This is a genomic window from Ruegeria sp. D4, assembly GCF_056534475.1.
The window spans coordinates 54,479-109,327 of sequence record NZ_JBQFPJ010000002.1 but is presented as its reverse complement, the minus strand read 5'-3'; the positions used below and the strand labels follow the sequence as shown (position 1 = coordinate 109,327).

General features: G+C 59.4%; 62 protein-coding genes (2 of these 62 only partly in view). 38 read left to right on the top strand and 24 right to left on the bottom strand.

Features of this window, described 5'->3' with window-relative positions; genetic code table 11:
* The 7 genes from ACR0MI_RS04545 to smpB all read left to right on the top strand — a co-directional run.
* A protein-coding gene (locus tag ACR0MI_RS04545; RefSeq protein WP_170612918.1) for a queuosine precursor transporter crosses the window boundary here: on the top strand, positions 1–607 show its 3' portion. It extends 38 nt beyond the left edge of the window; the window shows 607 of its 645 coding nt (coding positions 39–645); its start codon lies off the left edge, out of view; it ends in the stop codon at positions 605–607.
* A 263-nt stretch (positions 608–870) separates the two neighbouring features.
* Complete coding sequence (gene arfB, locus ACR0MI_RS04540; protein ID WP_170816836.1) at positions 871–1,290, top strand: alternative ribosome rescue aminoacyl-tRNA hydrolase ArfB; 420 nt, start codon at positions 871–873, stop codon at positions 1,288–1,290.
* A 60-nt stretch (positions 1,291–1,350) separates the two neighbouring features.
* Positions 1,351–2,097, top strand: coding sequence for an SDR family oxidoreductase (locus ACR0MI_RS04535; protein WP_170612922.1), 747 nt, complete (start codon positions 1,351–1,353; stop codon positions 2,095–2,097).
* Positions 2,098–2,169: 72 nt separating this feature from the next.
* A complete protein-coding gene (locus ACR0MI_RS04530) occupies positions 2,170–3,186 on the top strand; it encodes a P1 family peptidase (RefSeq protein WP_170612924.1) in 1,017 nt (338 codons plus the stop codon).
* Positions 3,187–3,299: 113 nt separating this feature from the next.
* The gene (locus tag ACR0MI_RS04525) at positions 3,300–3,713 is read left to right on the top strand and encodes a c-type cytochrome (protein WP_170612926.1); all 414 of its coding nucleotides are present in this window, start codon (positions 3,300–3,302) and stop codon (positions 3,711–3,713) included.
* 209 nt (positions 3,714–3,922) lie between these two features.
* Positions 3,923–4,465, top strand: coding sequence for an isopentenyl-diphosphate Delta-isomerase (gene idi / locus ACR0MI_RS04520; protein WP_170612928.1), 543 nt, complete (start codon positions 3,923–3,925; stop codon positions 4,463–4,465).
* Positions 4,466–4,512: 47 nt separating this feature from the next.
* A complete protein-coding gene (smpB, locus tag ACR0MI_RS04515) occupies positions 4,513–4,989 on the top strand; it encodes an SsrA-binding protein SmpB (RefSeq protein WP_170612930.1) in 477 nt (158 codons plus the stop codon).
* A 13-nt stretch (positions 4,990–5,002) separates the two neighbouring features.
* Here the strand turns inward: smpB and glpK are convergent, their stop codons facing one another.
* From glpK to panB, 3 genes are all read right to left on the bottom strand, one after another.
* Positions 5,003–6,481, bottom strand: coding sequence for a glycerol kinase GlpK (glpK, locus tag ACR0MI_RS04510; RefSeq protein ID WP_170612932.1), 1,479 nt, complete (start codon positions 6,479–6,481; stop codon positions 5,003–5,005).
* A 67-nt stretch (positions 6,482–6,548) separates the two neighbouring features.
* Positions 6,549–7,391, bottom strand: a complete 843-nt coding sequence (gene panC, locus ACR0MI_RS04505; protein WP_170612934.1) for a pantoate--beta-alanine ligase — start codon at positions 7,389–7,391, stop codon at positions 6,549–6,551.
* Positions 7,388–8,227: a 3-methyl-2-oxobutanoate hydroxymethyltransferase gene (gene panB, locus ACR0MI_RS04500; protein ID WP_170612936.1), complete on the bottom strand. Its 840-nt coding sequence runs from the start codon at positions 8,225–8,227 to the stop codon at positions 7,388–7,390. The genes panC and panB overlap by 4 nt, the downstream gene beginning before the upstream one ends.
* Before the next feature lie 183 nt (positions 8,228–8,410).
* On the opposite strand from panB, the gene ACR0MI_RS04495 reads away from it, so the two are divergent.
* The 6 genes from ACR0MI_RS04495 to ACR0MI_RS04470 are packed head-to-tail and all read left to right on the top strand — an operon-like array spanning position 8,411 to position 15,898.
* Positions 8,411–9,886, top strand: a complete 1,476-nt coding sequence (locus ACR0MI_RS04495; RefSeq protein WP_170613158.1) for an ABC transporter substrate-binding protein — start codon at positions 8,411–8,413, stop codon at positions 9,884–9,886.
* 60 nt (positions 9,887–9,946) lie between these two features.
* Entirely contained in the window at positions 9,947–11,017 is a 1,071-nt protein-coding gene (locus ACR0MI_RS04490) for a ligand-gated ion channel (RefSeq protein WP_480491067.1), read from the top strand.
* A gap of 40 nt (positions 11,018–11,057) precedes the next feature.
* Positions 11,058–12,005: an ABC transporter permease gene (locus ACR0MI_RS04485; RefSeq protein WP_170612937.1), complete on the top strand. Its 948-nt coding sequence runs from the start codon at positions 11,058–11,060 to the stop codon at positions 12,003–12,005.
* Positions 12,002–12,817, top strand: coding sequence for an ABC transporter permease (locus tag ACR0MI_RS04480; RefSeq protein ID WP_170612938.1), 816 nt, complete (start codon positions 12,002–12,004; stop codon positions 12,815–12,817). Before ACR0MI_RS04485 ends, ACR0MI_RS04480 begins: the two co-directional genes overlap by 4 nt.
* Positions 12,814–14,412, top strand: coding sequence for an ABC transporter ATP-binding protein (locus tag ACR0MI_RS04475; protein ID WP_170816834.1), 1,599 nt, complete (start codon positions 12,814–12,816; stop codon positions 14,410–14,412). The genes ACR0MI_RS04480 and ACR0MI_RS04475 overlap by 4 nt, the downstream gene beginning before the upstream one ends.
* A 34-nt stretch (positions 14,413–14,446) precedes the next feature.
* Complete coding sequence (locus tag ACR0MI_RS04470) at positions 14,447–15,898, top strand: aldehyde dehydrogenase family protein (RefSeq protein WP_170612942.1); 1,452 nt, start codon at positions 14,447–14,449, stop codon at positions 15,896–15,898.
* A gap of 4 nt (positions 15,899–15,902) precedes the next feature.
* On the opposite strand, the gene pncB is transcribed toward ACR0MI_RS04470, so the two are convergent.
* The gene (pncB, locus tag ACR0MI_RS04465) at positions 15,903–17,195 is read right to left on the bottom strand and encodes a nicotinate phosphoribosyltransferase (protein WP_170612944.1); all 1,293 of its coding nucleotides are present in this window, start codon (positions 17,193–17,195) and stop codon (positions 15,903–15,905) included.
* 164 nt (positions 17,196–17,359) lie between these two features.
* Between pncB and ACR0MI_RS04460 the strand changes: the two genes are divergently transcribed.
* Positions 17,360–17,917 carry a hypothetical protein gene (locus ACR0MI_RS04460; protein WP_170816833.1) on the top strand — a complete coding sequence of 186 codons (558 nt, stop codon included), beginning with the start codon at positions 17,360–17,362 and terminating at the stop codon, positions 17,915–17,917.
* On the opposite strand, the gene pncA is transcribed toward ACR0MI_RS04460, so the two are convergent.
* On the bottom strand, positions 17,914–18,507 hold the full coding sequence (gene pncA, locus ACR0MI_RS04455; protein WP_480853750.1) for a bifunctional nicotinamidase/pyrazinamidase: 594 nt from the start codon (positions 18,505–18,507) through the stop codon (positions 17,914–17,916). The genes ACR0MI_RS04460 and pncA overlap by 4 nt on opposite strands.
* Positions 18,508–18,603: 96 nt before the next feature.
* Between pncA and trhO the strand changes: the two genes are divergently transcribed.
* Positions 18,604–19,509 (top strand): oxygen-dependent tRNA uridine(34) hydroxylase TrhO, encoded by a 906-nt coding sequence (gene trhO, locus ACR0MI_RS04450; RefSeq protein WP_170612950.1) that lies wholly within the window; start codon positions 18,604–18,606, stop codon positions 19,507–19,509.
* 41 nt (positions 19,510–19,550) lie between these two features.
* Positions 19,551–20,093 carry an ion channel gene (locus tag ACR0MI_RS04445; protein WP_480440990.1) on the top strand — a complete coding sequence of 181 codons (543 nt, stop codon included), beginning with the start codon at positions 19,551–19,553 and terminating at the stop codon, positions 20,091–20,093.
* 25 nt (positions 20,094–20,118) lie between these two features.
* Here ACR0MI_RS04445 and ACR0MI_RS04440 read toward each other — a convergent pair whose 3' ends face one another.
* The 6 genes from ACR0MI_RS04440 to ACR0MI_RS04415 form a co-directional block, all read right to left on the bottom strand.
* Positions 20,119–20,646: a hypothetical protein gene (locus ACR0MI_RS04440; protein ID WP_480440992.1), complete on the bottom strand. Its 528-nt coding sequence runs from the start codon at positions 20,644–20,646 to the stop codon at positions 20,119–20,121.
* 298 nt (positions 20,647–20,944) lie between these two features.
* Positions 20,945–23,083 (bottom strand): hypothetical protein, encoded by a 2,139-nt coding sequence (locus ACR0MI_RS04435; RefSeq protein ID WP_480853747.1) that lies wholly within the window; start codon positions 23,081–23,083, stop codon positions 20,945–20,947.
* Positions 23,080–23,949 (bottom strand): flagellar motor stator protein MotA, encoded by an 870-nt coding sequence (gene motA / locus ACR0MI_RS04430; protein ID WP_170612956.1) that lies wholly within the window; start codon positions 23,947–23,949, stop codon positions 23,080–23,082. The genes ACR0MI_RS04435 and motA overlap by 4 nt, the downstream gene beginning before the upstream one ends.
* 46 nt (positions 23,950–23,995) lie before the next feature.
* Complete coding sequence (locus ACR0MI_RS04425; protein WP_480853889.1) at positions 23,996–24,508, bottom strand: MotE family protein; 513 nt, start codon at positions 24,506–24,508, stop codon at positions 23,996–23,998.
* Between the two features lie 68 nt (positions 24,509–24,576).
* Positions 24,577–25,095 (bottom strand): hypothetical protein, encoded by a 519-nt coding sequence (locus tag ACR0MI_RS04420; protein WP_480853744.1) that lies wholly within the window; start codon positions 25,093–25,095, stop codon positions 24,577–24,579.
* Between the two features lie 9 nt (positions 25,096–25,104).
* A complete protein-coding gene (locus ACR0MI_RS04415) occupies positions 25,105–25,596 on the bottom strand; it encodes a flagellar basal body-associated FliL family protein (protein WP_170612962.1) in 492 nt (163 codons plus the stop codon).
* A gap of 119 nt (positions 25,597–25,715) precedes the next feature.
* Between ACR0MI_RS04415 and fliF the strand changes: the two genes are divergently transcribed.
* From fliF to fliP, 4 genes are all read left to right on the top strand, one after another.
* Positions 25,716–27,311, top strand: coding sequence for a flagellar basal-body MS-ring/collar protein FliF (gene fliF / locus ACR0MI_RS04410; protein WP_170612964.1), 1,596 nt, complete (start codon positions 25,716–25,718; stop codon positions 27,309–27,311).
* Positions 27,311–27,769 (top strand): ABC transporter ATP-binding protein, encoded by a 459-nt coding sequence (locus tag ACR0MI_RS04405; RefSeq protein ID WP_480441000.1) that lies wholly within the window; start codon positions 27,311–27,313, stop codon positions 27,767–27,769. The genes fliF and ACR0MI_RS04405 overlap by 1 nt, the downstream gene beginning before the upstream one ends.
* Positions 27,770–27,899: 130 nt before the next feature.
* Positions 27,900–28,187, top strand: a complete 288-nt coding sequence (locus ACR0MI_RS04400) for a FliM/FliN family flagellar motor C-terminal domain-containing protein (RefSeq protein ID WP_170612966.1) — start codon at positions 27,900–27,902, stop codon at positions 28,185–28,187.
* The gene (fliP, locus tag ACR0MI_RS04395; RefSeq protein ID WP_170612968.1) at positions 28,187–28,906 is read left to right on the top strand and encodes a flagellar type III secretion system pore protein FliP; all 720 of its coding nucleotides are present in this window, start codon (positions 28,187–28,189) and stop codon (positions 28,904–28,906) included. Before ACR0MI_RS04400 ends, fliP begins: the two co-directional genes overlap by 1 nt.
* A 9-nt stretch (positions 28,907–28,915) precedes the next feature.
* On the opposite strand, the gene ACR0MI_RS04390 is transcribed toward fliP, so the two are convergent.
* Positions 28,916–30,367 carry an ATP-binding protein gene (locus tag ACR0MI_RS04390; RefSeq protein ID WP_170816830.1) on the bottom strand — a complete coding sequence of 484 codons (1,452 nt, stop codon included), beginning with the start codon at positions 30,365–30,367 and terminating at the stop codon, positions 28,916–28,918.
* Positions 30,364–31,101, bottom strand: a complete 738-nt coding sequence (locus tag ACR0MI_RS04385; protein WP_170612972.1) for a response regulator transcription factor — start codon at positions 31,099–31,101, stop codon at positions 30,364–30,366. Before ACR0MI_RS04385 ends, ACR0MI_RS04390 begins: the two co-directional genes overlap by 4 nt.
* A gap of 218 nt (positions 31,102–31,319) precedes the next feature.
* Between ACR0MI_RS04385 and ACR0MI_RS04380 the strand changes: the two genes are divergently transcribed.
* Genes ACR0MI_RS04380 through ACR0MI_RS04365 form a run of 4 tightly spaced genes read left to right on the top strand, consistent with a single transcriptional unit; the run spans position 31,320 to position 35,487 of the window.
* Positions 31,320–32,564, top strand: coding sequence for an ABC transporter substrate-binding protein (locus ACR0MI_RS04380; RefSeq protein WP_170619080.1), 1,245 nt, complete (start codon positions 31,320–31,322; stop codon positions 32,562–32,564).
* Positions 32,565–32,621: 57 nt separating this feature from the next.
* Entirely contained in the window at positions 32,622–33,494 is an 873-nt protein-coding gene (locus ACR0MI_RS04375) for a carbohydrate ABC transporter permease (RefSeq protein WP_170612976.1), read from the top strand.
* Complete coding sequence (locus ACR0MI_RS04370) at positions 33,487–34,386, top strand: carbohydrate ABC transporter permease (protein WP_170612978.1); 900 nt, start codon at positions 33,487–33,489, stop codon at positions 34,384–34,386. Before ACR0MI_RS04375 ends, ACR0MI_RS04370 begins: the two co-directional genes overlap by 8 nt.
* 3 nt (positions 34,387–34,389) lie before the next feature.
* The gene (locus tag ACR0MI_RS04365) at positions 34,390–35,487 is read left to right on the top strand and encodes a sn-glycerol-3-phosphate ABC transporter ATP-binding protein UgpC (protein ID WP_170612980.1); all 1,098 of its coding nucleotides are present in this window, start codon (positions 34,390–34,392) and stop codon (positions 35,485–35,487) included.
* 58 nt (positions 35,488–35,545) lie between these two features.
* Here the strand turns inward: ACR0MI_RS04365 and ACR0MI_RS04360 are convergent, their stop codons facing one another.
* Both ACR0MI_RS04360 and ACR0MI_RS04355 read right to left on the bottom strand, forming a co-directional pair.
* Positions 35,546–36,154 (bottom strand): MlaC/ttg2D family ABC transporter substrate-binding protein, encoded by a 609-nt coding sequence (locus ACR0MI_RS04360; RefSeq protein ID WP_170612982.1) that lies wholly within the window; start codon positions 36,152–36,154, stop codon positions 35,546–35,548.
* Positions 36,144–36,959, bottom strand: coding sequence for an MlaA family lipoprotein (locus ACR0MI_RS04355; protein ID WP_480441004.1), 816 nt, complete (start codon positions 36,957–36,959; stop codon positions 36,144–36,146). The genes ACR0MI_RS04360 and ACR0MI_RS04355 overlap by 11 nt, the downstream gene beginning before the upstream one ends.
* A gap of 294 nt (positions 36,960–37,253) precedes the next feature.
* Here ACR0MI_RS04355 and ACR0MI_RS04350 point away from each other — a divergent pair, with 294 nt between their 5' ends.
* Genes ACR0MI_RS04350 through ACR0MI_RS04335 form a run of 4 tightly spaced genes read left to right on the top strand, consistent with a single transcriptional unit; the run spans position 37,254 to position 39,997 of the window.
* Positions 37,254–37,709, top strand: a complete 456-nt coding sequence (locus ACR0MI_RS04350) for a RidA family protein (protein ID WP_170612984.1) — start codon at positions 37,254–37,256, stop codon at positions 37,707–37,709.
* Positions 37,706–38,473: a glycerophosphodiester phosphodiesterase family protein gene (locus ACR0MI_RS04345; RefSeq protein WP_170612986.1), complete on the top strand. Its 768-nt coding sequence runs from the start codon at positions 37,706–37,708 to the stop codon at positions 38,471–38,473. Before ACR0MI_RS04350 ends, ACR0MI_RS04345 begins: the two co-directional genes overlap by 4 nt.
* 46 nt (positions 38,474–38,519) lie before the next feature.
* On the top strand, positions 38,520–39,707 hold the full coding sequence (locus ACR0MI_RS04340) for a GNAT family N-acetyltransferase (RefSeq protein WP_170612988.1): 1,188 nt from the start codon (positions 38,520–38,522) through the stop codon (positions 39,705–39,707).
* The gene (locus tag ACR0MI_RS04335; protein WP_170612990.1) at positions 39,704–39,997 is read left to right on the top strand and encodes a 4a-hydroxytetrahydrobiopterin dehydratase; all 294 of its coding nucleotides are present in this window, start codon (positions 39,704–39,706) and stop codon (positions 39,995–39,997) included. The genes ACR0MI_RS04340 and ACR0MI_RS04335 overlap by 4 nt, the downstream gene beginning before the upstream one ends.
* On the opposite strand, the gene ACR0MI_RS04330 is transcribed toward ACR0MI_RS04335, so the two are convergent.
* From ACR0MI_RS04330 to ACR0MI_RS04315, 4 genes are all read right to left on the bottom strand, one after another.
* The gene (locus ACR0MI_RS04330; protein ID WP_170612992.1) at positions 39,994–40,305 is read right to left on the bottom strand and encodes a hypothetical protein; all 312 of its coding nucleotides are present in this window, start codon (positions 40,303–40,305) and stop codon (positions 39,994–39,996) included. The two genes, ACR0MI_RS04335 and ACR0MI_RS04330, sit on opposite strands and share 4 nt — an antisense overlap.
* Positions 40,306–40,358: 53 nt before the next feature.
* Positions 40,359–40,706 (bottom strand): hypothetical protein, encoded by a 348-nt coding sequence (locus ACR0MI_RS04325; protein ID WP_170612994.1) that lies wholly within the window; start codon positions 40,704–40,706, stop codon positions 40,359–40,361.
* An 11-nt stretch (positions 40,707–40,717) separates the two neighbouring features.
* Positions 40,718–40,963 (bottom strand): glycine zipper 2TM domain-containing protein, encoded by a 246-nt coding sequence (locus ACR0MI_RS04320; protein ID WP_170612996.1) that lies wholly within the window; start codon positions 40,961–40,963, stop codon positions 40,718–40,720.
* Between the two features lie 104 nt (positions 40,964–41,067).
* Complete coding sequence (locus tag ACR0MI_RS04315) at positions 41,068–41,553, bottom strand: peroxiredoxin family protein (RefSeq protein ID WP_170612998.1); 486 nt, start codon at positions 41,551–41,553, stop codon at positions 41,068–41,070.
* A 99-nt stretch (positions 41,554–41,652) separates the two neighbouring features.
* Here ACR0MI_RS04315 and ACR0MI_RS04310 point away from each other — a divergent pair, with 99 nt between their 5' ends.
* The 4 genes from ACR0MI_RS04310 to ACR0MI_RS04295 all read left to right on the top strand — a co-directional run bounded on the left by ACR0MI_RS04310 (position 41,653) and on the right by ACR0MI_RS04295 (position 44,337).
* Positions 41,653–42,864 carry an NAD(P)/FAD-dependent oxidoreductase gene (locus ACR0MI_RS04310; protein WP_480853734.1) on the top strand — a complete coding sequence of 404 codons (1,212 nt, stop codon included), beginning with the start codon at positions 41,653–41,655 and terminating at the stop codon, positions 42,862–42,864.
* Positions 42,861–43,421, top strand: a complete 561-nt coding sequence (gene rsmD, locus ACR0MI_RS04305; protein WP_170613002.1) for a 16S rRNA (guanine(966)-N(2))-methyltransferase RsmD — start codon at positions 42,861–42,863, stop codon at positions 43,419–43,421. The genes ACR0MI_RS04310 and rsmD overlap by 4 nt, the downstream gene beginning before the upstream one ends.
* A gap of 76 nt (positions 43,422–43,497) precedes the next feature.
* Positions 43,498–44,133, top strand: coding sequence for an HAD family hydrolase (locus ACR0MI_RS04300; RefSeq protein WP_170613004.1), 636 nt, complete (start codon positions 43,498–43,500; stop codon positions 44,131–44,133).
* Positions 44,134–44,157: 24 nt separating this feature from the next.
* Positions 44,158–44,337: a hypothetical protein gene (locus ACR0MI_RS04295; protein ID WP_170613006.1), complete on the top strand. Its 180-nt coding sequence runs from the start codon at positions 44,158–44,160 to the stop codon at positions 44,335–44,337.
* Here ACR0MI_RS04295 and map read toward each other — a convergent pair.
* A complete protein-coding gene (map, locus tag ACR0MI_RS04290) occupies positions 44,325–45,137 on the bottom strand; it encodes a type I methionyl aminopeptidase (RefSeq protein WP_170613008.1) in 813 nt (270 codons plus the stop codon). The two genes, ACR0MI_RS04295 and map, sit on opposite strands and share 13 nt — an antisense overlap.
* A gap of 179 nt (positions 45,138–45,316) precedes the next feature.
* Here map and ACR0MI_RS04285 point away from each other — a divergent pair, with 179 nt between their 5' ends.
* Positions 45,317–46,993: a tetratricopeptide repeat-containing sulfotransferase family protein gene (locus ACR0MI_RS04285; RefSeq protein WP_170619081.1), complete on the top strand. Its 1,677-nt coding sequence runs from the start codon at positions 45,317–45,319 to the stop codon at positions 46,991–46,993.
* A 123-nt stretch (positions 46,994–47,116) separates the two neighbouring features.
* Here the strand turns inward: ACR0MI_RS04285 and sfsA are convergent, their stop codons facing one another.
* Positions 47,117–47,818, bottom strand: a complete 702-nt coding sequence (sfsA, locus tag ACR0MI_RS04280; RefSeq protein WP_170613012.1) for a DNA/RNA nuclease SfsA — start codon at positions 47,816–47,818, stop codon at positions 47,117–47,119.
* A gap of 49 nt (positions 47,819–47,867) precedes the next feature.
* Here sfsA and ACR0MI_RS04275 point away from each other — a divergent pair, with 49 nt between their 5' ends.
* From ACR0MI_RS04275 to ACR0MI_RS04260, 4 genes are read left to right on the top strand one after another with little or no spacing between them, the layout of a single operon-like run.
* On the top strand, positions 47,868–48,590 hold the full coding sequence (locus tag ACR0MI_RS04275) for a molybdopterin-binding protein (protein WP_170613014.1): 723 nt from the start codon (positions 47,868–47,870) through the stop codon (positions 48,588–48,590).
* Positions 48,587–49,297, top strand: coding sequence for a GNAT family N-acetyltransferase (locus ACR0MI_RS04270; protein ID WP_170613016.1), 711 nt, complete (start codon positions 48,587–48,589; stop codon positions 49,295–49,297). Before ACR0MI_RS04275 ends, ACR0MI_RS04270 begins: the two co-directional genes overlap by 4 nt.
* Positions 49,298–49,311: 14 nt before the next feature.
* Positions 49,312–49,884, top strand: a complete 573-nt coding sequence (locus ACR0MI_RS04265) for a peroxidase-related enzyme (protein WP_480536559.1) — start codon at positions 49,312–49,314, stop codon at positions 49,882–49,884.
* Positions 49,881–50,783, top strand: a complete 903-nt coding sequence (locus ACR0MI_RS04260; protein ID WP_170613018.1) for an OmpA family protein — start codon at positions 49,881–49,883, stop codon at positions 50,781–50,783. Before ACR0MI_RS04265 ends, ACR0MI_RS04260 begins: the two co-directional genes overlap by 4 nt.
* Positions 50,784–50,867: 84 nt before the next feature.
* Here ACR0MI_RS04260 and ACR0MI_RS04255 read toward each other — a convergent pair whose 3' ends face one another.
* On the bottom strand, positions 50,868–51,773 hold the full coding sequence (locus tag ACR0MI_RS04255) for a LysR family transcriptional regulator (protein ID WP_170613020.1): 906 nt from the start codon (positions 51,771–51,773) through the stop codon (positions 50,868–50,870).
* 229 nt (positions 51,774–52,002) lie between these two features.
* On the opposite strand from ACR0MI_RS04255, the gene ACR0MI_RS04250 reads away from it, so the two are divergent.
* A complete protein-coding gene (locus ACR0MI_RS04250; RefSeq protein ID WP_170613022.1) occupies positions 52,003–52,443 on the top strand; it encodes a DUF4399 domain-containing protein in 441 nt (146 codons plus the stop codon).
* A 92-nt stretch (positions 52,444–52,535) separates the two neighbouring features.
* Here the strand turns inward: ACR0MI_RS04250 and ACR0MI_RS04245 are convergent, their stop codons facing one another.
* Together ACR0MI_RS04245 and ACR0MI_RS04240 are read right to left on the bottom strand one after the other, a co-directional pair.
* Entirely contained in the window at positions 52,536–53,162 is a 627-nt protein-coding gene (locus tag ACR0MI_RS04245) for a dioxygenase family protein (protein ID WP_170613024.1), read from the bottom strand.
* 122 nt (positions 53,163–53,284) lie between these two features.
* Positions 53,285–54,849: the 3' portion of an NADPH-dependent 2,4-dienoyl-CoA reductase gene (locus ACR0MI_RS04240; protein ID WP_170816827.1), read on the bottom strand. It continues 463 nt past the right edge of the window; the window shows 1,565 of its 2,028 coding nt (coding positions 464–2,028); its start codon lies off the right edge, out of view — the gene reads right to left on this strand; its stop codon occupies positions 53,285–53,287.

Sequence of the window (54,849 nt, the reverse complement as noted above, 5' to 3'; positions counted from 1 at the left end):
CACTATCGTTGTGGCCTCGAACATCCTGGTCCAGTTCCTGATCCTTGACGGCCTGCTGACCTGGGGTGCCTTCACATATCCGCTGGCCTTTCTGGTCACTGACATCATGAACCGCGTCTATGGCGTGGGTCCGGCCCGCAAGGTCGTGTTTGCCGGGTTTGTCACCGGTATCATCTGCTCGCTCATCGGCAGCCAGATCATGCTGCAGGGCGATGGCTTCACCTATGCCGCGGTGCCGCTGCGGATTGCTGTCGCGTCCGGAACCGCCTTCCTGATCGCGCAGCTGACGGACGTTACTGTGTTCAACGCGATGCGCGGCGGCCGCTGGTGGCGCGCGCCGCTGGTCTCGACCCTGGTCGGCTCGGCGCTGGACACCGCGTTGTTCTTCACCATCGCCTTCTCGGCGTCGGTCACGTTCTTCGGCGCCGATGCCGATGCGGCCATCAGCTGGGCATGGGAACCTGTTCCTTTCATGCTGTCCGGTCCAATGGCACCTTTGTGGGTAACGCTGGCCTTTGCCGACTGGCTGGTGAAACTGTCGCTGGCGATGATCGCGCTGATCCCGTTCAAAGTGATCGTTGCGCGACTGACCGCTCAGCCTGTGTAAAAAAGTGCTTTGAGATTGGCACAACTTGTGTCACGCTTCTTTTCAACCGCAACAGATAGAAAAGGAGGTGATCCAGTGTCGAGAAAGAGATTGGAGAGAGGTGTCGGAACAACCGGGGGGATCGCCTGTTAAGGCAGCCCTTGGCGGAGCGCTCGCTCCGGCTGGTCGTTTGATCTAACCGACCCGACCTCCTGAACTTTCGAAGGGCCGTCCCGCCGGGGCGGCCCTTTTTGTTTCTGCGCGCCACCTGTAAGGTCGCGCGCATGTTGCGCGTTACGGACGATATCACCCTGCAGGACTGGGAAATGACCGAGAGCTTTGTGCGCTCGTCCGGTCCAGGCGGGCAAAACGTCAACAAGGTTTCCACCGCTGTCGAGCTGCGGTTTGAGGCGGCGCGCTCCCCGTCCCTGCCGGATCCGGTCAAAGCCCGGCTGAAACGGCTGGCCGGGCGACGCTGGACCAAAGAGGGCGCGATCATCATCCAGTGCGAAGAGACCCGTTCGCAGGCGCGCAACCGTGAAATCGCGCGCGCCAGACTGGCCGAGCTGATCACCCGCGCATTGGTCAAGCCCAAGCGGCGTATTGCAACCAAGCCCACCTACGGTTCGGTCAAGCGTCGGCTTGCGGCAAAAAAGGCGCGTGGCGACGTCAAAGCGCTGCGGGGCAAGGTGTCCGAAGATTAATCTGGTATCTTGCAGGGGCGTTGATAGTCTGACCCGGAACATCGGCAGAGGGGTAACGCGATGAGGCTTAAGGATAAAACCGCGATCGTGACTGGTGGCGCCTCGGGGTTTGGGGCCGGGATTGCCCAAAAGTTCCTTGACGAGGGCGCGCGCGTGATGATCGCCGATATCAACAAGGATGCGGCAAAACAAATGGCCGCGACCCTCGGCGGGGCAGCCGTGGCCCAGCACGTTGATGTCGCCGACGCGATTTCCGTTCAAACAATGGCAGACGCCGCCATCGCCCAGTTTGGGCAGGTTGATATTTTGGTGAACAACGCAGGCGTGACTCATCTGCCGACACCGCTGGAGGAAGTGAGCGAGGAGGATTTCGACCGCGTCTTCAGCGTTAACATGAAATCGGTCTTTCACACTGCGCGGGCATTTGTACCGGCAATGAAGGCGCGAGGCTCGGGCGCGATCCTGAACGTTGCTTCCACAGCTGGTCTGTCGCCGCGCCCGAACCTCAACTGGTACAACGCCTCAAAGGGTTGGATGATCACCGCAACCAAGACGATGGCCGTCGAACTGGCGCCCTTTGGCGTTCGCGTGAATGCGATCTGCCCGGTGGCCGGAGAAACCCCCTTGCTGAAATCCTTCATGGGCGAAGACACACCCGAGATTCGCGCCAAGTTCCTGTCGACCATTCCACTGGGCCGGTTTTCCACGCCTCAGGACATGGCAAACGCCGCCTGTTTCCTGTGCTCGGACGAGGCCAGCATGATTACCGGAACCGCGCTGGAGGTTGACGGTGGCCGCTGTATCTGACCTGCGCCCTCTTTTGTTGAAAAGCACCCCCACCGGGGGCAGCGCTTTGCTGAGACAAGGGAAACCCTCTCGATGAAACCCGGACCTAAGAACCTGATCACCGATATCCCCGGGCTTTTGGTCGGAAATGCTCAGGATGGCCGGTTGAAATCCGGCACAACCGTTCTAACGGCCAATCAGCCTTTCACCGCGTCCGTGCACGTGATGGGCGGCGCGCCGGGTACGCGCGAAACCGATCTTCTGGCCCCCGACAAAACGGTGACAAAGATAGATGCCATCGCCCTGTCCGGCGGGTCGGCTTTTGGACTGGATGCCAGTTCCGGCGTGTCGGATGCGCTTCGGTCGCAAGGCCGGGGGTATCCGGTCGGCCATACCGTGGTCCCGATCGTGCCCGGGGCAATCCTGTTCGATCTGCTCAACGGCGGTGACAAAAGCTGGACCGAGAACCCGTACCGTGCCTTGGGGCGCGCCGCTTTTGACGCGGCCTCAAAGGACTTTGCGCTGGGCACGGCCGGTGCAGGGACCGGAGCCCTGGCCGCTATGCACAAGGGCGGGCTTGGGTCTGCATCGCTTGTTCTGGACACGGGCGTCACCGTCGGGGCTCTGGTCGCAGCCAACCCGCTGGGCAGTATCACCACGCCCGGCGACCGTCATTTCTGGGCTGCGCCTTACGAAATTGGCGACGAATTCGGCGGTTTAGGGCCTGATTTCAGAGCGGGCCTGGGGCTGCCTCAGGTCAGCCTCAAGGCGCAGGCCATGCGACCGGCCGAGCCGGACAAGACCAACACAACCATCGCTGTCGTGGCGACGGACGCCGCTTTGACCAAACCGCAATGCCAAAGGCTGGCCGTGGCCGCGCATGATGGCATTGCACGCGCCATCCTGCCCGCCCATACGCCGGGCGACGGTGATCTGGTCTTTGGTGTCAGTACCGGGTCAATGCCTTTGGAGAACGAGGCAGTGCTGGGAATGATCGGGCACGCCGCCTCACTATGTCTGGCGCGCGCCATCGCGCGGGCGATTTATCTGGCAACACCAGCGGCTGGCGATCTTTTGCCCTGTTGGTCCGGGTCACATGACATAAGTTAAGGACGGCCACTATGCCGCAGTGGCACAGTGGCCGCGCGCGGCAATCTGCGCGTTGACTCTTTTTTGCGCCGACGATCCATTCGGTGCAGCCAATTCGTATCGGAGCAAAAGCTATGAATCGCATCCTCGCAACCGCAATCGTCGGCCTGATGGCCCTACCCGCATATGCAGAAGGCGACGCCGAGGCCGGCAAAAAGACCTTTAACAAATGCAAATCCTGCCACCAGATCGCCGATCCTGCTGGCGAAGTTATCGTCAAGGGCGGCAAAACCGGTCCGAACCTGTATGGAATCGCGGGTCGGACCGCAGGCACCGTCGAAGGGTTCAAATACGGCGACAGCATCGTGGCTGCAGGTGAAAACGGGCTGGTTTGGGATGAAGCGACCTTTGTCGAGTATTCGCAAGATCCCAAGACCTTTCTGAAATCCTATCTGGATGACACAGCTGCCAAGTCCAAGATGACATTCAAACTGAAAAGCGGCGGCGAAGACGTCTACGCTTATATCGTCAGCGTTTCGGGCGAATAATCTCCAGCCATCAGACGACCTGTGTGAGTACAAAAGGCCGCAGCCCCTGCGGCCTTTCGTGCGGTTGATAACGGGTACGATCAGCGCCACGTTGGGAATGCGCGGCCAGTCACGCTCTGAACATGTGATGCCGCGACGCCAAGCCGATCCGGCCAAAGGTAATCCGCAATGTCCCGTCACACAGGCGGATTGGCAGCAGGAGACAACAAATGGGTATCATGATCCCGGCATGGGTCGATGGCGAACTGACCCCCGTCGACAAGCTTGAGGCGCATGAAAAGGGCCTGCGACACAAGGCGGTGTCGGTCTTTGTCGTGCGTGGGACAGAGATATTGCTGCAGCGCAGGGCGTTGGGAAAGTACCATACGCCGGGCCTGTGGGCGAACACCTGTTGCACACATCCTGACTGGGGTGAAACCGCATCCAAATGCGCTGTGCGCCGTCTGCGCGAGGAACTTGGGATTACAGGGCTATACCCGGAATACCGTCATCGGCTGGAATACCACGCCGATGTCGGCAACAACATGATCGAACATGAAGTCGTCGACGTGTTTCTGGCCAGGGCTCGTGGTTCTCTGAAAATCGAGCCTAATCCGGAAGAAGTCATGGAGATCCGCTGGATCGACTATCACGATCTTCTGGCCGAGGTGCAGCGCCACCCATCCCGGTTTACGCCGTGGTTGAAGATCTATCTGCACAACCACTCTGACACGATTTTTGGCCCCGATCTGATCATCTCGGCGCCATCCTGACGTCTACGGCTTGCAAGGTCCGCCCAAGCCGCCTAAATCAACGCGTCATGGCCAAACAGAAGACAGACCCGAACTACAAAGTCATCGCCGAAAACCGGCGTGCCCGCTTCGATTACGCGATCGAGGACGATCTCGAGTGCGGCATCGTGCTGGAGGGGTCCGAGGTCAAGTCCCTGCGCGCTGGCGGATCGAACATCGCCGAAAGCTATGCTTCGGTCGATGACGGAGAATTGTGGCTGATCAACAGTTACATCGCGCCCTACGAACAGACCAAGGTCTTCAAGCACGAAGAACGCCGCCGGCGTAAGCTGCTGGTTTCGCGCAAGGAATTGTCGAACCTGTGGAACGCGACCCAGCGCAAGGGCATGACACTGGTGCCGCTGGTTCTGTATTTCAACCACAAGGGCCGCGCGAAGCTGAAGATCGGCATCGCGAAGGGCAAGAAGCTGCACGACAAGCGCGAAACCCAGGCCAAGCGCGATTGGTCACGGCAGAAGCAGCGGTTGATGAAGGATCACAGCTGATCCTTCACTGGTTTCAGAACGCCATTGAGGCGGAAACGGCACGTTTCCACCTGTCATAGGCCGCATCGCGGTCTTCGGCGGACATTTCTGGTACAAACCGGCGATCCAACGCCCAGGTTTCCGAGAATCCCTGCTGGTCCGGATAGATGCCGGCGCGCATCCCGGCCAGCCAGGCAGCGCCCAGGGCGGTGGTTTCCTGCATCACAGGGCGGTCAACCTCGGCGCCGAGATAATCCGACAGGCCCTGCATCGCCCAATCCGATGCACTCGCCCCGCCATCGACGCGCAGGGTGACATCGGTATCCGCGCCCCAATCACCCTGCATGGCATGCCACAGGTCGCGCGTCTGGTAGGCGATGCTTTCCAGCGTAGCCTTGGCAAACTCGGCGCGGCCCGAATTGCGGGTCAGGCCAAACACCGCGCCGCGGCAATCCGGCTTCCAATAGGGTGCCCCAAGGCCGGTAAAGGCCGGAACCAGCACAACATGCTGGTTGGGATCGGCCTGCTGTGCCAGTTCTCCGCTTTCCGGCGCCGAGTCGATAATCTTGAGCGCGTCGCGCAGCCATTGAACCGCCGCCCCGGCGACAAAGATCGACCCTTCCAGCGCGTAAGTCCGCTGACCGTCCAGCTGATAAGCGATGGTGGTCAACAGGCGATTGTTGGATTTGACCGGCGTTGGTCCGGTGTTCAGCAGCGCAAAGCAACCCGTGCCATAGGTTGACTTCATCATCCCGGGCTGGAAACAGGCTTGTCCGATGGTGGCGGCCTGCTGGTCCCCGGCCACGCCCAGGATTGGAATATTGCCCCCAAACAGAGACGTATTTCCGAAGTCCGACGCGCAGTCATGTACCTTCGGCAGCATATTCATCGGTACATCCAGCAGATCGCAGATCTCGGCGCTCCACTCACCCTTGTGAATGTCGAACAGCAGAGTGCGTGCGGCGTTGGTTGCGTCGGTTGCGTGGCTGCGTCCTTCCGTCAGGCGCCAGATCAGGAAGCAGTCGATGGTGCCGAACATCAACTCTCCGGCTTCGGCCCGTTCCCGCGCGCCGGGTACGGTGTCCAGCAGCCATTTTACCTTGGTGCCCGAAAAATAGGGATCAAGCAGCAGACCGGTCTGGGCGGTGACGTCATCTTCACAACCGGCCTGCTTGTAGCGGGCACAGATCTCGGCGGTCCGGCGGTCCTGCCAGACGATGGCGTTGTGGATCGGTTTGCCGGTGGCGCGGTCCCAGACGACGGTGGTTTCGCGCTGATTGGTGATACCGATGCCAGCGATCTGATCTGCGGCTACGCCGGTGTTGTCCATCACCTCGCGGCAGACACGCAGGACGCTTTCCCAAATTTCCTCGGCATCATGCTCGACCCAGCCCTCCTGCGGGAAGTGCTGAGTAAATTCGTGCTGCGCGGTGCCGACGCGCTGCATATCCGTGTCGAACAAAATGGCCCGCGATGATGTGGTGCCCTGATCAATGGCAAGAATATAGGTCACGCCTGCGCCCTCTCCCGTTTGGTTTTGCAGGACTTTAGCGCAAACAATGACAATCGTGCCAGAGCGTTCAGACAGGAATGTTGTCGATCAGCCGAACACCTTCAAGCCAGGCCGCTGCCAGCAGACGGGCAGGCCGCTCAGCATGGCTCAAGGGTTCCAGTGTCTCGGCGCAGTGCAGTTTCAAATATTCCACCTGCGCAAAGCCAGCAGCAAGCAGGTCAGTGTGCGCCTTCGAAGCCAGCGGATCGAAAGCTACCCCGCCATCCAGCGCGTCCGCCAGTTCCTGCATGACCCTGCTCATCTTCGCGGCAGTTTTCAGCCCTTCGGGTGACAGGCGCAGATTGCGCGAGGACATGGCAAGACCCGAGGGTTCGCGCACCGTGGGGCAGCCGATCACCTCGATGGGGATATCCAGATCCCGCGCCATCCGGCGAACGACCAACAGTTGCTGATAGTCTTTTTCCCCGAAATAGGCTCGATCTGACTGTGTTTGAAGGAACAGTTTTGCGACCACCGTGGCGACTCCGTCAAAGTGACCTGGGCGGAATTCGCCCTCAAGCACATTGGTCAGACCCATGACAGATACATTGGTGGCGAAGCCCTGCGGGTAGATTTCCTCGGGCTCGGGCACATAGATCGCGTCGACACCGAATGGGGCCAGCTTCTGTGCGTCCTCGATTTCGGTGCGCGGATAATTGGCCAGATCCTCGGGGTTGTTGAACTGTTTGGGGTTCACAAAGATCGTGACGATCACCCTGTCGGTGCCCGCCTTCGCGGCCTCGACCAGCGACAGATGCCCCAGGTGCAACGCACCCATTGTGGGAACAACCCCGATCACCTCGCCCTTGCGACGCCAATCGGTGGTCAGCGCGCGCAGGTCCGCCAGACGGCGAAGGATTGGAGCAGTCATTTCCCGGGTCCCTTGGACGGTGCCCGGTCGGCAAAGACATGTTCGTCCGCCGGAAAAGTCCGCGCCCGGACTTCGGCGGCGTATTCGGTAATGGCAGCCTCGGCCAGAGGGCCAAGCTCGGCATACCGTTTGACGAATTTCGGTTTGAAAGCGGTGAAAAAGCCCACCATGTCGTCTACCACTAGGATCTGTCCATCGCACCCGGCGGACGCACCGATACCAATCGTCGGGATCGCAATCTCAGCCGTAATGCGGTCGGCCAACCCTTGCGGAACTTTCTCTAACACGACGGAAAATGCGCCGGCTTCGGCGACGGCATGGGCGTCGGCCAGCACGGCGTGGGCCTGACCATCTCGGCCCTGTACCTTGTAGCCGCCCAGCGTGTTGATCGATTGCGGCGTCAGGCCGATATGAGCCATCACCGGGATGCCACGCCTGACCAGAAAGCGGATCGTCTCGGCCATCTCAACGCCGCCTTCCAGCTTGACGGCTCCCGCGCCGGTCTCTGCCATCAGGCGGGCCGCGTTCTTGAACGCCTGTGCCGGGTCGTGTTCGTAGCTAGCAAAGGGCATGTCGATGACCATCAAGGCCGTCTCCAACCCTCGCGCGACGGCCTGGCCATGCAGGATCATCATCTCCATCGTCACCCCAAGGGTCGATTCCAGCCCGTGCAGCACCATGCCGACGCTGTCGCCCACCAGAACAAAATCGCAATGGGCATCCATCAGCCGCGCCATCGGAGTGGTATAGGCGGTCAGGCTGACCAATGGATCACCGCCTTTTCGGGCGCGAATATCCTCGGCATTTGGGGCTTTTTTGCGGGCTGTGGCGCTCATGCTCGTTCCTGCAGGGTCAATGTTGCAGTGCAGCATAGCAGATCGCGCGCTGGCGAAGAAACCCCGGTTGCGCGAACATTTCCTTGAATGACCCGAGGTTTAGAGTGACATTGTTATCAATAAAGCCGGTGACAGCATGAGCCGGTCTGTTTTCAGTGGGGAGTTAATTTCGTGACAATACAGATGTTTCGACCCTTTGTGTCAGCACTGGCCGTCAGTGCCAGCCTGTTTGCCAGCCAGGCCATGGCCAAATCAGATATCACAATAGCGATGGGGCTTGAGCCGCCGCATCTGGACCCGACAAGCGCGGCGGCACAAGCGATAGATTCGGTCGTTTACACCAATATCTTCGAGGGCCTGACCCGTTTCATGGGTGACGGATCCGTTGTCCCGGGTTTGGCGGAAAGCTGGGAGATTTCGGATGATGGCACCGAATACACCTTCACGCTGCGCGACGGGGTGACGTTCCATGACGGCACGACCATGGATGCCGAGGACGTCAAGTTCAGTCTGGATCGCGCCCGCGCCGAAGACAGCGCCAATGCGCAGAAGGCGTTGTTCGCCGGAATTCAGGATGTCGAGGTTGTTGACCCGCTGATCGTCAAAGTCACCTTGTCCGAACCCAATGGCAATTTTCTGTTCAACATGGCCTGGGGCGACGCGGTGATCGTTGCGCCCGAAAGCATAGAAAACATCAAGACAAATCCGGTCGGCACCGGCGCTTATACCTTTGGCAATTGGGTTCAGGGCGACAGCATTACGCTGAACCGCAATCCTGATTACTGGGGTGACCAGCCCGCACTGGAAACGGCCACCTTCAAGTTTATCTCGGACCCGACCGCTGCCTTTGCCGCCATGATGGCCGAGGATGTGGACGTTTTCGACATTTACCCGGCTCCCGAGAATCTGCCTCAGTTCGAGGCCGATCCGCGGTTTCAGGTTCTGGTCGGCTCGACCGAGGGCGAGACGATTCTGTCGACGAACAACAAGCTGACCCCGTTCGATGACATTCGCGTTCGCCAGGCGCTGGCTCATGCTATTGATCGTCAGGCCATCATTGACGGTGCCATGTTCGGATACGGCACGCCAATCGGCACACATTTCGCGCCGCACAACCCGGCTTATGTGGATCTGACCGGCAATTCTGCCTACGACCCTGAAAAGGCAAAGGCGCTTCTGGCCGAGGCGGGTCTGGAAAACGGGTTCGAAACCACGCTGCATCTGCCGCCGCCATCTTATGCCCGCCGTGGCGGTGAAATCATTGCCGCGCAGCTGGCCGAGGTCGGTATAACGGCCGAAATCATCAACGTGGAATGGGCGCAATGGCTTGAGACGGTGTTCAAAGGCAAAGAGTTCGGCCTGACCATCGTAAGCCACACGGAACCGATGGATATCGGTATCTATGCGCGCCCCGACTATTATTTCCAGTATGACAGCACTGATTTTCAGGCTCTGATGGATACCTTGAATTCCACCACCGATCCTGACGAACGCGCACGGCTTCTGGGCGAGGCGCAACGGCTGATTTCGAATGACTACGTCAATGGATATCTGTTCCAGCTGGCAAAGCTGGGCGTGGCCCGGGCCGGAGTGCAAGGGCTGTGGCAGAATGCGCCCACCGCCGCAATTGATCTGACCGGGATCAGCTGGTCAGAATGATATCACGCCGGGGCCGCGTCTGGCGGCCCCGGTGATCCTCAACTCAAAGCGAGCCCGAATGTGAAACTGGTCCGCGTCATATGTCTACTGGCTGTGATGACATGCCTCTCTTTGATCGGGGGCGGGCCGGCATTGGCGCAGAATACGCTGGGCGGCGGGCTTCACGCGCTGAAGGGGACACCGGAAAACCCGCTGCAGGTCGGGATCGGTATCCGGATCGATCAGATCACAAGCGTGGATCAGAAGGCTGAAAATTACGGGGCCGTCGTCATATTGAGGGCCGAATGGACCGATCCGACGCTGGCCTTTGACCGGGATGAAGTCGGACGCGAAATTCAGGTTTTCAACCCTCCGGTGCTGGCCAATCACGCCCGCGAACTGGGGGCGGTTTTGCCTGCGTTTGTGGTGCATAATCAGCAATCCAACAAGTGGGTCCATGAAGCCGCCGCCTCGGTGCGCCATGACGGGCACGTTGTCTATGCCGAGAAATCCTCGCTGACCTTGCAGGCCCCGCATTTCGATTTCCGGAAATACCCCTTCGACACGCAGCAGTTCTATTTCGAAGTTGTCTCGGTTTTTCCGACTGAATACGTGTCCTATTACCCGCTCGAGGCGTATTCAGGCCTCGGCGATCTGCTGGGCGAGGAAGAATGGATCTTGGACAACGCCCGGGTCGAACACTCGACCGTGATCGGACTGTCCGGCCGGGATAGTGACCAGATTGCCCTGGCCTTCGAGGGTCACCGGCACCTGACCTACTATGTGATCCGGGTATTCCTGCCGATGCTGGTGCTGATCTCTGTCGGGTGGGCCTTGTTTTTTCTGGATGAATACCGCCGCCGGATCGAGATCGCCGGGGGTAACCTGCTGGTGTTCGTGGCCTTCAATTGGGCCATTTCTGCCGACCTGCCCAAGCTGGGCTACCTGACTTTCCTGGACTTCATATTGCAATGCATGTTCCTGATGACCGGGGCACTGATCGTGTTCAATGTCGCGCTGCGCAAGCTGAAAGTTTCCGGTCGCGAGGACGTGGCGCGAAAGCTGGACAACTATGCAATCAAGTGGATCTACCCGCTGGGTTACGCAGCCATTGTCGGCTATGCGATTTTTGCCTTTCTGATGACACCTTAGGTGCTGGACCCGTGCGGTATGCGCCCCTAACGTGGACCTGATGCTGCGCTATGCCCTCAAACGTCTGATTTCTTTGCTGATCAGCCTCGCCGTCGCCTCGGTCGTCATCTTCGCGGTGATCGAAGTCGCGCCGGGTGATCCGGCCTCTTTCATGCTAGGCGTGAATGCACAGCCCGATACTTTGGCGGCGCTGCGGGCTGAACTTGGGCTGGATGGGACAAAGCTGCAACGGTATCTGAACTGGGTCGGCGGCATGTTGGTGGGGGATTTCGGCACGTCCTACACGTATCGCACACCTGTTTCCCAGATGATCGCGGATCGTCTTTGGGTGTCGCTCCCCCTCGCGCTCTATGCGTTGACGCTGTCTACCCTGATCGCCTTTCCCGCCGGGATCTACGCAGCATCCCGCCGTGGCAAGCCGGGTGATCTGGCGGTGATGGGTGCAACGCAGCTGGGCATCGCGGTGCCGAATTTCTGGTTTGCGATGATGCTGGTGCTGATCTTCGCCATCAATCTGCGCTGGTTCAATGCGGGAGGGTTTGCAGGATGGAAGGATGGCCTTTGGACCGGTCTGCATTCCCTGACCCTGCCTGCAATTGCGCTGGCCTTGCCGCAGGCGGCGATTCTGGCGCGTGTGATGCGGTCGGCCCTTCTGGACATTCTGGGCGAGGATTTCATGCGCACTGCCCGGGCCAAGGGGCTGACCCGCCGCCGGGCGCTGTGGCGGCATGGGGTTAGAAACGCGCTGATCCCGGTATTGACCATCATCGGGCTGCAGTTTTCCTTCCTTCTGGCCGGCTCGATCATCATCGAGCAGGTGTTCTATCTGCCCGGCCTAGGGCGACTGGTGTTTCAGGCCATCTCGGCGCGCGACCTGATCGTAGTGGAATCCGTGGTCATGCTGCTGGTCTTCGCCGTCATCACCGTCAATTTCCTGGTCGACCTGGCCTACGCCGCCGTTGATCCAAGGTTAAGGAGCCGGACATGAGCCGTAACCTGATCCTCGGCACTGCGCTATCCTCGCTGGTTCTGCTGGCGGCCCTTTTGTCATTTGTCTGGACGCCCTACGACCACGCCACGCTGAACATCCCCGGCAAGTTGCAGACACCGGACTCAATGCACTGGTTCGGAACCGACCATTTCGGGCGCGACATGTTTTCGATGATCATGGTCGGTGCGCGCACGTCGATTGCCGTGGCGCTGGTGGCCGTCGGCATCGGCATGGCGCTGGGCGTGCCCTTGGGACTGGCGGCGGCCGCCCGCAAAGGATCCTGGCTGGACGAGGTGATCATGCGCGGCAACGATCTGGTCTTTGCCTTCCCTTCGCTGGTCATTGCCATCCTGATCACCGCTGTTTTTGGCGCCGGTGCGATCAACGCGATCATCGCCATTGGTATCTTCAACATCCCGGTCTTCGCTCGAATTACCCGCGGCGCGGCTCTGTCGCTGTGGGAGCGGGAGTTTATTCTCGCCGCCCGTGTCTCGGGCAAGGGCGCGGCGCGGATATCGGTCGAACATATCCTGCCCAACGTCGCCAATCTGCTGATCGTGCAGGGCACGATCCAGTTCAGCCTTGGCATCCTGGCCGAGGCGGGCCTGTCCTATGTCGGTCTGGGTGCGCAACCGCCCACGCCAAGCTGGGGGCGGATGCTGGCGGATGCGCAGACTATGGTCAGTTTTGCCCCGCATTTGGCTCTGATTCCGGGGGTGGCGATCATCGTCACGGTTCTGGGGCTGAACCTGCTGGGCGATGGTTTGCGCGACTTTCTGGATCCACGTATTCGGGTGGCCCGCACATGAGCCTGTTGCAAATCGAGAACCTGTCATTGTCGATTCATGGCGCGCCGATCCTCAGACAAGTCGGCCTGACAATTGATCCCGGACAGATCGTGGCCGTAACCGGTGAAAGTGGATCCGGCAAATCCATGACCGCGTTGGCCGTGATGCAGTTGTTGCCGAACGGAGCGGTGGCCAACGGCACCATTCAGCTGGACGGACAGGATCTGATGCAGCGGTCCGAGAGCCAAATGTGCGCCCTGCGTGGCGCGGCCATCGGCATGGTGTTCCAGGAGCCGATGACTGCGCTCAACCCGGTCATGACGATCGGTGATCAGGTGACGGAAACGATTCTGATCCACAAGGCGATGTCACCCGCCAAAGCCCGCGAGCAAACGCAAAAGGTTCTGACCCGCGTCGGCCTGCCGCCCGACCGGTTTCCGCTATCGGACTATCCGCACGAACTATCTGGCGGTCAGCGTCAGCGCGTTGTGATCGCAATGGCCATCGCCTTGCGACCTCGGCTTCTGATCGCCGATGAACCGACCACCGCACTGGATGTCACCACGCAGGCACAGATTCTGGACCTTTTGAAGGGGCTGGTTCGCGAATACGGCATGGGATTGCTGATGATCACCCATGACCTGGCGGTTGTCGCCGACATGGCGGACCAGATTATTGTCATGCGCCACGGCGAAGTGGTGGAAAGGGGTGCAACGAACGATCTGCTGCGGAACATGCAGCACCCCTATACCCGTATGTTGTTCGAAGCCTCGGACCATCAGGTCACACTTCCCGATCCCGTTCGACCGGGCCCGCTGCTGGAGGTGACAAATGTCGTTCGTGACTACCGTTTGCCCCGCAGGCGGTTATTCGAAACACCGGCTCGCCACCGGGCGGTAGATGACGTCAGCTTTACCCTCAGCCGGGGTGAGCGCCTTGGTCTGGTCGGAGAGTCCGGTTGCGGAAAATCGACACTAACACGGGCAATTCTAGGGCTTGAAGATGTTCAGGGTGGGCACGTTCTGTTGAACGGGCAGCCTGTTTTTGCGGCCCACAAGCCCAATCTTGCGGTGCGCCGTAACATGCAGGTGGTGTTTCAGGACCCATTTGGCAGCTTCAACCCACGCCATCGTGTCGGGCGGCTGATCACCGAGCCGTTTCACCTGCTGGACACCCCGCCGACGGGATCAGAGCGGCAGGACAGGATTTCCGAGATGCTGACGGCCGTTGGCCTCAGCCCCGGTGACGCCGGAAAATACATACATGAATTCTCGGGTGGGCAGCGTCAGCGGATCGCCATCGCCCGTGCGCTGATCATTCGGCCGGAACTGATCCTGTTTGACGAAGCGGTCTCGGCGCTGGATGTATCGGTTCGGGCGCAAATCCTTGACCTGCTGGCCGAGCTTTGTGCGACCTATGATCTGACCTATCTGTTCATAAGCCACGATCTGAGCGTCGTTCGCACGATCACGGATCGGGTCATGGTGATGCAATCCGGACGAATTGTTGAACAGGGTGAGACTGAAGCCGTCTTCGGCAATCCTCAGCATCCTTATACACAAAAGCTGATTTCCGCTGCGCCAAAGCTGCCGGATTACAATCGAGGTGCCGCGTAAACTGCCTTGTTAGAGCCTGAATTGGAGACATTGAATGACTGATCAGATCTGGTTTGACCCAACTCGGTGTCTGATAGCAGGAGAGTGGATATTACCGATCAGCGGCGGTACCTTGCCCCTGACCAATCCCTCGGACGGATCAGAAATCTGCCAGATTGCGCGCGGCACGAAGCAGGATATCGATGCTGCTGTTGGCGCGGCCCGGTCCGCTTCGAATGGAGCGTGGGGCCGAATGACGGCGCTGAACCGAGGACGTATTCTGACCCGCTTGGGGCAACTGGTTCTGGAAAAGGTCGAAGACCTTGCCACTCTCGAGGCGATGGATGTCGGCAAACCTCTGACCCAGGCTCGCGCAGATGCAGTTGCGTTGGCGCGCTATTGCGAGTTCTACGGTGGCGCAGCAGACAAGGTCATGGGCCAGACGATTCCATATCTGGACGGCTATACTGTCTACACGCTGCGCGAGCCGCACGGGGTTACCGGCCACATCGTGCCCTGGAACTACCCGATGCAGATCATCGGCCGGTCTGTTGGCGCTGCGTTGGCGATGGGCAATGCCTGTATTCTGAAACCGGCAGAGGAGGCATGCCTGACCGCGCTGGCTTTTGCGCATCTGGCGCTTGAAGCCGGCTTGCCGCCCGGCGCGCTGAACGTCGTGCCCGGGCTTGGGGCCGAGGCCGGAGCGGCGCTGTCGGCACATCCGGATGTCGACCACATCTCATTTACCGGATCCGTTGCAACGGGCGCATTGGTGCAGCAGGCGGCGGGGCGCAACGTGGTGCCGGTGACGCTGGAACTGGGCGGAAAGTCCCCTCAACTGGTGTTTGACGATGCCGATCTGGATGCTGCGCTGCCGTTTCTGGTGAACGCAGGGATTCAGAATGCCGGCCAGACCTGCTCCGCCTCGTCTCGCATATTGGTGCAGCGCGGTATTTACGATCAGGTCCGGTCGCGTATGGCCGAAGCTTATGAACAGTTGTCTGTCGGACCGGCGATGCAGGATTTGCGGGTTGGCCCGTTGATTTCGGACCGGCAAAAGCAGATCGTGACCGGGTTTCTTGAAAAAGGTTCCGATCTGAACATCGCGGCACAGGGGCGGATCGCTGAGGGTGCGCCGGAAAGTGGCGCTTATGTTCGTCCGACCCTGTTCTCGGACGTGCCGCCGGATCACGTCCTGGCCCGGGACGAGATATTTGGCCCGGTACAGGTTCTGATCCCTTTCGATACCGAGAAACAGGCTCTAAATATAGCCAACAGCACCGATTACGGTCTGGTTGCCAGCATCTGGACCCGCGACGGGGCGCGGCAGATGCGGCTGGCGAAACAACTGCGTTCGGGACAGGTGTTCATCAACAATTACGGTGCAGGTGGCGGGGTCGAATTGCCCTTTGGCGGGGTGGGGAAATCCGGTCACGGACGCGAAAAAGGGTTCGAGGCGCTGTACGGGTTCTCGCAACTTAAAACAGTGGCGGCTTTCCACGGGTGATGATCTAGACGATCACTTCGATCGCCTTTTGCGCGCCAACTCCGAACACGCGCTTGTAGCGTTCGATCTGATCCGCCGGACCCATAGCCTTTTCGGGATTGTCCGATAGCTTCACTGTCAGGCGGCCATTGGCAGAGACTGCCTTGCACACCAGCGAAAACGGCGCCAGCGCATCATTTGGCACGAGACCTCGGAAATCATTGGTCAACAGGGTCCCCCAACCGAAGGACACGTTGACCCGTTCCGCAAACTGGCCGTGCAATTCCTGAATTTTTGCAACATCCAGCCCGTCCGAAAAAATGATACGTTTCTGGCGCGGATCCTCGCCGCGGGATTTCCACCAGTCGATGGCAATCTCGGCTCCGGCGGCCGGATCGCCGCTGTCGATACGAATGCCGGTCCATCCGGCCAGCCAGTCGGGCGCGCTGTCCAGAAACCCCTTGGTGCCATAGGTATCAGGCAGGATAATCCGCAGATTGCCGTCATGTTCCTCGTGCCAGTCGCTCAGGACGTCATAAGGCGCCTGGGCCAGGTCCGCGTCGCTATCGGCCAGTGCGGAATAAACCATGGGCAGTTCATGGGCATTGGTGCCGATGGCCTCGACCTCGCGTCGCATCGCGATCAGGCAGTTCGACGTTCCGGTGAACGAACTGCCCAGCCCTTCGATCATCGCTTGAACGCACCAGTCCTGCCACAGGAAGGAATGACGCCGGCGGGTTCCGAAGTCGGCGATCCCCAAGCCGCCAATACCGCGCAGTTGTTCGATCTTTTCCCAGACCCGTGTCATCGCTCGGGCATATAGTACCTGCAGTTCGAACCGGCGCATGTCATTCAGAACCGCGCGCGACCGCAGTTCCATCAACACCGCCAGCGCCGGGATTTCCCACAGCATGACCTCGTGCCATTTGCCCTCAAAGGTCAGCTCGTACTGATCGCCTTTGCGTTCCAGGTGATAGGGCGGCAGGCGCAAGTTTTCGAACCATTCCATGAAATCCGACCGGAACATCTGCCGCTTTCCGTAGAAAGTATTGCCGCGCAGCCACGTGCTTTCACCGCGGCTGAGGCTGAGCGAGCGGATATGATCCAGTTGCTCGCGCAGTTCGCCTTCATCGATGAGTTTCGCCAGCGGAATGTGATTCGACCGGTTGATCAGCGAAAAAACGACGTCCGTTTGGGGCTTATTTCGAAACACTGACTGGCACATCAGAAGTTTGTAGAAGTCCGTGTCGATCAAAGACCTGACAATCGGGTCGATCTTCCATTTGTGATTGTACACGCGTGTCGCAATATCGACCATGTGGAACTCCTGCGATTTCCATTGTTAGATCAATCGGAACGATGAATGGCAAGAGTCGCCCAATTGGTGACAATGACAAGGTCCAGTCACATTGCGGGCAAATTGTGTGTGCTTTTCACGGGTTAGTGAAAAGAGGGGATGGACATGTGAGTTGAGTTTAGTGAATGGGTCTCGAGTACGACTTTGATATTGTAACGATTGCACAGGACGAAGTGGAGCCAGCTCAGGCGGACACAGAAGCTTCGCAAAATGGGAAGACGCGGGCTCGAGCCTTGTTCCGCGACTTTCAGACGGCAGAAGCCCTGCGCGACACGTCACCGAATATCCGCAAGATGTTTGTGGATGCCGGGTTCGATTTTGAAACCCGGAACAGCAGTTTGCCCAATGGTATCTATCGGGCAGAAGACGAGGATTTGCGAAACCTCGTCATCCAGCGCCTTTTTGCCAATATCAAGGCCACGGGCCTGGCGGGTGAGTATTGTGGTGAATTTGATTTGTGGGCGTTTCTGAACGGCATCAAAACCGCCCGCCCACAAGGGAAACGCCGCCGAAAACCACCAATACAGTTGCTGCCCTACATTCAGCCTGAACCGGAAAGCGCACCGCAACCGGTGCCGCCCAAACGGCGGACGCTGCCCTGGCGCATTGGAATCGCGCTGGGTCTGGCTGTACTGATGATTATCCTGCTCAGATTTCTGGCAGCAGCCGGCGCGACGCCTTAAATCAGGGTGACGCCGGCCTTGTGCATGGCGTTTTCCGCCGCCTTCAAGGATCCGTCCAGATCAATGGCGCGACAGGCCGCCATCCTGACAGTCACGTCAAATCCCAGACGCGCCGCGTCAAGTGCTGAAAACTGAACACAAAAATCAGTGGCCAACCCGACAAGCGTCAGTTTGGTGATTCCACGGGTGTTCAGATACCCCTCCAGGCCGGTGGGTGTTTTCTGGTCGTTCTCAAAAAAGGCCGAATAGCTGTCGACGGTAGGGCGAAATCCTTTGCGAATGATCAAATCTGCATCGGTTCTGAGCTCCGCATGAAACGCGCTGCCCTGGCTGCCCTGAATGCAATGATCCGGCCACAGAACCTGGGGACCATAAGGCATTTCGATCGATTCAAATGGGTTACGGCCGGGATGCGAACTTGCAAATGATGAATGCCCATCCGGGTGCCAGTCCTGGGTCAGAATGACCGCGTCGAAGTCGTCCATCATGTCGCTTATTGGGGCGACTACTTCGTCGCCGCCGGGAACAGCCAGCGCGCCGCCGGGGCAGAAATCGTTCTGAACATCGATCACGATCAGGGCATGAGTCATGCGGACCTCCTTCCGTCGATCTATCGGTAGGCGGGCAGATGGGGGGCGTCAATCCGTTCTCTTGCGACTCTGCGCGGGTGGTATTAGATCGCGCGCATGTACACAATCGCCGCTCTCTATCACTTTACCCGATTCACCGATCATGCCGCACTGCGTGAGCCATTGCTGGAACTGTGTCAGGCGCAGTCCGTCAAAGGAATCCTGCTGCTGGCGCAAGAAGGGATCAATGGCACAATTGCAGGCCCGCGATCCGGGATCGATGCTGTTCTGGCCCATATCCGCGCCCTTCCGGGTTGCGCCGATCTGGAATGGAAAGAGGCTTCGTCGGATCACCCGCCCTTTGGCCGGATGAAAGTGCGCCTGAAGAAAGAGATCGTGACAATGGGGCAGCCGGATGTCGATCCGCAGGCGCGCGTCGGTCACTATGTCGAACCTGAAGACTGGAACGACCTGATCCGCTCGGATGACGTTGTGCTGATCGATACGCGAAACGATTATGAGGTGGCGATCGGCACTTTTGAGGGCGCAATAGACCCTAAAACAGCCAGTTTTCGCGATTTTCCGGATTGGTGGGAGGCAAACAAGGACCGTTTCCACAACAAACGTGTCGCCATGTTCTGCACTGGTGGTATCCGATGCGAAAAATCCACCAACTACCTGCTGGGGCAGGGGGTCGACGATGTCTATCACCTGAAAGGTGGGATTCTGCGGTATCTCGAAGAGGTTCCGGCCGAAGACAGCACCTGGCGGGGGGAATGTTTTGTGTTCGACAACCGGGTCTCAGTCGGGCACGGGTTGGTCGAAGGGCCGCATAACCTGTGTCATGGCTGCCGGCGCCCGATTCTGCCGGATGACACGAAGCGGCCAGAATACGAGCATGGCGTTTCATGCCATCATTGCATCAATGAGACCTCGGAGGCGGACAAGATGCGCTTTCGCGAACGGCAGAAACAGATTGCACTGGCCCGCGCCCGTGGGGACGCGCATTTGGGCGCAAACTGATCGCCACGCGTTAAGGGTTGTCGATTTCCGCCGGAATGCGGATGATCGCGCATACGCAACTGTCCGGAACACCCATGTCGACCGAACCAAGAACGCTGGAAGAATGGAAATCGACTTTGGCCGCCGCCTTTGGGCTGGTTCTGGTCAGCTTTCTGGCCTGGTACGCTCTTTCCAGTCTCAACGAGGCCACGGCAGGGAATACGATTGGCACGATTGCTTCGGGCGCGCTGGTGCTGTGGCTGATCTCGCAGACCTGGTACTACATGACTCAGGTCACGTCTCCCCGTCGTCAGCTGTTGTTGATGGGAATATCGTTCATACAGGTGGTGCCGTTTCTGTTCGCTGCGGCTTACGGCGCGTTCGGCTATTATGACCTGTGTGTTGTCGGCGCAAAAGGTCCGGCCGATGTTCTGTACTTTTCATATGTGACTTTCACGACCGTTGGGTTTGGAGATCTGAAGCCCGCCGGTCTGTGCCGCGGCCTGGCAGTGGCCGAAGCGATCACCGGCTACATTCTGCTGGGCCTGTTCGTGGCCGCGGCAGTTGGGCTGTATGGGCGCGAACACAACAGGCATCCGCACTGACCCCTGAATACCCTCGCAAAAGAGTCTATTTGTTGCTGTCGATCCACTGCGACATGCGTTGCTTGTCGCGAAAGCACTCGGAAGGAATAGGCCGGCGTTTGCTGCGTGAAATACGTTCGGCAAAGGCCACCTGCTTGCCAGTCGGGTAATTTGCGAAGGGTGAAGGATCGTTAGGTTTGTGTGCCGAAATCCAGTCCGACATTGTTTTTCGGTCTCGCTGCGCCTCAACTGGAATTTCCAGAGCAGACTTTTCCGCAATGGCACGGGCATAGCGCATCTGCCGGTCCGTCACCGGCAGCATGTGATAGTCGTTGCTGGGCGCATCAAACCAGCTTTGGCGGGCAGCGTTGGTCATAGCTCGAAAACCTCCGTTCCACATGAGAACAAATATAGAACATTTTAGGAACTTTTCAAGATTTCCGCTGACCGGCTTCTGATTGAGCCGATATTTGTCCAGCCTGTCCCCTCGCCATGCGAGCAATTTGGCGCGCTTTTTTGCGTCCAATGGAAATGAAGGAACGATTCGGTGTGAATTCAACCCATGTTCGGTCACGTCGCCGATAGTGGCAGGTTGAACGGCGACAATGCGCGCAAATTGTATTGTGCCCGGATCGGCCTGCTTTTGATCAGTCTGCTAAATGAAATTTGATCGAAGCTTACTGCTTCTCGAAACCTTAGACTCTGTACATCAAGATCAATCGACCGAGAAAGTGCTGCCAAAAGGTAAGGAGAGATTAAGCCCGGTAAGACCAAAGTTACCTTTCCCACAGCATAACAGTGCTGTTTGTGATCGAACAGCCGATGCGCCTATTCCCTTGATCTACTCATGCAATCGTGGGCAGTGGCTTTCGTTAAGGATCAAGCGCGGCAAGCAACTCGGCAATCTTTTGGCCCGTATCTTCACTATCTTTCAAAAGATATGCCGCATCTGCCAGCGGTTTGGCCGGGTTTCGTGCTGGTTGATTTGCCAAAGCCCGCGTCGTTGCGGCAATCTTTGCGAACTGCCCGTTTTGATCTGCTGTTTGATCTGTCAGATTGGCCAGCCAGAAATACCTATCGGCTTCATTCAGCGTCCCAAGCTTCTTCGATAGTTCACCGGCTTTTTCGAAATCTCCGACAATACGGGCCACCTCAATCCGAAGAAGGTCGGCTTGAACGCTATCATCGTCGGCAAGCTCGAGCATGGCTTGATGAGGACGCCCGCCCAGCAAGGCCGCGCGAGCCCTCAGTCTTGCACGCTCCGACCGTTTGATACTGTCTTGCGGACGGCTGGCGAAGAAATGGGCCTTTGAAGCAAACCCGAGCATCGCCAGCCGATCGGAAAGTGCGATGGCAGTTTCGGTGCTCAGATCCGACACGAAGTCATCCGCCAAGCCTAGGGTTCGGCGCAGGAATGTCACGTCATCCGAGCGTTCCGCCACCATCAACATAACCTGGTTCAGCGTTCCCGCCCTGCCTTCACTCGCAGGCAGGCTTTCGGCAAGATCCACCGCCGCATCGAACTGGTCACTCAGGCTCAGCGCCACTGCATGGGCTTGCAACATCATTGACCCAATTTCCGATCTCCGGAACTCCAGCACATATGCTGCCGCCAGATCGACTTCCTGAGCCGAGACCGCACCCCTTTCCCCCCAGCGTTTTTCTATCAGTTGCGCCAGCGCCAGCGGGGCTTCCAGCACGGCATCCGGTGACGAGATGACTTCGTTCAGTAAAGCCTCTGTTTGCGGGTCATCCCCTTCAGCACTGGCAACCGCAGCTTTCGCGCGACTGACCTCAGGCCGGCTTTCGGGCTCAACTCTGTCGATTGTCCGCAGGATCCGCCGCGCCGCCTCAAGTTTCTGGCCTTCCACCAGGATATTCGCCAATGACGGGCCGAAGTGGCGCTGCAGATGGTCCGGCAGGCGCGGGAAAGCTTGTTCAATGGCCTCCAGATCAGCATCGGACCGTAGTGTCTGTTCACTTAACACCGACCACAACGCCGCGTCACTGGTGCACCTTTGAAGGCTTTCGAACGGGTTCGGTTCAGCGACTGTCTGATCGTCAATGATCCGGGCAATGGCCGCGATCCGGTCCCTATCGGAAGATTGCGAAGTGGTCAGATCCAGCACCTGTAAAGCCTCGATTCCGAAACCGTGGAAAGCGTATAGTCTTGCCAGTTTCATGACAGTTTCCGAATCCACACGATCAAACTCTTCAAAGAGTCCGACTCGTAGATCGGCTATCTGTTCGGAAAAGGAACGCCCATCTGACCAGCTATCAAACCCGATTTCCGCGCGCGTCAGACAGGCCGGGCGCGATGGCACCGGTTGAATGTCCGGCACCGGAAAGCCCGGCAAGTCCTCCAGCACTGACGAAACCCGGAAGTTCGGCTCCAGGTCCGGCAAATCTTCCAAATCGTGGACCTCAGGCACCCGGCGCGGTCCCTGGCCGGCAAGGTTCAGGTCAAGGACGTCGCGATCCGCGCCTTGCACGAACCGCGTAGAAAGCCGTTCTTCTATTCTTTGCAATCCCTGTTCAAGAAGCGGTAGTGCAAATGGCTTTGGCGCCCGGTCAGACGCGGATTGTTCTTGCTCGAAACCCTGCGAGATGTCTGGCACGGACACCAACAATGGGCCAAGTGGTGGCAGGACATCCACTGGGGCAATATCGATGACGATCATCGTGCCCTGATACAGAAAGGCAGACGCGGCACAGTCACACCCGAATTCCATGTCCAATTCGGCACCAGACCGAGCCTGAGAAAGCGTGCTCAAACGGGCGCTTGAGAGTCGGGCAAAGACAGACCCTGTTTCGAACCTGACATCGTCAATGGCCACCTTCAGACGCGCACCGTTCTTTTTCTGGGTCAAAGCCCACTCGGTTCCATGAGGAACCTGCGCGACAAGCCGCGTGTGCCCGTCATGTTCGCCGGATCGAACCGTGACGGATTGTGCCGCGGCACAATTGGCGACCACGAACAGAGAAATAGCGAGAAGAGCACCCCGGATCATGCCGCCGCCTGTTTGAGTTCCTTCAGCGCATCCTCCAGTTCGGCAAAGCCGGGGCGGTTGTGCGTTGGCGTGTTTTGTCGTCCGACTTCAATACACATTGCAGCGTTGTGGTTGTGCAGGTTGGCAACCAGAACCTCTTTGATCAGTTGGTAGAAATGGTTGTCCTCCTCGACCACGGCTTTCAGTTTCCCCACGAACGGTCCGACTAGGCCATAGGCAAGAAAGACACCCAGAAACGTGCCGACCAGGGCGCCGCCGATCAGCTTTCCCAGAACTTCGGGTGGCTGGTCGATCGATCCCATCGTCTTGATCACACCCAGAACCGCCGCGACAATTCCCAGCGCTGGCAGCCCGTCGGCCACGGTCTGCAACGCGTGGCTGGAATGCATGGCGTGGTGGAAATTGGCCTCCATCCGTTTTTCCAGCACTTCTTCCACCTGATGCGGATCGTCATAATTCATGGCCGCTGATCGCATCGTGTCACAGATAAGATCCACCGCTTCCTGGTCTGCCTGAATTTTCGGATATGCAGAAAACAGTGTAGAGTTTTCGGGTTCTTCGATATGCTGCTCAACCTCGACCGGGTTGGCTTTGGCCATGCGGATCAGGGAAAACAAAAGGCACAGCAGGTCGCGGTAATCCTGCGGTTTCCATTTGGGTCCCTTGAATACCTTTCCCATGTCTTTGGCGGTATGCTTGACCGCGCTCATGTCGTTGCTGATCAGAAATGCCCCAACAGCGGCTCCGCCGATCATCATCATTTCAAAAGGCAATGATTTCATAATGATAGCCATCTTGCCGCCAGCCGCGAGATAGCCGCCGAAAACCATGACGAAAATGACGATGATTCCTACAAGTCCGATCATCTGCGTTCTCCGGCAAAATGTGTTGCGGGTGTGACCAATAGTTTCATCATTCTTCGGGGGCCGATGCGTTGCGGCCTGCCATCACGACGCTCACCGTGTAGGCGACCTCGGGCGGGAGCCCGGAAAGAATGCCGGCCGCAGCATCGGAAGGCATTCGGGCCAGAAAACCTGCAGAGAACACCGGGTTCATAGTTTCGAATAATGCGGCGGCGTCTTTCGGCTTCATGCTTTGGTACATGTCCGTAAGCTTGCTCAGATCGCTTTCGGCGGCCGTGTCGGCGATGGCCAAAGTGGCTCGCAGGTCCTGTTCCGCCTGCTGCAGGGCAATCAGGCGGGATTCGATGGCCTGATCTGCTATTTCCAAGGCCTTTTCCCTATTCAGAAGGGTGTTTTCACGTTGTACCAGCTGTTCTTCCCGGCGAAGCAGTTCGGTCAGCAGAACCTGAACACCCGGTGCCTTTTGAGAAGCAGGTTGCAGCAGTGGCTGAGACGGGTCGGCAGCCTTTGCAAGGGCGGGGCCGGCTTCCAGACCCAATCGGATCACAGCGGACCCGACCATCAGCAAGGAAATCACAGTCAATACTCCGCCACGAGACCGACCCCGCCTGCTTGGCGTTTTTCGTTATTTCATGGCGTAGCCTCGCCTGATTTGCGGGCATGCCTGAAAAACATCAGACCTTCCGGCTGTCCCTTAGGCTGAGGTGCGACCTCGAAATCCTCGTGTTTCTCCGTATCCGGTTGCTTCGTGGGACCCTGTGGCGCCGGGGTCTCCGAATCCACCGCCGGTTCAATCGCGGAGTTTTCTGTCTCGGCTTCACCGGGCTCAGGGTCTTCCGGACCTGGGCCAACGTTGTCCTCGTCCGGGACAATGTCGTGCATTGAAGCCATCATCAGCTCGAGCCGCCCGGCTACGGACTCGGCACGCTGGGACAGGTCTTTTAAAGCAACTCCGGACTGATCGGAGGCAGACCGGGCCGACTCAAGCGATCTTTTTAGCGCGTCCGCCTGCGAGGACAGAACCGCCACGGCACCACCGACACCCTGCTCCAGATCAATGAATTTCCGGAGCCGCCGCGACAGTACAAAACAATACAGACCGGCGCCAAGCGCGCCTGCAACAAGCAAAATATCCGCAATCAGCTCCAATTTCGCCTCCTAATTCAGTACAAATTCCATCACCAGAACATCGCGGACGCGCCCTTTGCCCACGACAATTTCGATACGCCGCAGCAGGTGTCCACGAATGCGGATCAAAGCCAGCGAATCCTCCAAGTCTTCGACTTCGATCGCGCGGAGATAACCATTGAGAACGTCCATGACGCGGGGCTTCATCTTTTCGACATCACCGATGTAGGGTGCATTCACTTCAAGCTGGGCATGAAACCTCAGATGACGCGAATCGCCGACATCCACCGAAATGATCGCGGGTGGCAGGTCGACAAAGCCAATCTCGGGCACTGCTTCGGCAGAGATTTCAGCCGTTTCTTCATCGGATTCGGTACCGTTGCCAGCCAGCGGCAACAGGCCGGACGTTGCCAGAAAATAACCGCCGGCCGCACCCAGAACGGCCAAAACCGCCCCGACGATTAGGCCCGTTTTCCTCGGTTTTACCGGGGCTTCGCTTTCTTCAGCCGTTGCGTCAGCCATGGCGTCCTCATCCATCCGTTCGGCCACCGTCATAACCCCGCAGGGACTAACCGATTGTTAAGGGCAATCGTCCAAACAGAGGTTGCGCCGGGCAGAATGTCGGCGAGTCGGAGGTGAGAGTGCAGCAGATCGGAACTGTCTGGGCAAATTTGGACAGGCGTAGGCAAATTGTCGTCGCCGGTGCGGTGGTGCTGGTTTTTCTTGGGGTTCTTGCCATGTCCCGGCTGGTGACGGCACCGTCGATGACGTTGCTATATGCCGGGCTCGAAAGCGGGGCCGCTGGCGATATTGTCCGGGCCCTGGATCAGCGCGGGGTTGCATACGAAATTCGCGGCGGTTCGATTTATGTCCCCGGAACGCAGCGGGATGAACTGCGCATGACGCTCGCCAGCGAGGGGTTGCCTGCAAACGGCAACCGCGGGTACGAACTGCTCGACTCGCTTAGCGGGTTCGGCACCACGTCGCAGATGTTCGATGCCGCCTACTGGCGTGCCAAGGAAGGTGAGCTTGCCCGGACCATCGTCGGCAGTGCCTATGTCAGTCAGGCCCGTGTTCATATCGCAAACAGTTCTTCCAACCCGTTCAAGCGCAGCGCCGCGCCAACAGCATCGGTGTATCTGGTGCCTTCGGGTGGTCAGATTACGGCAGATCAGGCCCGTGCCATTCGCTTTCTGGTGTCGTCGGCAGTCAGTGGCCTGACCCCGGAAAACGTGGCGGTTATCGATTCAAACGGAGCGGTGATCGGCGCGCAGGAAAGTCGGGCCGCGGCAGACACGGCTGATGACAAGGCCCGAACCCTGCGCGAGCGGGTTTTGCGCCTGGTCGAGGCCCGCGTTGGTGCGGGAAACGCAGTGGTCGAAGTCAGTGTCGATACGGTGACAAGAACTGAATCGATCCGCGAACGCCGCATCGATCCCGAAACGCGCGTGGCGATTAGCACGGATGTAGAAGAACGTACGGACAGTGCACGCAACCAGTCCTCGGATGTGACCGTCGCGTCGAACCTTCCGGATGGCGACGCGGCGGGCGGTGACGAATCTAACTCCACTGCGACCCAGACCCGGGAACGGGTGAATTACGAAGTGTCCGAGACCGAACTGGAAGTGCACAACGCCCCTGGGGCGGTCAAAAGACTGACAGTGGCAGTTCTCGTTAACGGTTTCAGGGAAGTGACGGATGAAGGGACGGAAAACTTTGTGCCACTGCCGCAGACCGAGCTGGACGCGCTTCGCGAGCTGGTCGCGTCTGCCGTTGGTTTCGACGCTGCGCGGGGCGACGTGATTACACTCAAATCGATGGATATGCCTTTGATAGAGCCTAAAGGAGTGCTGGTTTCCGGTTCCTTCTGGCCGAAACTCCATCTGGACGCCATGTCTCTGATTCAGATGGCGGTGCTGGCGATTGTCTCTCTGATCCTGGGGTTGTTTGTAATCCGCCCGATTCTGACAAAGCCGGTTGCGGCCACCGCGCTTTTGCCTGCGGACCGTAGGCCCGAGTCTGAGGACGCTCCGTTTCTTGTTGGTGAAATCGCGACGGCGGATGGGGTAGAGTTTGCGCAAATACCCAGTCAGGCGAAGCAGGCAGAGGTTCCCGCGCTGGGGTCGCCTGCCGGCGCTGACCCGGTTGACCGCTTGCGCGCAATGATCGGTGAAAAGCAGGAAGAAACAGTCGAAATTCTGCGCAGCTGGCTTGAAGAAGGTGAGGAGGCTGTGTGATGTCCATCGCCCATCTCCTTGAAGACTTCTCGGCACAGGCCAGTGGTGTTCAGGTTCATCTGCTGGACGAGGAGGCGCTGGAAGAGCATCGCCTTGCCGCATTTGAACACGGCTACAAGGCGGGTTGGGAGGATGCCCTGACCGCACAGGAACAAAGCCTTGATCGGACGTCCGCTGCGCTGGCCGCCTCGCTTGAAGACATGTCCTTCACCTATCACGAGGCGCTGAACCGGATGTCGCTGTCGCTTGAGCCGATGTTCGAGGGGCTCGTCCGTCTTGTTCTGCCGGAAACGCTGGAGCGGGGCTTTGGGACCCGTCTGGTGGAGCAGTTGTGCGAATTGGCTGGCGAGCAGATCGGTCAGCCCATGCAAATACTGGTTCCTGTGGGGCAGGGGAATGGTGTCGGCGCTCTTGTGCCGCCGGGTCTGAGCCCACCCCCAAAAGTGATCGAGGATTGATCGTTGGAACCGGGGACGGCGCGGCTGCAGGTTGGCATGTCGCAGCAGGAGGTGGATTGCAACGCCTTGCTGGCGTCGATTTCCAGCGCATTCGACGCTTATCTGTTCGAGGCAAGAAAGGCACTGTCAAATGAGCGAAAATCAGACCCTAAATAAGGGCAAATTAAATCCGTTTGAAACCGTCCCGATCGAAGTGACGGTCTCGGTCGGTCGGGCGCGGCCATTGATCCGCGACCTGCTGGCGTTGGGCGAAAACGCGGTACTGACCCTGGACAAGCGTATCGAGGATCCCGTTGACCTGTATGTTGGCGACCAGCTGGTTGCGCGGGGGCTTCTGGAAGAATTGGAGGGCGATCAGGCCGGTCAACTGGCCGTGCGCCTGACCGAGATATCGGATCTTCAGCGCGGGATCGGCTGATGCGTCCGCTGGTCTGGCTTGCCTTGGCGCTGGCGCTGCTGACCCCGTCTTTGGCGGCGGCTCAGGATGTGACCTTGTCGCTGGGCGAGGGTGGATCGATCTCGGCGCGCACAGTGCAGCTGATCCTGTTGATCACCGTGCTGAGTCTGGCGCCCGGACTGGCCATCATGATCACGTGCTTTCCGTTTCTGGTTACGGTTCTGGCCATATTGCGGCAGGGCATCGGCCTGCAGCAGTCACCGCCGAACATGTTGATTGTCAGCTTGGCCCTGTTCCTGACCTATTTCATCATGGAGCCGGTTTTCACCGAGGCCTGGGAAAACGGAATACGCCCAATGGTTGAAAAGACAATGGAAGTGGAACGTGCGCTGGTTCCATTTCGCGCCTTCATGGCCGCACGACTCGACCCGGACACGTTTCACGCCATGGCGGCCCTGCGTCCGGGCGGCGACACGATTGCGCTGTCGCCGGACGCGCCGGCATCTGTTCTGATGCCGTCTTTCATGCTGTCGGAAATTGCGCGGGCCTTTCAGATCGGATTTCTGATTTTCCTGCCGTTTCTGATCATTGATCTTGTGGTCGCAGCGGTTCTCATGTCGATGGGCATGATGATGGTTCCCCCGGCTACCGTGTCACTGCCGTTTAAACTGGCCTTTTTTGTCATCGCTGACGGGTGGTCCCTGATCGCAAGCGCGTTGGTGCGCAGTTACACGATCTGACAATGACCACTATTGCCGTGTGATGTGCAGACGGGCACGCAATCCCTGTTCTCCGGCCTCGAAGCTAAGTGTCCCACCATGCTGTTCGGCGATGGTTGCGGCGATCGTCAGGCCCAGGCCATAGCCGTCAGAGGATCCGATATTCGACCCGCGTCGGAACGGTGCCATCAGTGCCTCGATATCCGCAGCGTTCAGGTCGGCGCCTTTGTCCTCGACTGTGATGGTGGCCGTCTGGGCATCTGTCGCAAGCCCGACCTCGGCCTGCCGCCCGTATTTCAGAGCATTGTCGATCAGATTGGTCAATGCGCGTTTCAGCGAAATTGGCCGCCCGATAACCAGAATGCGCCGGGTTTCAGGCATCGAGCCGTGGCCGCGGCGCGACATGAAAACTGAACGCCCGCCTTCGACCAGAACAGGGGCGGCCTGTTTCAGGGTGACGGGCCGGTCCATGTCCTGGTAATCGGCCACCACGGCTTCAACCAGCGCCGTCAGCGAGATCTGACGTGGCTCCTCGACACTGAGTTCGGACCGTGTCAAAGTCAGGACGCTTTCGATCATTCCGGTCATCTGGTCCACGTCAGCCTCGAGTTTCTCGCGCAGGTCTCGGTCGGGGATCAGGGCGGCGCGCAACCGAACGCGCGTAGCCGGTGTGCCCAGATCGTGACTGACGCCAGACAAGACAATGGCGCGCTTTTCCAGCTGCGCCCGTTCCGCATCAAGATGGTCGTTCACGGCCTCGACGATTTCGCGCAGTTCGCCTGGGCCCTCGGTATCGTAGCTGTCCGGCCCGCCGCGCCGCTTTCGGTCGCGCAGTGCGTGTGAGAACCGGGTAAATGTGTCGCTGACATTCCCGACCGCGGTAAGAAGGATCGCCAACGCAACAACGGCCACCAGAATTGCGGGCAGCCGGAGATCAGCTGGTGCGGCACCGCAGCCCCAGACGTCGGTTCCGTCCACCATCTGCCACGCACTGCGCCCAAAGCGGGCGATCAGAACCGGTTCGCTGCAATAGGTCGCCAGCAGCCGGGTCAGGCTGCCCATCTTTTCCGGCCCAGTCTGATCACTGCCCGAGAGAATGTCCGAAACGGGGTAAACCAGGCGGTCCGACATGACGGCCAGGGTCAGTTCGCGCCCGCTCAGCGGGGCGGAACTGTCGGTGAAGATCGACAGGTTGGTGACAAAACTGCGGTCCGACATGCCGGGCAGTTGTTCGAACCGGCCGACTTCGGCAAGGGCGGCGCTTGGCACGGGCAATCGGGTTATCGTGATGCCGGAGGGCGGGGTTTTGCCGACACGCAGGTCCTCATAGACCGCGAAGCCCGCAACTTGCGCCCGCGTCAGGAAACCCTCCCACGCCTGCGCAGACGCAAACCACAGTCCGGCTGAAACCAAACCGGCGGAAAACGCGGCGATTGTCCAGATCCAGCCCAGGCTGCGCAGACGCAACGCAGGCCTGTTCATGCGTCCTCTTCCACCGAAACGTCCGCGGCAAAGACATATCCCAGCCCCCGTTCGGTTCGCAGCATTTGCGGCTCTTTGGGATTGGCCTCGATCTTCGAACGCAGACGTCCCACCAGCATATCGATGGCGCGGCCCTGTGCCTCGCTCTTGTCGCCATCACCGGTGACGTCCAACGCTGCGGCGATCTCGACCCGGGTCAGCGGGATATGCGGATTGGCCAGCAACACCTTGAGCAAAGCGCTTTCGCGCTGAGAAAGGGGCACCAGATAGCCCTCGGGCGAAAAAACCTCGTCCCGTTTTCCGTCATATACCCAGCCGGCAAAGCGAAAGGTCCGGGTGCGGCGGCGATAGGCCAGAGACGGCGTGCGCCGAGTCCGCTGCATCACGGCCCGCACCCGCGCCAGCAGCAGATGCGGGTTGAAAGGCTTGGCGATATAGTCGTCCGCGCCCACCTCGTACCCGGCCATGCGCTGATGATCGGCAGACAAGGCGGACACGAATATGATCGGGACATCCTGTTCGCGCCGCAATCGGGCGCAGATGTCCACGCCGTTCTCATCCCCCAGCATGACATCCAGCAGAATAAGGTCGATGCGCCCCGAGGACATATGCGTGCGGATCTCCATGTCCGAACTGGCGGGAAGTGCGATGAACCCGTTTTGTTGCAGAAACTGGGTCATCATCAACCGCATTTCGGGGTCGTCATCCACCACCAACAAGCGCGAAATGGTCACGCTTCTCCTCCCTGTCACGGTTTCAGTCCGGCTCGCCAATTGTAACGAACGGCAACAGATTCAAGTCCAACGTAACAGGCTGTAACAAATGGTGGGAAAAATTCCACTGTTGCCGGGATTTACCCCGGAAAATCATTGCCAGACGGCCATCCGCTATCCGTAGTATCGCGCATCGCCGCCGATCCGGTGGCTAAAAAAGTATCTGGGAGGATCCCTTTATGAAACGTTTTGCATTGTCCGCAGTTTCGACTCTGGCTGTGGTCGCAGGCACCTCGGTTACGGCCGAGCCGCAGGCCGAAGTTCTGCACTGGTGGACATCCGGCGGCGAGGCCAAATCGGTCGCCGTTCTGCAGGAAGAATTTGCCTCGAATGGCGGTACCTGGACTGACATGCCCGTTGCCGGCGGCGGTGGTGATGCGGCAATGACCGCGCTGCGGGCCCGTGTTCTGGCTGGTAACGCGCCGACTGCGGTTCAGTTGAAAGGCCCGGCCATTCAGGAATGGTACGAAGAAGGCGTTCTGGCTGACATCTCGAACGTGGCCGAGGCCGAAGGCTGGGCGGATGTCCTGCCCGCGTCGATCGCCGGTCACATGATGTGCGAAGGCACGTGGTGCGCCGCTCCGGTAAACGTCCACCGCATCGACTGGATCTGGGCGAACGCCGATGTGCTGGCTGCCAACGGCATCGAAATGCCCACCTCGTGGGAAGAGTTCAACGCCGCAGCCGAGAAACTGCTGGCCGCCGGTGTGATCCCTCTGGCCCATGGTGGGCAGGCGTGGCAGGACGCGACCGTGTTCGAAGCGGTTGCTTTGGGTCTGGGTGGACCCGAGTTCTACCAGAAGGCTTTTGTTGATCTGGACCCTGAAACGCTGACCTCGGACACCATGGTTCAGGTCTTTGACCAGATGCGCACCCTGCGCGGGTTCGTGGATGAAAACTTCTCGGGCCGTGACTGGAACCTGGCCACCGCCATGGTGATGAATGGCGAAGCGGCGTTCCAGATCATGGGTGACTGGGCCAAGGGCGAATTCCTGGCGGCTGGCAAGAAGCCCGGCGAGGACTTCCTGTGCGCCTCGACCCCCGGCGACGGCTACCTGTACAACGTCGACAGCTTTGCCATGTTTGACGTGGAAGGTGACGACAAGCGCGCCGGCCAGGAACTGCTGGCCAAGCTGATCGTTGCGCCGAACTTCCAGGAAGTGTTCAACCTGAACAAAGGCTCGATCCCGGCCCGTACGGATGTTGCACTGGATGCGTTCGACATCTGCGCGCAAATTTCGGCCGAAGACATGGGCTCGACCTCGGCAGGCGGTTCGCTTCTGCCTTCTTACGCGCATGGTATGGCTCTGCGCGGTGCGCAGGCTGGTGCGATCACCGACGTTGTGACCGCGCATTTCAACTCGGATATGTCCTCGGCTGACGCGGTTCAGCAACTGGCGGACGCGGTGGCAAACAGCTACTGATCCAATACGCTCTGCCCCCTATACTGAGGGGCAGAGCATCTTTCCCCGGAGGAAAAAATGTCCGAATGGCTGGAAAACCACCTGCCCAAGGTGGTGCTGGCACCGTCGTTCATCGCCGTATTGATCTTTGTCTACGGCTTTATCGGATGGACCGCATGGGTGTCGCTGACCCGATCGAAGCTTCTGCCGAAATACGAGATCAAGGGCTTCATTCAATACGAACGCCTGTTCGACTCGCCCCGTTGGGATACGGCGATCAACAACCTTTATATCTTTGGCGCGCTGTTCATCGTAATCGCGATGATGCTGGGCCTGTTGCTGGCTATTCTGCTGGATCAGAAGATCCGCGTCGAAGGGGCCATTCGCACGATCTACCTGTACCCCATGGCGCTGTCGATGATTGTGACCGGTACCGCGTGGAAGTGGATCCTCAACCCGGGCCTGGGTATCGAGGCGATGGTGCAGGGCTGGGGCTTTCCGAACTTCGAATTCGACTGGCTGGTGAACCCGGATTACGCCATCTACACCATCGTCATTGCTGCGATCTGGCAGAGCTCGGGCTTTGTCATGGCGCTGTTCCTGGCCGGTTTGCGTTCGGTGGATGGTGAGATCATCAAGGCCGCGCAGGTCGATGGTATCCCCACATGGCGCATCTATACGGCAATCATTATCCCCTCGATGGCCCCGATCTTCCTGTCTGCCTTCATCGTGCTGGCGCACCTTGCGATCAAGAGCTTTGACCTTGTCATCGCCCTGACGGGTGGCGGTCCGGGCTACGCGACCGATCTGCCCGCAACCTACATGTACGCCATGGCGTTTTCGCGTGGCGATATCGGTCAGGCGGCTTCGTCGGCAATGATCATGATGCTGGTCGTCTTTGCCATCGTGGTTCCCTATCTTTACTCAGAGCTGAGGGCGAAAAATGACTGATCTGTCGATGCCCCAAACCCAAACCCGCACCCAAAGTGCCACCGGCAAGATTGCCCTGCGTTGGCTGCTTTATGTCCTGCTGGGCCTGTTCGCGCTGTATTACTTGATGCCGCTGTTCGTGATGTTGACCACATCGTTGAAAAGCCTCGAAGAAATCCGCACAGGCAGCCTGATCTCTCTGCCGCGCGAGGTCAGCTTTGAGGCCTGGAAAACCGCGTGGTCCGGTGCCTGCACCGGTATCCAGTGCGAGGGCCTGCGGCCCTATTTCTGGAACTCGGTCCTGATCGCGGTGCCTGCCGTGGCCATCTCGACACTGCTGGGTGCGCTGAATGGCTATGTCGTGGCGCAATGGCGGTTCAAGGGCGCGAACATCATCTTCTCGCTGATGCTGTTTGGCTGCTTCATCCCGTTCCAGGTTGTCCTGCTGCCGATGGCGCGCCTGTTGGGCATGATGGGCATTGCCGGGACCATTCCGGGCCTGATCTTCGTTCATGTGATCTACGGGCTGGGCTTCACCACGCTGTTCTTCCGCAACTACTATGTCACCATTCCGGCCGAACTGACCAAAGCGGCCCGAGTCGATGGGGCCGGGTTCCTGCGGATTTTCTGGTCGATCTTCCTGCCGCTGTCGCTGCCCATCATCGTGGTGACCGTAATCTGGCAGTTCACGCAGATCTGGAACGACTTCCTGTTCGGCGTGTCGTTCAGCCAGGCGGGCACGCAGCCCGTGACCGTGGCGCTCAACAACATCGTAAACTCCACCACCGGCGTCAAAGAGTACAACGTCGACATGGCCGCCGCGATCATCGCGGGGCTGCCGACGCTGCTCGTCTATGTCGTTGCCGGTAAGTATTTCATCCGCGGCCTGACCGCCGGTTCCGTGAAGGGATAACCCATGGCTCCCATCCTCGATATCAACAACCTGTATAAGAATTACGGTGCGACCGAGATTCTGAAGGACATCAACATCTCGATCGAACCGGGCGATTTCCTGGTGCTGGTCGGCCCCTCGGGCTGCGGCAAGTCCACCCTGTTGAACTGCATTGCAGGTCTGGAGCCGATCTCGGGCGGCACCCTTTCCATCGGTGGCAACGACATGACCCATGTCAGCCCCAAGGATCGCGACATCGCGATGGTGTTCCAATCATACGCTCTGTATCCGACCATGACTGTCGCCAAAAACATCACCTTTGGTATGAAGGTGCGAGGCGTCGACCAGGCCACGCAGGACGCGAAACTGAAAGATGTCGCGTCACTGCTGCAAATCGAGCAGTTGCTGAACCGTCGTCCCAGCCAGTTGTCTGGTGGCCAACGTCAGCGTGTGGCGATGGGGCGGGCGCTGGTGCGCGATCCCAAGCTGTTTCTCTTTGATGAACCCCTGTCCAACCTTGACGCCAAGCTGCGGGTCGAGATGCGGACCGAGATCAAGAAGTTGCACCAGACGCTGGATGCCTCAATCGTCTATGTGACCCATGATCAGATCGAGGCGATGACGCTGGCCACCAAGATCGTCGTTCTGAAAGGCGGCATCGTGCAGCAGATCGGCAGCCCGGCCGAGATCTACAACAATCCGGCCAACCTGTTTGTCGCTGACTTCATGGGCTCGCCCGCGATGAACCTGATCCCGGCCAAAGCATCGAACACTGGGTCAGGCACCCAGATCGCTATCTCGCGCGGAGCGGGCGAGACGCTGGTGTTGAACGATGCCCGCGACTTGTCCCTGCCAAAGGATGTGATCCTTGGCCTGCGCCCCGAGGATATCGCCGAAGCAGGCTTTCGTGCAGGAGCGGGCGTACAGGAGGCTGCGTGCATGGTCGATATGGTCGAACCTGCAGGCGCGGACACTTATGTGGTCTCGGAACTGGGCGGCAAACAGGTCACGGCGCGCCTGCATGCGGAAACCAGCGCACAGGCTGGTCAGATGCTGAACCTGGCCTTCGACATGAGCAAAGTGTCTTATTTCGCCGAAGAGACCGGCGAACGCCTCAACTGAAATGAAAAAGCGCCGCGCGAGTGTTTCGCGCGGCGCTTTTTTGATCTCTCGAATGGGATCAGCTGAGCCGGTTCATGTCTTTGATCAGCCTGTTCAGGTCGCCGCCACGCGCATCCAGCATCGCTCCGACTTCGGTCCGTTCGGTCAGCAGCATGTTCACCCCTTCGATGAACATATTGAAGAACCGGTCACGCCCGGATTTGTCCGAGACCAGAAAGGTTACATCGAACGGCGCGGATCCCTTTAGCTTGACCGAGGTTCTGACCTCGTAGCCAGCCTTGATTTTCCGCGCGTCGCGAACAGTTACTTCGCCACCAATGAATTCGCGGAACCGGCGTCCGTATTTGGTCGAAATGTAGCCCTGAAACGCCTTGGTGAACTGTTTCAGCTGCGTCGGGCTGGCCGCGCGGCCATCGGCGCCCAGCACATAACGCGCCATGATCGGCACATCGGCATATTGCACGAAGATCTTTTCAAAATCGCGCAACATGGCATTTTCGGATTTGCCCGAGGCGATCACGCGATTGATGTCGTCAACAACGCTGACAACCAAAGCCTTGGCACTGGCTTCGGTCTGGGCAAGCGCGGGCAGGGGGACTAGGGCAAGCGCAAGGCCTGCCAATCCGGTGGCAACAAAATCGCGTCTGTTCAGAGGGTTATTCGGCATAGGGGTCCTCGTAAGGGTCTAGATAGGGGTCCCTGACAGGGTCGGTTCCGGTTTCGGCATAGGGGTCAGTATAAAGACCCAGATAGGCGTCCTCATCGTCTCTGGCCAGTTCAAAGCGGCGATTTTGCAGGTAGATCGTGCGCGCCTGGGCATAGCTGTCGGCGCTTTCATACAGGATCGAGTCGACCGTGTCTGCAAACCGTCCCCGGTCGCCCATCCGGCGCACAACTTCGGCATAGACGCCGATGTTGTCCACCGGGCGGACCGGGCTGAAATTGATCGGGTTCGAGAACAGGTTGACGATCACACCGACCGAGTCCCGCGCGGTCGACGGACCATAGAAGGGCAGTTCGACATAGGCGCCTTCACCGACCCCCCAGACATGCAGGGTTTCACCGAAATCCGTGTCAACTGGCGGCAGGTTCAATTCGCTTGCCGGGTCGGACAGGCCCACACCGCCCACGGTCGTATTGATCAGAAACCGCAGCAGCGCATTGCCGGACTGTTTGATATTGCCCTGCAAAAGATAGTCCAGGGCCTGACCGGGCATGGTCAGGTTCTCGGCGAAATGGTTGAAGCTTGTGACCATCGGGTCGGGCACGATCTTCACGTAGCCTTTCGAGGCGGGACGAAACAGAAACCGGTCAACGCCAAGGTTGAATTTGTGGATGCCCCGGTTGGCGTTTTCATACGGATCAAAGATTTCTCCGCGTGCGGCTTGGTCCTGCGGCTGGGATGCGCAGGCGCTCAGGACAGCAAACACAGACAGCAGGATCAGAGATTTCAGGCTGAACTTACTCGACACGGTCTTCGTTACTCCAATACATCCGTTGCGGGTACACCGGATACTTAATCAATGTGGCCTTTTTCAGCGCTTCAAGGCCCAATTCGCCGTCACATATGTGTTTCGCAATCACTTTGAAACACATAGCGTTTAACCCGCCGAAAGGAAGTAGGTAAAGTGACTCAAGTTCAACAGTTCAGAATAAGAAAAGTTTCGCCAAGGCCGTTCAGCGATGAAAAATGACGGTTTCCAGCTTTCCCAACCGCGTGTTCGCGGTTAGCGTCCGCCCGAGTCAAACAAGGTGAGGATCATCACATGAGCATTGCAGCGAAACTGGAAAGCCTGGGCGTCGCCCTTCCGGACGCACCCGCACCGGCCGCGAACTACGTGCCCTTCGTACGTGTTGGCAACATCGTCTATGTCTCGGGTCAGATTTCCAAGGCCGACGATCTGATTACCGGCAAACTGGGTGACGACATGGATGTCGAGGCAGGCGCAGCCGCAGCCAGGGTGTGCGCCATTAACCTGCTGGCCCAAGTCAAGGCGGCTTGTGGTGGCGATATCGAGAAACTCGTGCGCGTTATCAAGCTGACCGGCTTTGTGAACTCGACCGCTGATTTCACGGCCCAGCCGCAGGTCATCAACGGCGCGTCCGATTTTCTGGTCGAGGCGCTGGGCGAAGCCGGCCGCCACTCGCGCTCGGCTGTCAGTGCGGCATCCCTGCCGCTGGGTGTTGCGGTCGAGATCGAAGGCATTTTCGAAGTCCAATGACGCCATCTCTGCCAGCAGAGTTCCTGCGAGCCCCGATTGCGCATCGGGCGTTGCACGACATTGCGGATCACCGCCCGGAAAACAGCCGGGCGGCCATTTGCGCGGCCGTCAAGGCCGGGTACGGGGTCGAGGTTGATCTGCAACTGACGGCCGATGACCGGGCCATGGTATTTCACGACTATGACATGACCCGGCTGACCGGTCAGCCTGGCCCGATACGTCAGACCACCTGCGCGCAGGCACAGGCCACGTCTCTGCTGCATGGCGATGACGGTATTCCCACGCTGGACGAAGTGCTGGAGCTGATTGGGGGCAAGGTGCCACTGCTGATCGAGCTCAAGGATCAGGACGGTGCCATGGGCACTGATATCGGGTCGTTGGAACACGACACCGTGCGGGCACTGCGCGGGTATGAAGGCCCCGTGGCGCTGATGTCCTTCAACCCCAACAGCGTTGCGGAACTGGCGCGGCTTGCCCCGCATCTGCCACGTGGTCTGGTCACGTGTTCCTACGATCCAAAGGTGGAGCTTCTGCCGCAAGAGGTTTGCGACCACTTGCGCGAAATCCCGGATTTCGACCGGGTCGGCGCTGGTTTCATAAGTCACGAGGCGGAGGACCTTTCCCGTCCCCGCGTGGCTGAACTCAAGGCGCGTGGCGTGCCGATCCTGTGCTGGACCGTTCGCTCGCCTGGGCAGGAGGCCGAGGCGCGCAAGGTTGCCGACAACGTAACCTTCGAGGGGTATCTGGCGGCACATCCGGGTTGATCCCGCCCCGGGCCGTCACAGATAAAGAACAGACGCGGGAGGGGATATGGATCAGGCGCAGATTGAGGTTCGGGTTCTTGGGTCGCTCTCGCAGATACCTGCGGTCGAGTGGGACAGTTGCGCTTGTCCCGAGACTGATGATGGTGGGCGTCCGCTGGACCCGTTCACCACGCACCGGTTCCTGCTGGCGCTCGAAGAAAGCGGCTCGGTCGGGCGCGGTACCGGTTGGCAGCCGCAATATCTGACGGCTTATCTGGACGGGATGCTGATTGCTGCCGCCCCGATGTATGCCAAATCGCACAGCCAGGGCGAGTATATCTTCGACCATAGCTGGGCCCATGCCTATGAGAATGCCGGCGGGCGCTACTATCCGAAGCTGCAAATCGCAGTACCTTTTACCCCGGCAACCGGGCGCCGTTTTCTGGTGCGGCCCGGCTATGAAGGTGTCGGCACGTCGGCGCTGGTTCAGGGCGCGGTGCAACTGGCAGCCGACAACCGGGTCTCGTCAATTCACATCACTTTTTGTACCGATGATGAGGCGCGTGCAGGTGAGCAGATGGGACTGATGCACCGAACCTCGCAGCAGTTTCACTGGCTCAATGACAACTACACGGATTTCGATGCGTTTTTGAGGGCGCTGTCGTCCCGCAAGCGCAAGAACATCCGCAAGGAACGGGCACAGGCAAACGGCTTCGGCGGAGACATTCGCACACTGACAGGCGCGGATCTGCATCCCGACCACTGGGACGCTTTCTGGCGCTTTTACCAGGATACCGGATCGCGCAAGTGGGGGGCGCCCTATCTGACGCGCCAGTTCTTTGATATTGCACAGGAAACCATGGCAGATGACATGGCGTTGGTGTTGGCTGAACGCGATGGGTATCCGGTTGCCGGGGCGCTGAACTTCATCGGGCGTGAAACGCTGTTCGGACGCTATTGGGGCTGTGTCGAGCATCACCCCTGTCTGCATTTCGAGTTGTGCTATTATAGAGCGATCGACTTCGCCATCGCTCATGGCCTCAAACGGGTCGAGGCGGGCGCGCAGGGCGAGCACAAGCTGGCCCGCGGCTATCTGCCCACGCGTACGCACAGTCTGCACTGGATCGGCGATCCGGGATTTGCGGACGCTGTGCAGAATTATCTGGACGCCGAAGCCCGCGCGGTGGGAGAAGAGATTGAGATTCTGACGGACTATGGCCCGTTCAGAAAATCGAACCCGGAGGAACAGCAATGACCGAACTATTGTCGACCGAGACACGCGGCCCGCTACTGGATCCGTTGTTCAGGAACGGCTGGACGATGGTCGATGACCGGGATGCAATCACAAAAACCTTTATCTTCGAGGATTTTGTCCACGCTTTTGGCTGGATGACGCAGGTGGCGATCTTTGCGGAAAAGTGGAACCACCACCCCGAATGGTCGAATATCTACCGCACGGTCGAAGTGGTCCTGTCCACCCATGACGTAGGCGGCCTTTCCGCGCTGGATGCCAAGCTGGCGCGCAAGATGGACAGTCTGCTCTAGCCCCGGTCGCTACCCGAGCCCACACCGCCCGCCAATGATGCGGCTACGCCCATCTGTTCGAATTCAGCCGGAGTAACCGTGCCATCGCTGACATTGATGCCGCCTGGAATCCGGGTTGTCTTGTTGCCGATCGACCGGACGCTGCGCGCCGCCGGGTTAATATCGAGACAACGTGTCTGATAACAGGTCAGACCATTGGTGTTGATCTGGATACGCGCCTGCCCGTCGGGGCCTGTCACTACCGGGGCCTGCGGGACGTTACAGGCCGCCATCACGCTCAGAACACCAAGGCCAATCCATTTGTTCATCAAAGGCTCCTGTCCCATCAGATCAGCCCCGGTTGTTCCGCGGCCGGTCCGTTTCAGTCCAGCTGGCCATTGCCGTCCTGGTCGGCGGCCAGAAAATCTTGGTTCATCTGTGCGTCATATTCGGCACGAGAAACCTGGCTATCGTTGTTGCGGTCCACTTTCCGGAACATGTCGAGACTTAGAAAGGGTTTCGCTTCGGCCTGACCCAGGGTGCCATTCTTGTCCTCATCCATTGCCTGAAAGGCATAGTCGGAAAAGGCGTTGAACTCGTCCCGCGACAGGAAGCCGTCGTTGTTTCCGTCGATGGCGTTCAGCTCGCCCTCATGCAATTCGGCGACGCTTTCCGCGGAAACGGCACCGGCCATCATCATGGCCATGATCACTATAATACCACGTTTCATCCTGCCTCTCCTCAGCACGCGTAACGTTGACCGGACACGCCACCGGCTGCCGCACCGGCTGCCGTCAGGATCGTTTGGCCCGATCCGCCGCCAAACTGATTGCCGATGGCCCCGCCAATCAGCGCACCACCCAAGGTCCCGCTGAGGCAGGCAATCTCATGCTGCCGTGCGGCTTGCTGCTGCGGTGTGGGGGCCGGTCCACAGGCCGCCAACAAGCCTGCGCCACCTAAAATCAAAGGAAAAATCTTTAGCATCATAAACAAACTCCCCGGTTATATGTGCCAAGTATTCGCACTTCGGGGCGTTGCATCAAGTTAAATGCACTTTAACCGGCCCCGGCTTGCCCCGGGGCCAGCCAATTTCAGATGACGTCCAGCAGACCTTCGCCGGCCGAAATTTCACATGCGCCCGGGCTTTCTTCGAGGTTCAGCGCCACGACCCGGCCGTCTTCGACCAGCATCGCATAGCGTTTCGACCGCGCGATCAGACCCGCGGGCGGGGCGTCGAAGTCCATTCCGATGGCTTTCGTGAACTCGGATGCTGCATCGGCCAGCATGGTCAGGCCCGCATCCGAGGCGCCCGTCGCCTCGCCCCATGCTTTCATCACGAACGGATCGTTGACCGAGATGCAGATGATCTCGTCGACGCCTTTGGCGCTGAACTGATCCTTGGTGCGCATAAAGCTGGGCACATGCGCCGAATGGCAGGTCGGCGTGAATGCGCCCGGTACGGCAAAGATCACCACCTTGCGCCCTTTGGTCTTGTCCGACACCCGAACCTCTTCCGGGCCTTCCGCACCGATCTGGGTCAGCGTGGCTTCGGGCAGCATATCACCTGTTGAAATCATTTTAGCGCTCCTGTCATTTGGATTTGCAGAGTCGGTCCCTGCCGCAATATAGGTGAGCGGATCAAGTTAACCACGGGAATTCGACAGGGTGGGAGGAACATGAGCCATATTGTCGTGATTGGTGCCGGTCAGGCCGGATCTTCGCTTGTTGCCAGACTGCGCAAGGACGGGTTTGAGGGGGACATTACCCTGATCGGGGCCGAGCCGCATCTGCCCTACCAGCGCCCGCCATTGTCCAAAGCCTACCTGTTGGGTGAGATGGAGCTGGAACGCCTGTTCCTGCGACCCGAAAGCTTCTATGCCGAGAACAATATCACCCTGCGTCTCGGCCAGCGTGTCTCCGCCATCGACCCAAACGCAAAAACCGTTACTCTGGGCGATGAGGTCATTCCTTACGACGAGCTGGCACTGACCACCGGATCGGACCCGCGCCGCCTGCCCGCATCCATAGGCGGGGATCTGGACGGCGTGCACGTGGTGCGTGATCTGGCCCATATCGACGAGATGGAGCCCCGTGTGACAGACGGCGCACGCGCGTTGATCGTGGGCGGCGGTTACATTGGCCTCGAGGCTGCGGCGGTCTGCGCCAAGCGCGGAGTCAAGGTGACGCTGGTCGAGATGGCCGACCGCATCCTGCAACGGGTCGCTTCCCGCGAGACCAGCGACTATTTCCGCGCCCTGCACAGTGAATATGGCGCCGACATCCGCGAAGGCGTCGGGCTGGACCGGCTGGTTGGCGACAACGGCAAGGTCACCGGCGCGGTACTGACCGACGGTACCGAGCTTGCGGTTGATTTCGTGGTGGTCGGCGTTGGTATCGCCCCGTCGACCCAATTGGCTGAAATGGCAGGCCTGGAACTGGACAACGGCATCAAGACCGACGCCCATGGCCGCACTTCTGACCCGTCGATCTGGGCGGCGGGCGACTGCGCGTCCTTCCCGCACAAGGGCGATCGTATCCGCCTTGAAAGCGTGCCAAACGCCATCGATCAGGCCGAGATCGTGGCCCAGAACATGCTGGGGGCTGCAAAGGACTATGTTGCAACGCCGTGGTTCTGGTCAGACCAGTACGACGTGAAACTGCAAATCGCGGGGCTGAACACCGGTTATGACCGCGTTGTGACCCGAAAGGGCGAGGGTCAGACCGTTTCGTTCTGGTATTACAGCGGGGATCGGTTGATTGCCGTTGATGCGATGAACGACCCGCGCGCCTACATGGTCGGCAAGCGCCTGATCGAAATGGGCAAGACGGCGGATCCGGCGACTGTGGCCGACCCCGACGCGGACCTGAAACCGCTGCTCAAGGCGTGAGGATCATCGCCGGAGACTTCCGGGGCCGCGCGCTGGCCCCGGTCGGCAAGGGGGACGCAGGCGCGCATTTGCGCCCCACCACGGACCGGGTCCGCGAAAGCCTGTTCAATGTTCTGGCCCACAAGATCGACTTTGACGGCCTGCGGGTGCTGGACCTGTTCGCGGGCACAGGCGCATTGGGGCTCGAGGCGCTGTCACGCGGAGCATCTCATGTGACCTTTGTCGATGACGGGCGCGTGGCGCAGGGGCTGATCCGACGCAATATCGACCTGACCCGCAGTGCCGACCGCACCAACCTGATCCGCCGCGATGCGACCCGGTTGGGTGAAAACCCCGGCGCGCCCTGTGATCTGATCTTTCTGGATCCGCCTTACGGCAAGGCGCTGGGCCAGAAGGCAATTGCCGCTGCCCTGACCGGCGGCTGGATCAGCGACCACGCGGTTCTGGTCTGGGAAGAAAACTCTGCCATGGTTGTACCTGAGGGGTTCAGCCTGCTGGATGCACGGAAATACGGCGACACCCATATCTCATTGATGCAGCGTGGCGTTTCGGATTGAAACGACCTGCGCGGATTACAGGTTTGCAGGCTGGTCGATCCTCGGCTAGCTCAACCGAAAACAGGCGGAGGACCGTATGCACGATCTGGTCATTTTCGATTGCGACGGAGTTCTGGTTGATAGTGAGGTCATCTCGAACCGGGTCTTGATGGAAAATCTGGCGCGATACGGGCTGAGCCTGTCACTGCCGGAGTGTATGTCTCTGTTCGTGGGTGGAACCATGACAGGTGTCCGGGACAAAGCGCGGGCTTTGGGCGCGGACCTGCCCGACGACTGGACCGATCAGGTTTATGCGGAAACATACGAAAAGCTGCGGGCAGGCGTGCCGTTGGTGGCAGGTGTGCAAAGCCTGCTGACGCTTTTGGATCAGAAGGGCATTTCGTTCTGTGTCGCGTCCAATGGAAGCCCGGACAAGATGCGGATCACATTGGGCCAGAATGGGCTGTGGGACCGGTTCAGCGATGTGATGTATTCCGCCCATGTGCTGGGAACCGGCAAACCCGAGCCGGATATGTTTCTGGCCGCCGCTGAACGTTTCGGTTCGATGTCCCCGGTGGTGATCGAAGACAGCGTGAATGGCGTCACTGCCGCCATTCGTGCCGGAATGCGGTGCCTGGGGTTTGCCGCCCATGACGACGGGGCATCTCTGGCGCAACTGGGGGCCGAGGTGTTTCACGACATGGCCGACGCCCCGCGGCTTTTGGGAATCTGAGCCGGGCGTGCTACCATCCCTGATATGGACCGCGCCTTACCGTCTCCGTTCTGGACGATCACATCCGATACCGACACAACGACCGGCCCGCCGCCAAAACCGCGTCGCGCGCCCGTGTTTATCCATGACGCAATCACCCCATGGGGTGACGAGACGATGCTGCTGAAACTGCTGCGCGAGCAGGCTGCCGATCAGGAAGAATAGGTCGGGTGGAACTTTCCGCCCGGCGACAGGGTAAAGATCTCGACCCCGTCCGAAGTCACCCCTACCGAATGCTCGAATTGCGCCGACAGAGACTTGTCGCGGGTCACGGCGGTCCAGTCATCGGCCAGTGTCTTGGTCTCGGGGCGGCCCAGGTTCACCATCGGCTCGATGGTAAAGAACATCCCCTCTTCCAGTTTGGCTCCGGTACCCGGACGACCGTAATGCAGCACGTTCGGCGGGGCGTGGAAGACCCGGCCCAGACCGTGGCCGCAGAAATCGCGGACAACGCTCATCCGATGGGCCTCGACATAGGTCTGAATGGCATGGCCGATATCGCCGAAAGTATTGCCGGGCTTGACCATTTCGATGCCCTTGAACAACGCGTCATGGGTTACCTGGATCAGTCGTTCCGCCTTGCGCGGCAGTTTGCCCGCAACATACATGCGCGACGTGTCGCCGAACCAGCCATCAACAATGACGGTGACGTCGACATTGAGGATATCGCCGTCTTTCAGCTTTTTGTCGCCGGGGATGCCGTGGCAGACCACGTGGTTCACGCTGATGCAGCTTGCGTGCTGATAGCCCTTGTAACCGATAGTGGCCGAAGTCGCGCCCGCATCTTCGACCATCTGCGTGATGAGACCGTCAATCGCGCCTGTGGTCTGGCCCGGAAAAACATGGTCGGCAATGTCGTCGAGAATCCGCGCCGCCAGCGCCCCTGCCGCATGCATCCCGGCAAAGTCACCCTGTTCATAAATGCGGATGCCGTCCTTGGTCAGACGGCCACGATGCTCTTTCATCGACGCTAAGCTCCAAATGTGTCGCGCAGCATTCCTTTTACGCTGCTTGTGCAGAAAGTACCAGAGGGTGCAGGGTAGCACCTGCAGTCGGAGGGTTGCCTCATCTCTGGTAGACCCTGCGGGCAGAATGAAATAGCACATGGCAATAGCCGCCGGGTTTGCGCAAATCACAGAAAGGCATGGCAATGCAAAAAGCTGATCAGCTGAGGGCCGAAATCGCCAGCATCAGCGATCTGCTCAGGAAAGGCCGGGCTGATCGGGCTTTCAAACGGGCAACCAAGGCCGCCAAGAAATGGCCGAACGTGTCGGCATTGCCAAGACTTGCCGGTCTGTGTGCGATCCAGCAGGGCAAGTTCCCTCTGGCCCAGACTTATTTCGAACGGGCATGGCGGCTGGAACCCGGAAACGCGGATTTGATCCAGAATTACGGCATGAGCCTTGTTCAGGGAGGCGACGCTGGCAAGGCGCTGGCGTTCATTGACAAAATCGGCGCGCGCGCACCCCTGACGCCACCCCAGCAGTTCATTCGCGCGATGGCGTTTCTGCGAGAGCAGAAGGAACAAAAGGCGTTGGAAGCCGTTGATCTGGTGCTGAAGCGCCAGCCCGGCAATCTCGAGGCGCAGTGCCTGAAAGCCGATATTCTGGACGAATTGCGCCGCTGGGACGATGCGGTCGGGCTCCTGACGGCGCTTGTCAAACAGCATCCCAAATTTCAGTACGGGCAATTGCGCCTGTCCAAGGCTCTGGCCGGGGTCGGTCGGCTGGACGAAGCCCTGAAACACGCACGTCTAGCGCTTGCCTTGGCGCCCGGTCATCCGGAAACACTGGAGTTCATTTGCAAGCTGTCGGGCCTGAAGCAGGACGATCTGCCTGCCTTGCGGGCTCAGGTCTCAAAATTCCTCGGCGAGGGGCCGATCGCCAACCGTGAAAGTGCCTCGCTGATTCACTTCGCTGCCGCAAGCCTTGCGCGTCTGGACAAGGACCTGGCGCAGGAGATGCATCATCTGGACGAGGCGCACGAACTGCGGCGCGACGGTTTGGAAAGTCTGGAGGAGAGCCGCGAGAAGGAATGCCGCGACCGTCTTGCTGCGCCTTTGCCGAAGGAATCTTCGGACCCGCGAACCGACATTCCCCGACCGATCTTTGTTGTCGGCCTTGCCAGATCGGGCACAACTCTGGTCGAGCGTATCCTGTCGGCACATTCACAGGTACAGGGGCTGGGAGAGCTTGCCACCGTTCAGTTCTGGGTGATGAAAGAGGAAAGCCTGCATTCACAGGCGCAACCACTGGCGGATTACTATGTCGAGCGCCTGCCCGAGCTGAACCGGGACGCCGCGGCCTTTGTGGACAAGATGCCGGGCAACTACGCCTATCTCGGCGCGATTGCACAGGCCTTTCCCAATGCGCTGATCCTGAACGTCCAGCGCGATCCAAGGGACGTCGCCCTGTCGATGTGGCGCGAGAATTTCGGCGCGCAGGGGATGTATTTCACGCATGACTTCAAATGGATGGCGGCCGAGGCCAACCGTTACCGCCGCTACATGCAGCACTGGCACAAGGAACTGCCGGGCCGTATTCACGACATCCGGTACGAGTATCTGGTCAACAATCTGCAGGACGCGGCAGCCGAGCTTGCCCAAGTTTGCGACCTGTCGTTCGAAGAAAGCATGCTGACGCCGCAATCCTCATCGGACGCGGTCAAAACCGCCAGCAGCCTTCAGGTCCGCCGGCCCGTCAGCACGTCGTCGGTCGGGCGTTGGCGCGAGGTGGCGGATCACTTGGCGCCATTTGTGAAGCGTCTGGATGCGGAGCTTTGGCCGGAGGTGTACGAAGAGGCTCAAGACGCCGTGAAGTAAGAGGCCCAAATTCAAGGAGACCCATGAACTCCACCTTGTCAGGAAACGCAGGTAACCCGTCGGTATCTTTGTGGTGATCCAAATCTGGGTTGAAACGAAACGCCTGCGCCGTGCAAGGCGTCTTTAGGTGGGAATGGGTCTCGGGTTTACCCAAACACCTTCCGGCGAAATCCGCGTTCCGTAAACCAGCCGCTCGACGCCCTGCGCCTGCGCGGCCTCGAAGGCGGCCGCATAGGCGGGGTCGATATCGTCGGCCAGCGCAAACCGGTCGCAATCGGTGCGCTGCACCAGATAAAGCATAATGGCGCGGTGTCCTTGTGTGGCCATCGCCGCCAGCTCGCCCAGATGTTTGGTGCCGCGCGCGGTTACGCTGTCTGGGAACTCGGCCAGACCGGGCTGGCGGGACAGGGTGACGCTTTTGACCTCGACATAGGCGTCCGGCAGGCCAGGCCCGGTCAGAAGGAAATCGATGCGGCTGTTCTGGCCGTATTTCACCTCGGCTCGGATGGTTTCATATGCCGCCAGTTCCGGGATTTGACCGGCGTTCAGTGCTGCGCGCAGGGCTTTATTCGGAACCGATGTATCGACCCCGGTGAAATGTCCGTTTTCGTGATCGACCAGCCGCCAGCCGTATTTCAGCTTTTTCTTCGGATCGTCATTGGGCTCCAGCCAGACTTGCTCACCCGGTTCGGCCAGCCCCATCATTGAGCCGGGGTTGGCGCAATGAGCTGTAACCTCGCGCCCGTCCTCAATCGTGCAGTCGGCCAAGAAGCGTTTGTATCGGCGGATCAGGCGGGCGGGGACAAGAGGGGTTTCAAATCGCATGTCTCACGGCCTATACCTGCCCAAACGGTCGATCAAGAGGGGAGCGCACATGGCCAATCCAACCGCCGCAATGCTGGTGATCGGGGATGAAATCCTGTCCGGCCGCACCCGCGACGCCAATATGCACTATCTTGCTCAGGAGCTGACCAAGCACGGCATCGACCTGAAAGAGGTCCGCATCGTTTCAGATGAGGCACAGGCCATCGAGGCGGCGGTCAGGGCGCTGTCCGATGCGCACGATCATGTCTTCACCAGCGGTGGCATCGGCCCGACCCATGACGATATCACCGCCGATTGCATCGCCCGCGCGTTTGAAACCCCAATTGATATTCGCGCCGACGCACGTGCCCTGCTGGAGGCGCATTACGACAAGTCGGGGCTGGACCTGAACGCTGCCCGTCTGCGCATGGCGCGCATTCCGGACGGTGCCGTACTGATCGAAAACCCGGTCTCGACGGCGCCAGGCTTCACCATCGAAAACGTGCATGTGATGGCTGGGGTGCCCTCCGTCTTTCAGGCAATGGTGGCCAGCGTTCTGCCCACGCTGACCGGCGGCAGCCCGTTGTTGTCGCAGACCCTGCGCATCGACCGCGGTGAAGGGGATATCGCGCAAACCCTGGCGTCGCTGGCCGAGGAGTTTTCCGATCTGACCATCGGCTGCTACCCGTTCCAGATCAACGGGGTCTTTGGTGCCAACGTCGTTGTGCGCGGCACCGATGGTGCCCGCATCGACGCCGCAACCACCCGTCTGGCGAAAGAGCTTCAGCTTTGAGCGTCAACTGGGAGGCCGTGGTGGATGGCACATGGCCGGCCGCCGCGTACGAAACGATCGGGCCGTTCCGGCTGCGGCAAGGGGAGGGTGGCGGCTCTCGGGTGTCCGCCGCCAGTGCGACTTCTTCCGCGACCGAAGCCGATATTGATGCGGCCGAGAAAGCCATGGTGGAACTGGGGCAGAAACGCCTCTTCTGTCTGCGTCCGGGGGACGACGCGCTGGATGCCCAGCTTGCTGAACGCGGCTACACGGTGCTTGATCCGGTCAACATCTACACCTGCCCGGTCGGGCATTTGACGGACGTGCCGGTGCCGCGCGTGACTGTTTTTACCATCTGGAAACCGCTTGCGATCATGTGTGAGATTTGGGCGACGGCCGGTATCGGGCCGCAGCGTCTGGCCGTCATGGATCGGACGGGCGGCCCCAAGACCGGCCTGCTGCTGCGGCGCAAAGACCAACCGGCGGGGGTTGGATTTGTGGCTGTACATGAAGGGGTTGCCATGATGCACGCGTTGGAGATCCTGCCCGCCCATCGCCGACAGGGTCTGGGACAATGGGCCATGCGCGCCGCGGCCTTTTGGGCGCTGGACAACGGCGCCCATACCTTTAGCGTGATCTGCACCAAGGCAAATACCGGCGCCAATCGTCTCTATCACTCGCTTGGGATGGAGGTCGCCGGAGAGTATCACTACCGCCAGCTGGCCTGAGGAGAAAGACAGCCGTGCCCGATCAAGACATGCCCACAGCGCTGAACCTGCCCATGGTCGACCCGCTGCCGCCTGAGACGCAGAAATATTTCGACATCTGCGTCGAAAAGCTGGGCATGGTGCCCAATGTGCTGAAGGCCAATGCGTTTGATATCGACAAGCTGAACGCGTTCACCGCGATGTATAACGATCTGATGCTGGCCGACAGCGGGCTGACCAAGCTGGAACGCGAGATGATCGCGGTTGTGGTCTCGTCCATCAACAAGTGTTTCTACTGCCTTGTGGCGCATGGCGCGGCCGTCCGGCAATTGTCCGGCAACCCGCAGCTGGGCGAGATGCTGGTGATGAACTACCGCGTGGCGCCGTTGGACGACAAGCAGCGTGCGATGCTGGATTTCGCCGCCAGAATGACGACAGCCAGTGCTGAGATCGAGGAAACCGACCGCCAGCGGCTGCGTGACGTTGGTTTCTCGGATCGTGATATCTGGGACATCGCCAACGTGACCGGCTTTTTCAACATGTCGAACCGGGTGGCCAGCGCCACGGGTATGGTCCCGAACGACGAATATCACGCCCAATTCAGATGATCCGCCGCGTTGCCCTTTGCCTGTTTATGCTGGCCGCTCCGGCAGCGGCGCAGGACCTGACGATGCCAACCGGTGCCCGTCAGATCAGCGACCGTACCAGCCCGCTGGACAGTTACGCGCTGCCGACCGGTCCGTTCGCCGATGGCGCGGTCCCGAAACGCGAGGTCGAGGGGCGGGTCGAACGCTTTACCTGGAAGCTTCAGGCCGGATCCAGCACGACGTTGCAGATTCTGGCCCCGCTCAGGGATCAGCTTGTCGCGCAGGGCTTTGATATTGGGTTCGAATGTGAGGCCCGCGCCTGTGGCGGTTTCGATTTCCGCTTTGGCATCGAAGTGGTTCCGACACCCGACATGTATGTCGCCATTCAGGATTATCGTTTTCTGTCCGCCTCGCGCGATCAGGAAGTGCTGAGCCTGCTGGTCAGCCGCAATCCGCCCGACGGGTACGTGCAGATGATCCGTGTTACACCAGTGGCGGAAACCGCGCCGCCCCCGGTTGTGGTCGAGGAAACGGTCGAAACCGAAGGTGGCCTGCTGGCGGACTTGCAGCAGAATGGGCACGTCATTCTGGACGACCTGCATTTCAGCACTGGTGAAGTTGATTTGGGCGAGGGTCCGTTTGCCTCGTTGGCGCTGCTGGCTGGATTTCTGGGTGACAATCCCGACCTGCGCCTGGCGCTTGTGGGCAACACCGATGACACCGGCGACCTGCAAGCCAATATCTCGGTCAGCAAAAAACGCGCCCAGTCGGTCCGTACCCGCCTGATCGAGGCACATGGCGTCGCGCCGGACCGGATCGAGGCGGAAGGGGTTGGATATCTGGCACCGATCACCTCGAATGCGACGCCGGAAGGCCGTGATCTCAATCGCCGGGTCGAGGCGGTTTTGCTGATCAATTAGGTACCTAAAAGTCCTACCTAGGCTGGGACAAAAAAAAGACCCGCACGACAGGCGTGCGGGCCGTTCAGGTTCCACGGGGAGAATTTACCAGTCCATCGGACCCTTGTCGCTGAATGAATCAGCCAGAAAATCAATGAATGCCCTTACTTTGGGCTGCGTGAAGCGGCCGGGCGGGTAGACGGCATAGACGCCCTGTACCTCATCCGGCAGGGACGGCATCGCGTCCTGCACCGCTCCGGACTTCATCGCGTCGGCATAAAGATAGCTGGGCAGATAGGCGATACCCAACCCTGAGATGGCGGCGTTCAGCAGGGATTGGCCGTCATTGACGCTTAGCCATCCGGCGGTGCGAACCTGCCGCTTTTCGCCCGAGGGTGCAGTCAGTTTCCAGACATTGCCGGATGACTGGCTGGAATAGTGCAGAAGCTTGTGTTCGTTCAGATCGTCAATCTTCTGCGGGCGTCCGTATTTCTCGACATAGCTGGGGGCCGCAACCATCCGTTTGACGGTTTCGGTCAGTTTGCGCGCGCGCAGTGTACTGTCTTCCAGTTCTCCGATTCGCACGGCGACGTCGAACCCCTCTGAAATCAGCTCCACATACCGGTTGTTCAGCACCATGTTCACGGTGATGTCGGGATAGGCCGACAAAAAGCCGGACAACACAGGCGACAGGTGATTCACACCAAAATCCGTGGCCACGCTGATCCGCAGCAGACCCGACGGGGCGGACTGCATCGATGTCACCAGCGCATCCGCTTCGCCTGCGTCATTCAGCACGCGGCGGGCACGATCATAATATGCCAGCCCGATCTCGGTGGGCGAAACGCGGCGCGTTGTCCGGTTCAGCAGTCTAGCACCCAATCGTGCCTCAAGGCTCGATACATGCTTGGAGACAGCCGATTTGGAGATGCCCATCTTTTTGGCCGCATCTGTAAAGCCGCCCTGATCCACTACATTGGAAAAGGCTTCCATTTCGGTCAATCGGTCCATTCGCGTACCCCAGGTCTTGGTTCTTTGCCTGACCATGGCCCTGAACTTGGGCGGAAACGGGGCAGACATGGGATAATATCTGGGATTTGATTCGGATCGTTTGCACATGGGAAACGCTGAAACAGTGGTTTCCATGCGCGCTACAGGACGTGCATTGTCAGCAAATCAGGGGACAATTGCCCAATCGTGCTATGTTGAGAATGGCAAATTTGTGTCCAGGGAGGGAATCATGAAAACATTTATTGGTGTTGCCGCGCTTTGCCTGTCCGCTTCGCTTGCGCTGGCCCAGGGTGAGACGCCGTCAAACCCCGACGCCCGGGTCTATTTTGTCAATCTCGCGGATGGTGACACCGTCCCGTCGCCGGTGACGGTGGTGTTTGGCCTCAGCGGCATGGGGGTTGCCCCTGCGGGGACGGAAAAGGAAAACACCGGCCATCACCACCTGCTGATCGATCGCCCGCCATTGGGTGAGGGCGAGGATGGAGCGGACGAGCTGTCCTATGGCCTGCCCGCAGACGACAATCACCTGCATTTCGGTGGCGGCCAGACCCAGGTGACGCTGGACCTTGAGCCGGGCGAACACACGCTGCAACTGGTTTTGGGCGATGCGGGCCACGTACCGCATGCGACGCCGATTGTGTCCGAGGTGATTACGATTACGGTGGAGTAACGCCTTACACCGAACTTTGCGGTAATCACCGTTAACCACGGCGGGCAAATTTTTTGGCGCGCAGAGCCATGCAATGCTGACAACGTTGCCTGTCAGACAACTATGTTGACTGTCGTTTCTATCCCGCCCGAGACCTCGACATATGTCATCGAAACGTTGCGGGCCTCGGCCGGGGACATACGCCGATAGAGCGAATCCCGCTTATTGCCGGGGTTTCCCGCCTCGTAGAACTGCGTGGTCAGAACCTCGCGGTCTCTTTCTAAAACCTTGACATGGATATGCGGCGTCCGGCCCGGATAGCTGCCTGGCTTGATTGTCCGGAAACTATAGCGACCCTGCGCGTCCGTGATGTCGTGTCCAAAGCCCTGAAACCCCCGGTCGTATTGCACAGTCCGCCTGTCGCCGGGGTGAATGTATTTTCCATTCACGTCGCATTGCCAAATCTCGATCCGGTATCCTGCCCGGGGACGCCCGGCCTTGTCTGAGATCAGTCCTTTTAGGGTGATCACCTCACCTCCGGCTTCCCGAACCAGACCGACGACTTTGACCAGATCGTTATCCGCATCGGCGACGCGCATCGGTTCCGTAGGGTAGAACGGACCCTCTGCCGCATTCGGCGTCAGTTGCGCGGCAGCGGTGCGCCCTGCAGCCCAGATCGCCCCGATAAAAGTGACCGCGCCGGTGAGAAACCCGCGCCGATTGTCTTCGCCCGTTGCCATGGCCTTCTCCACAGTTGCACCCGGTCAGGTCTGCGCCCCGGCAGACGGGCGCAGCACCTAAGATATAGACCGAAACCTGTGTGCGGCCAATTTCCACAAAGGCCGAACGAAGGGTCGTCTCCTTAGAACGCCGCAGCCAGCCGCGTGCCCTGATTGATTGCCCGTTTGGCGTCCAGTTCGGCCGCAACATCCGCGCCGCCGATGACATGTGGCGTAATCCCGCGTTCGATCAGCGCATCTGCCAGACTGCGCTCGGACACCTGACCGGAACACAGAACGATCGTGTCCGCCGCAATCACCGTCGGGTCGGCGCGTTCTTCGCCAAAGCTGACATGCAGGCCTTCATCATCGATACGCTCATAGTTCACGCCGCCCACGAAATTGACGTCCTTCATTTTCAGTGTCGTGCGATGAATCCAGCCGGTGGTTTTGCCCAAACCTTTGCCATGCGCCTGTTTTTTGCGCTGCAGCAGCGTGACCTGACGTTTTGGCGCTTCGGGTTGCGGCCCTTCCGGCGCAAGGCCCGAGCGGTGCTTGGCCGGGTCAGTAACACCCCATTCCTTCATCCAAGCGGGCAGGTCAGTGGTCGGGCTGTGGCCCTCTTCGACCAGATACTCAGACACGTCGAACCCGATGCCGCCCGCGCCGATCACGGCCACGGACTTCCCGACCTTGGCCTTGTTGCGCAATACGTCGACATAGCTGAGGACATTGTCCCGATCCTGCCCCGGAATCTGCGGATCGCGCGGGGTGACGCCGGTGGCAATCACCACTTCGTCATATCCGGTCAGGTCCTCTGCCCTCACCTCGCGGTTCAGTTCCAGCTTCACGCCAAGATCGCTCATCATGGTGCGGTACCAATCGACGAGGCCCCAGAATTCTTCTTTCCCCGGAACCTGCTTGGCCATGTTCAGCTGGCCGCCGATTTCGGCGGCGCGGTCGAACAGCGTCACGTCGTGACCACGCTGGGCGGCGGTCATCGCGGTGGACAGTCCGGCAGGCCCTGCGCCAACGATGGCAACGGTTTTTGGCGCCTCCGCCTGGGAAATCACCAGCTCAGTTTCATTGCAGGCGCGCGGGTTGACCAGGCAGGTGGTCAGCTTGCCGCTGAATGTATGATCCAGACAGGCCTGATTGCAGGCGATACAGGGCGCGATCTTTGCGCCGTCTCCAGCGATGGCTTTGTTTACAAAATCCGCATCCGCCAGCATTGGCCGCGCCAAGGATACCATGTCGGCGCAACCGGTCGACAGAACTTCTTCGGCCACTTCGGGTGTGTTGATCCGGTTCGAGGTGATCACCGGGATCGACACCTTGCCCATCAGCTTCTTGGTCACCCACGCAAAAGCTGCGCGTGGGACGCTGGTGGCAATCGTCGGAATTCGCGCTTCGTGCCAGCCGATCCCGGTATTCAGGATCGTGGCCCCCGCCTTTTCGATCTCCTGCGCCAGTTGCACAACTTCGTCATGGGTCGAGCCGTTGGGGATCAGATCGATCATCGACAGGCGATAGATGATGATGAATTTGGTGCCCACCGCCTCGCGCGTGCGGCGCACAACCTCGATCGGCAGGCGCATCCGGTTTTCGTAGGAACCGCCCCAGCGGTCGGTGCGCTTGTTCGTGTGGGTCACAAGAAACTGGTTGAGGAAATACCCCTCGGACCCCATGATCTCGACCCCGTCATAGC

Coding starts and splice junctions, on each gene's coding strand:
- arfB (WP_170816836.1), top strand. CDS start 871: ATGTTGCGCGTTACGGACGATATCACCCTGCAGGACTGGGAAATGACC.
- ACR0MI_RS04535 (WP_170612922.1), top strand. CDS start 1,351: ATGAGGCTTAAGGATAAAACCGCGATCGTGACTGGTGGCGCCTCGGGG.
- ACR0MI_RS04530 (WP_170612924.1), top strand. CDS start 2,170: ATGAAACCCGGACCTAAGAACCTGATCACCGATATCCCCGGGCTTTTG.
- ACR0MI_RS04525 (WP_170612926.1), top strand. CDS start 3,300: ATGAATCGCATCCTCGCAACCGCAATCGTCGGCCTGATGGCCCTACCC.
- idi (WP_170612928.1), top strand. CDS start 3,923: ATGGGTATCATGATCCCGGCATGGGTCGATGGCGAACTGACCCCCGTC.
- smpB (WP_170612930.1), top strand. CDS start 4,513: ATGGCCAAACAGAAGACAGACCCGAACTACAAAGTCATCGCCGAAAAC.
- panC (WP_170612934.1), bottom strand. CDS start 7,391: ATGACTGCTCCAATCCTTCGCCGTCTGGCGGACCTGCGCGCGCTGACC.
- panB (WP_170612936.1), bottom strand. CDS start 8,227: ATGAGCGCCACAGCCCGCAAAAAAGCCCCAAATGCCGAGGATATTCGC.
- ACR0MI_RS04495 (WP_170613158.1), top strand. CDS start 8,411: ATGTTTCGACCCTTTGTGTCAGCACTGGCCGTCAGTGCCAGCCTGTTT.
- ACR0MI_RS04485 (WP_170612937.1), top strand. CDS start 11,058: ATGCTGCGCTATGCCCTCAAACGTCTGATTTCTTTGCTGATCAGCCTC.
- ACR0MI_RS04480 (WP_170612938.1), top strand. CDS start 12,002: ATGAGCCGTAACCTGATCCTCGGCACTGCGCTATCCTCGCTGGTTCTG.
- ACR0MI_RS04475 (WP_170816834.1), top strand. CDS start 12,814: ATGAGCCTGTTGCAAATCGAGAACCTGTCATTGTCGATTCATGGCGCG.
- ACR0MI_RS04470 (WP_170612942.1), top strand. CDS start 14,447: ATGACTGATCAGATCTGGTTTGACCCAACTCGGTGTCTGATAGCAGGA.
- pncB (WP_170612944.1), bottom strand. CDS start 17,195: ATGGTCGATATTGCGACACGCGTGTACAATCACAAATGGAAGATCGAC.
- ACR0MI_RS04460 (WP_170816833.1), top strand. CDS start 17,360: ATGGGTCTCGAGTACGACTTTGATATTGTAACGATTGCACAGGACGAA.
- pncA (WP_480853750.1), bottom strand. CDS start 18,507: ATGACTCATGCCCTGATCGTGATCGATGTTCAGAACGATTTCTGCCCC.
- trhO (WP_170612950.1), top strand. CDS start 18,604: ATGTACACAATCGCCGCTCTCTATCACTTTACCCGATTCACCGATCAT.
- ACR0MI_RS04445 (WP_480440990.1), top strand. CDS start 19,551: ATGATCGCGCATACGCAACTGTCCGGAACACCCATGTCGACCGAACCA.
- ACR0MI_RS04435 (WP_480853747.1), bottom strand. CDS start 23,083: ATGATCCGGGGTGCTCTTCTCGCTATTTCTCTGTTCGTGGTCGCCAAT.
- motA (WP_170612956.1), bottom strand. CDS start 23,949: ATGATCGGACTTGTAGGAATCATCGTCATTTTCGTCATGGTTTTCGGC.
- ACR0MI_RS04425 (WP_480853889.1), bottom strand. CDS start 24,508: ATGGTCGGGTCCGCTGTGATCCGATTGGGTCTGGAAGCCGGCCCCGCC.
- ACR0MI_RS04415 (WP_170612962.1), bottom strand. CDS start 25,596: ATGGCTGACGCAACGGCTGAAGAAAGCGAAGCCCCGGTAAAACCGAGG.
- ACR0MI_RS04405 (WP_480441000.1), top strand. CDS start 27,311: ATGTCCATCGCCCATCTCCTTGAAGACTTCTCGGCACAGGCCAGTGGT.
- ACR0MI_RS04400 (WP_170612966.1), top strand. CDS start 27,900: ATGAGCGAAAATCAGACCCTAAATAAGGGCAAATTAAATCCGTTTGAA.
- fliP (WP_170612968.1), top strand. CDS start 28,187: ATGCGTCCGCTGGTCTGGCTTGCCTTGGCGCTGGCGCTGCTGACCCCG.
- ACR0MI_RS04390 (WP_170816830.1), bottom strand. CDS start 30,367: ATGAACAGGCCTGCGTTGCGTCTGCGCAGCCTGGGCTGGATCTGGACA.
- ACR0MI_RS04380 (WP_170619080.1), top strand. CDS start 31,320: ATGAAACGTTTTGCATTGTCCGCAGTTTCGACTCTGGCTGTGGTCGCA.
- ACR0MI_RS04375 (WP_170612976.1), top strand. CDS start 32,622: ATGTCCGAATGGCTGGAAAACCACCTGCCCAAGGTGGTGCTGGCACCG.
- ACR0MI_RS04370 (WP_170612978.1), top strand. CDS start 33,487: ATGACTGATCTGTCGATGCCCCAAACCCAAACCCGCACCCAAAGTGCC.
- ACR0MI_RS04365 (WP_170612980.1), top strand. CDS start 34,390: ATGGCTCCCATCCTCGATATCAACAACCTGTATAAGAATTACGGTGCG.
- ACR0MI_RS04360 (WP_170612982.1), bottom strand. CDS start 36,154: ATGCCGAATAACCCTCTGAACAGACGCGATTTTGTTGCCACCGGATTG.
- ACR0MI_RS04350 (WP_170612984.1), top strand. CDS start 37,254: ATGAGCATTGCAGCGAAACTGGAAAGCCTGGGCGTCGCCCTTCCGGAC.
- ACR0MI_RS04345 (WP_170612986.1), top strand. CDS start 37,706: ATGACGCCATCTCTGCCAGCAGAGTTCCTGCGAGCCCCGATTGCGCAT.
- ACR0MI_RS04340 (WP_170612988.1), top strand. CDS start 38,520: ATGGATCAGGCGCAGATTGAGGTTCGGGTTCTTGGGTCGCTCTCGCAG.
- ACR0MI_RS04335 (WP_170612990.1), top strand. CDS start 39,704: ATGACCGAACTATTGTCGACCGAGACACGCGGCCCGCTACTGGATCCG.
- ACR0MI_RS04330 (WP_170612992.1), bottom strand. CDS start 40,305: ATGAACAAATGGATTGGCCTTGGTGTTCTGAGCGTGATGGCGGCCTGT.
- ACR0MI_RS04325 (WP_170612994.1), bottom strand. CDS start 40,706: ATGAAACGTGGTATTATAGTGATCATGGCCATGATGATGGCCGGTGCC.
- ACR0MI_RS04320 (WP_170612996.1), bottom strand. CDS start 40,963: ATGATGCTAAAGATTTTTCCTTTGATTTTAGGTGGCGCAGGCTTGTTG.
- ACR0MI_RS04315 (WP_170612998.1), bottom strand. CDS start 41,553: ATGATTTCAACAGGTGATATGCTGCCCGAAGCCACGCTGACCCAGATC.
- ACR0MI_RS04310 (WP_480853734.1), top strand. CDS start 41,653: ATGAGCCATATTGTCGTGATTGGTGCCGGTCAGGCCGGATCTTCGCTT.
- ACR0MI_RS04300 (WP_170613004.1), top strand. CDS start 43,498: ATGCACGATCTGGTCATTTTCGATTGCGACGGAGTTCTGGTTGATAGT.
- ACR0MI_RS04295 (WP_170613006.1), top strand. CDS start 44,158: ATGGACCGCGCCTTACCGTCTCCGTTCTGGACGATCACATCCGATACC.
- map (WP_170613008.1), bottom strand. CDS start 45,137: ATGAAAGAGCATCGTGGCCGTCTGACCAAGGACGGCATCCGCATTTAT.
- ACR0MI_RS04285 (WP_170619081.1), top strand. CDS start 45,317: ATGGCAATGCAAAAAGCTGATCAGCTGAGGGCCGAAATCGCCAGCATC.
- sfsA (WP_170613012.1), bottom strand. CDS start 47,818: ATGCGATTTGAAACCCCTCTTGTCCCCGCCCGCCTGATCCGCCGATAC.
- ACR0MI_RS04275 (WP_170613014.1), top strand. CDS start 47,868: ATGGCCAATCCAACCGCCGCAATGCTGGTGATCGGGGATGAAATCCTG.
- ACR0MI_RS04260 (WP_170613018.1), top strand. CDS start 49,881: ATGATCCGCCGCGTTGCCCTTTGCCTGTTTATGCTGGCCGCTCCGGCA.
- ACR0MI_RS04255 (WP_170613020.1), bottom strand. CDS start 51,773: ATGGACCGATTGACCGAAATGGAAGCCTTTTCCAATGTAGTGGATCAG.
- ACR0MI_RS04250 (WP_170613022.1), top strand. CDS start 52,003: ATGAAAACATTTATTGGTGTTGCCGCGCTTTGCCTGTCCGCTTCGCTT.
- ACR0MI_RS04245 (WP_170613024.1), bottom strand. CDS start 53,162: ATGGCAACGGGCGAAGACAATCGGCGCGGGTTTCTCACCGGCGCGGTC.